Origin of the sequence: Lactobacillus rodentium (assembly GCF_003423665.1) — a bacterium.
GTDB classification, from domain to species: Bacteria; Bacillota; Bacilli; order Lactobacillales; family Lactobacillaceae; genus Lactobacillus; species Lactobacillus rodentium.
In genome coordinates, this window is the sequence record NZ_BFBY01000010.1 from 1 (window position 1) to 46,244 (window position 46,244).

Here is a 46,244-nt window from a genome sequence, read left to right on the forward strand (position 1 = left end):
TGCGGCTATGGAGAGCTTCTTCCATACTATGAAAGTTGAAATGTACTTTAATCAACATTATCAAACTAAAGAAAAGTTAATCAAAGCAATAAAGAAATACCTAAGATATTACAACTTTGAGAGAATTCGCCATACATTAAAAGGCAAGACTCCAATGGAATATTGGAATCTTGCCTTAGAAAAATATATTTAAAACTAACGTCCAGTTTTAGGGGTTAGCTTCACTTAGTCCATTTTCTAATTTCTTAATTTATTGTAAAAAGCTTAATCATCGTTACCTTCAGAGGCAGCAATATCAGCTTTTAAAGTTTCTAAGTTTACAGTACCTCTTCTAAATTCTTGATCTTCCACTGGAAAATGTTGTTCGAAAGTATCAAAGACTTCCAAATTACCAGTTAAATTCTCTCCTCGGAATTCAAGTATGTGTCCAGCAACTTGGCGGTCATCACTAATAAAGTGTAAATGCCAGCCTCCTGCAGTAACTGAATTAAAGATTTCAGGGGCATAATAACCTACAATAGTTCCTTTGATATTTTCATAAGTAAATTCAGCTTGATCTTGGGCGACCTCTAATAAACTTGGATAAGGCTTAACTTGCTTAGCAGCAATCCGAGTATGGATAAAAGGAAACTCACCTTTTAAATTAATCGCAGCAAAAACATTTTGTAATTCATATTTTTTTGGTAGTTCTTTATTTACAATTTCAAAATTTCCTTCATCCAATTGAATTCTATATTGAGTTTCTGGGAAATGAACTGAGGCAAAAGGAAGTTTTTGCTTCATATCGGTAATCTTATTTACCTTACCACTTGAAACAGCTTGATATACTTCACCATCAAGAATGACTACTTCGCCGTCAAGACCGACAAAGGTTCCTAAACCTTGAGAGCCGTGTTTTAATAATTCCTCTAGGGTAATAGTACCGTCTAAATTAGCCGCCATTAAGGTAGCTAATGTTCCATGTTCAAATAATGTTTTCATGAGTAATGCGACCTTTCCTTATCCTAATTGACTATCAATTAAGTGTTCAGCTAATTCCTTATTGTGGGAGTAATCAACTGGCACATCTACTACTACTGGTCCTGGAGTAGCAAAGGCTTTTGCTAAGACATCGTTTAAGTCGGCTGGCTTTTCGACACGCATCCCTGTTGCACCAAAACTTTCCGCAAATTTAACAATATCAACTTGTCCGAAAGTAACACCTGCTGCTTGCGGATATTTTAATTCTTCTTGGAATTTAACCATGTCATAGTGACCACCATCATTCCAGACGATAGTTACTAAGTTTAGATTATGTTCAACAGCAGTTGAAAGTTCAGCCGCAGAGAACATAAAGCCCCCATCACCACAAACGGCAACTGCCTTTTTCTCAGGATAAAGCAAAGCAGCAACAATAGCCCAAGGTAGACCGACGCCAAGAGTTTGCATCCCATTTGAAATTAACAAATGTCTTGGTTGGTACGCTCTAAAGTAACGGGCCATCCAAATATAGTGTGAACCCACATCTAAAGCAACGATCGTATCATCGTTAACATTATTTTGGAGGGCTTGGACAATTGCTAAAGGATCAGATTTGTCTTTTTGATCATGAATTGGCATCTCAGTTTCTTGGTCAAGATCTTGCTTAAATTGAGCCAATTTTTCACTACTTGTCTCTGGATATTGATATTCATCCTGGGTTAAAATTCGATCTAATTCAATCAAACTAGTAGCGATATTACCAACTAGTTGCATCACAGGTGTGTAGTTATTATCAATTTGTGCCGGAACTGTATCTAAGTTGATAATTTGTAATTTACCTTCTTTATTCCAGTTACGTGGTTCATATTCAATTGCATCATATCCAATTGCAAGAACCAAGTCACTCTCAGCTAAGAGGCGATCTCCTACTTGGTTACGGAATAAACCTACTCGACCAAAATAAGAATGCTTTTCTAATTGGCGAGAAATCACCCCCGCAGCTTGATAAGTTTCTACAACTGGGAAGTGAAATCTTTCAAGTAACATTCTTAATGCTGCAGTTGAGCGTTCATCCCCTGCTCTTTGACCTACCAAAATTACTGGTAACTTACTGTTTTTAAGTAATTCTGCTACATGATGGAGATCCTTTGGATCAGCCGGACCCATCTTAGGATATGGGTAGACTGGCAATGGCTTTTCAGTAACTACAGCATCATCAACATCTTGAGGCAAACTGACAAAGGCAGCCCCTTTTGGTTCATTTTGGGTTGCTTCAATCGCATTAGCCATGGTTTCAGAAATATTATTAGGATCTTGAATTTCGGCACTAAATTGGGTAATTGGACTCATTAAAGCGCGTGAAGGAGTTGATTGGTGAGTTTCCCGATAAAGATCTTTACGTTGAACTTGTCCTCCGATGGCTAAAACAGGATCTCCTTCAGCATTAGCTGTCATCAGGCCAGTAGTTAAATTACCAACGCCAGGACCTGAAGTTGAGATTGCTACTCCAGTTTTACCGGTTAAACGACCATAAGCTTGAGCCATAAAGACCGCATTTTGTTCGTGACGAGTCACAATTAGTTGCGGTGCATCTTCACTATCTTTACCATCGAGAGCTTCAAAAAGACGATCGATTTTTGCTCCAGGAATTCCGAAGACCATATCAATCTTATGCTTTTTTAGACTATCAATGATGATATCGGCACCATGTAATTTCTTCTCCATTTTCACTACTTCTTTCTTAATTAAATACAAACTTAATCTAACTATGTTATTGTAACACCAACAAAGTTAAATAAGCTATTGTTTAAGATGTAACCAAAAGTGTTTTTTATCCGAGGATAAAAAAAGCATATTTCATCAAAGTGAAATATGCTTATAGCTTAAAAAGATAAATTATAAAAATTTATGCTTTTTCATTCTTTGTTCAAAAATCCCATTAACTAATTTAGTCATTTCTTCTTTATCAGCAGCACTTGGATCGCCTTCAAATGCTGCATAAAGAGCTGGATGTTCGCGAGCAATCAAATTGCATGTGCCTTCTGTTGCATGTTTTCGAAATATTTTTGGAATTTTTTCTAAATATTCTGGTTTAACTAAAGCAATAATTTTTTCATTTGCTGTCATAACCACAACTCCTTTTATTTTAAGTTATTTTTTAACCAGTTCAGAATTAGCATACCCGTTTCTTTTTCTTTCTTCCAATAGATATGATTAGTATTTGGAATAATTTTGTAGGTAAAATCTGGACATTTTTTGGCCTTTTGTTTTAACAATTCAAGTTGTAAAAATGGTTCTTCTTCGTTTGCTCCCGAAAAGGCTAAAATTGGAACCTCAACTGTTTCAAGTTGTTTAAAATGCTCAGGATTTCTAGTAATCGGGAAATTATCAACATTACTACCAGGTTTGTAGAAATTTTGAAATGTTGCTGAACTAAAAGGAAGGTAGTTTTCTACCAACTTACTCGTTAGTTTTCTCGGCTGTCCTTCTCTGATGTTTTTTTCAGTTTCTTTCAATAATGAGTCATAATTTTGTTCATACATTCGTGTAAGACCTTGCATATCAGGTGGGGATGCAAAGATTATTCCAATAATATCAGGATGATTTTTGTAATAGTAATATAGTACCTTGTTAGAACCGAAGCTATGTCCAGCTAAAACAATGCGTTTATAACCCAATTCATAAGCTTTCTTGATCCACATTTCAAGATCTTTTAAACTATCTTCAAATATTTCAAAAGTTGTCCCCAAAGTTACTGAATTTTCACTTTTAGTAATAATATCATTGGTACTGGAATACCCTCTTGTGTGACCGTACAAAAAGCCAATATTATTTTGAGCAAGGACATTACCCCATTCGACTGCAAAATAATTTTCTAGTATGTTGGTATACATTCCATGGATAAACACAACACAGATATCTTTTTCACTACCTTCAAAATGAGTTGCAGGTAAGCGAAGATCATCTGCAGTGTATTCATAGATAAAATCCATTCTTATCCTTCCCTTTTCTATTTAATTTAAAAAATGACGAATTTTTTGAAGATTATTATAAGCGGTTTTAACTCCTATATTGTAAATATTTTGAATTGCTTGCGGAGAATTTTTAAAGGTTTTCACTTTTAATGGTGCAGGTGGTGCAATTACGAGTATTTCACCATCATTTTCTAATTGGGTCATTTTTTCTAAAGTTTGATTATAATCTTGAGCACGATTCAAGACTCTTTCTTTCACAGCAGGATAATCTTTAAAAATTCGAGAATAAAGGAGACGGTGCTTACCTGGAATCTTACGATAATTTCGTGGTTGGGTCGTAATAATCACCTGTTTAGTAGGACCTAGTTTAGGAAAGAAATCAATTGGAATAGAATCACTAACACCGCCATCCCAATAAAAATGCCCATCAATTTCTACTGGAGTGGCGAATACTGGAATTGAAGCGGAAGCTCTAATCCAGTCCATATCTTCGCCCCTGCCACTAATCAAACGGTGAAAAACGGCTTTCCCTGTCTCAATATCGGTTGCACAAACCCAAAAATCCATTGGATCCCTGGCAAAAGCATCATAGTCAAAATAATCTAATAAATCAGGAATAATGTGGTAACACATTTCAACGTTATAAAGGTTTCCGGTTTTACGCCAGCTTTTCAAACTAGCATAATGATTATTTTTGGCAAAGCGTTTGTTATAACGTAATGCTCTTTGAGGTTGGTGCGACTTGTAATTCACCCCAAATGCAGCTCCAGCTGAAACCCCAACAGCTTGATCAAATGTAATATTATTAGCTAAAAAGACATCTAATACACCCGTGGTAAAGATATCTCGAATGGCGCCGCCTTCTAGTACTAAAGAAGTTTTTTCTTTCATCAATTAACATTCCTTTGCTTCGTGGTATCCTGATTTAACCCTTGATTAATTGTTCTACTCTAAAGTAACTTCGCCAACTAAATCAGTTTCAAATAAACGAGCAATTTGGTGAACATCCATGCCTTGACCGAGGCCCCACATTAATTTAGTAATCGCACTTTCAGAAGTCATATCATGTGCACTGATTGCTCCTTCAAGTAGGGCCAATCGTCCCACTTCATACCTCGTTAAGTCGCTTCGTTCATATAGACATTGACTACTAGTTATAACTGGAATCCCTTGGTCAATCAACTTGCCAATTGCCGCTACTAGATTACGACGAATATAGTTCATTCCTCCTAAACCATAGGCTTCAATAACTATCCCCTTGCATCCTGCATCAACCATCGCAAAGAGCAAATTAGGATCAAAGCCGGGAAATAATTTTACTAATGAAACCTGAGTTTCCAAATTTGTTTTTAACTGACACTTTTTATTTCTTTTTGGAAGAGAGATAGTTTTATTAAACACTAGGCCGTCGGAAGTAACCGTCGCAATCGGTGGCAAATTTACACTTTCAAAAGCATCAAAGTTAATAGTTCTCACCTTTACTGTTCTGCAACCAAGCATTACTTTACGATCAAATGCTAAATAAATAGCCGGTTCACAAGTAGCAGCAGCTACAAAAGCCAATCTTAAATTATCTGGCGCATCACTCAAAACCACATTAATTGGAACCTGGCTTCCCGTCAAAACAACTGGAACTTTAACATTTTGAATCATGAAGGAAAGCATGGAAGCAGTATAGGACATGGTATCAGTCCCATGAGATAACACAATGCCATCATATTTATCCATATTGTCATAAATTTCAGTAGCAATTAATTGCCATTCTTCCGGTTGAATATTAGAAGAATCAAGTTGCAGAATATCTTTGACATCAATATCATATGGTAATTTTTCTAAGCGTTGGACTAAGCTTTGACCAGATTCACGTGGGACTAAGCCAGAATCAGATGCTTCGGATGCAATAGTACCTCCCGTAGTTAATAATAAAAGTCGCTTTTCTGCCATAGTTTACCTCCTTAATTCTCTTTTTTAGAAAAAGAAAACCAGGACTAATCTGTATTAGCTCTGGTTTAGTGTTAATTTAAGTCCATTTTATTAGGATCTAAAATCCAAGTAATTCCAAGTGATTTTTCACCTAAGTGTGTAGCAACAATAGTATCAAATGTTTGACGATCTACAGTCGCATTTGGATACATTTCTTCAAATTTATCAGCTACTTCATTAGCTTGTTTTTCATCATTTGAATTATAAATTGAAAAACGTAATTTATCTTTATATGGTGAATCCGCAATTTGTTTAAATGCTAAATCTTCACTTTTCTTGATTGCTCGTTTTAATGAACGTACTTTATCGAAACTTTTAATTTCATATGTCTTCTTATCAAAAGTTAATAATGGTTTGATATTTAACATGGTACCAATAAAAGCACTCGCATTACTTAAACGACCACCATGAACCAAGTTTTGTAAGTCATCTACAACAAAAAGAACTCCCATTGAATCCCGCATTTTTTCAAGGCGTTTAAAAATTTCGTCTACATCGAGACCATTTTGAGCCATTTTAGCTGCAGCCAAAACCATCATTCCCATTGAACGAACAGTCATCCCAGAATCAAATGGATGTAAATTATATTTAGGATAATCTTTAGCAATTCTTACTAATGAATTATAAAAACCTGAAATAGCTGAAGTTAAAGGAATTGCAATTATTGCTTCATAACCCTCATCGTGAAGTTTATCAAACAATTCTAATAATTCACCCAATGCTGGTTGTGAAGTTTTAGGAAATGATGAACCATTTCTTTGTAATTCAAAAACTTTTTCAGCATCAATTTCAACTTTATCTAAATAAGTTTTTTCATCAATAATTACTGGAAGTGGAATTACAGTAATATTTGGATTTTCTTTTAATTCAGTTGAAGTAAGATCACTGGTACTATCAGTAACAACCGCAATTTTCACTACAAAAACCTACCTTAAATTATCTATGCTTATCTTTAATTAAAACAATTTTACCATAGACTATCTAATTTTTTAAATATAGTGATTTAAGATACTTGCTCATTTAGAGTGCTGAGAATCTTATCTAATTGATTTTGAAAATGAAGCACTTCTTCTTTTCCCCATTCATCTAATAAAATCAATTCGATCTCATTAAGAAGCCCTCTTAATTGTTCTACCTTATCTAGCCCTTTTTGGTTTAGGCAAAGAACTTTAGTGGAACTATATTTTGCTCGTTCTAGATCTACCAAAACTAAAGTCTGCTTTTGATTAATTTGGCGACTTAAAGTAGATAAAGAAATATTTAAAGCAGACGCTAGGCTGCCCATGGATATTTTTTTATTTTGTGTACTATCAAAATAAAGTAATAAACGAGTTTGAGAAAGATTCAGACTACATTTTTGATAGATCAGTTTTTTAATTTTTTCTTCTACTAAATTAAAAGTTAGAATATCCATTTTTTCTCCCTATTAAGCGCTTGTGAAACATATAAGAATTTACTGATACATAAGAGATGAATCAGGTAAATATAGAACTAAATTTGCGCTAATAAAATAATTTTAGCTCAAAGAAATTGATAAGACAATCTTTTTAATTAAGTTTGTGAATTTTTATCAATATCTTGTGATTAGATTAACAAAGTATAGCCAATCATATTTTATGAATTTGCGTAGAAATAGTATAATTATAAGGATAGATTTTAATTTTGAGGTGAAAAAAATGGCTTTCGATGGTTTATTTATTCATAGTTTGTTAACTAACCTTTCCCCTACTCTGGTAAATGGGAAGTTAACCAAAATTTACCAACCTTTTGATCAAGATTTGATCTTAAACTTTAGAAAAGATCGTAAAAACAAAAAACTTTTAATTTCTGCTAATGCACAAAATCCTCGTTTTTATTTAACTAACGAAACAATTGTGAACCCCGATGTCGCTCCTACTTTTGTAATGGTCTTAAGAAAGTATCTAGAAGGTTCTATTCTTCAAAAAATTGAACAAGTAGGAGTAGAAAGAATTATAAATTTTTATTTTTCTAATCGAAATGAATTAGGTGATGAAATAAGACTTGTTCTTTCAGTAGAATTAATGGGACGACACAGTAATGTGATTCTTTATAATGCTACTGATAACAAAATAATTGATTTACTAAAAAGAGTGAATCCTGATGAAAATCGAGCTCGTTTGTTACTACCTCATGCTAAATATGCACTTCCTCCACTTACTGAAGGATTAAATGGGTTAGAGATAAGTGAAGAAGAATTTGGCCATTTGAAAGAAGAAGAGCCTGATCCAGTTTCATTTGCTAAAAAGTTTAATGGCTTAGATGGCGATGATCGACGCGAATTTGTTGGTTATTTAGAAGATGATTTTTCTTATTCTTCTTTTCAAACTTTTTTTGATCATTTTAACCATCCCAAGGGTTTTGTATTACAAACGCCTAAACATAAAGATCGTATTTTTGTTTATCTACCCTACCATCTTGATTTAACTCTTATTTCTTCCAATCCAGATATTAACGAGGCATTAGATGATTTTTATCATGAGCAAGCCAACCGAGAATGGGTACGCCAAAAATCAAAGCGAATTGAAAATATTGTCTCAAATGAAAGAAAAAAATTATCAAAGAAAATTGTTAAATTAAATCAAGAATTAGACCGAGCAGAAAATTCTGAAAGTTATCGTATTAAAGGAGAGTTACTCAATACTTATTTAAATCAGGTTAAACCTGGTATGGAAGAAATCACTTTACCTAATTATTATGAGAATAATGCGGATCTTAAAATTAAGTTGGATGTTTCTCTTTCCCCTGCTCGTAATGCCCAAAAATACTTTACGCGTTATCAAAAATTACGTAATTCAATCAAACATATTAATGAACAATTAAAAATAGCTCGTGAAAATTTGGCATATTTTGATTCTGTTCAAACTGCAATTGATAATGCTGATCCACAAGATATCGATGCAATTATTGATGAACTTACTAGTCAAGGATATTTGAAACAACAAAATAATAAACGACGGAAAAAGAAAATTTCAGAAAAGACCTTAAATACTTTCAAATTAAGCGATGGAAAAACAGTTTTAGTAGGAAAAAATAATTATCAAAATGATTGGCTAACACTTAAGAAGGCCAATAAAAAAGATTATTGGTTCCATGTTAAGAATATTCCTGGTTCTCATGTGATTCTAGAATCTGACAATCCCACTGAGCAAGATATTAAAGAAGCCGCAGAAATTGCCGCCTATTACTCCAAGGCCAAAAATTCTGCTCATGTACCAGTAGATTATATTCAAGTAAAACGCATTAAAAAGCCGAATGGTGCTAAACCGGGTTTTGTTATCTATACAGGTCAAAATTCAATTGAAGTTACTCCTAAAGAAGAAAATGTTTTAAAAAAACGGATCAAATAAAAATAGCCTATCTCTTATGAGATAGGCTATTTAGTTTACATAATTTTTTAACTGTTAATTACAATGGTTGAGTTGTCATTGCCATTGTTTCTAAGACTAGGACAATATCTTCAATAGATTGTAAAGTTGAAAATACCGGAATGTGTGTGCTTAATGCAGTATCTTGAATTAAGATCGCATCTTGACTTGCTGAATCAGATAAATCTTTAACATTTACTACCATATTAATTTTATGTTGAGCAATTTTTTCAAGTAGACTATGACTACCTTCTTGAATTTTTTCAATAATTCCGGTTGTAATTCCCTTTTCAGCTAAAGCATTAGCCGTTCCCTCAGTAGCTAACAAACTGAATCCTAGTTTATGTAAACGAGCAGCTAATTTAATTGCTTCTTCTTTATCATTATCGCGGACTGAGATAAAAACTGTTCCGTAAGAAGGAATGACCAAATCGCTAGCTTCATATCCTTTATAAAGAGCAGTTGGCAAAGTTTGCGCACGGCCCATTACACTGCCAGATGTCTTCATTTTAGAATCAAAAGTGTTTTCACTCTGATAACGTAATAAAGAAAAGACTGGCATTTTAATATGAATCAAAGAACTACTTGGCCAAATATCTTCTGGTAAGTCTAATTCTTTTAAACTTTTTCCTAATAATAATTCAGTCCCTACCTTTACAATATTTTTATGTAAAGACTTACTTAAAAAGGCTACATTATGTCCAGCATATGATTTTGCTTGAAGTAAATATAACTGATTATTTTTAAATAAAAAGTGTAAATTGATTGGACCTCTTAAATGAAGTTTTTTAACGATGGTGATAGCAGCATTTTTGAGTTGCTGAATACTCATTGGCGTTAAGTTTTGAGGCTTGAAAACAGCTATCGAGTCTGAGGCATGTGATCCAGTTTGTTCAAAATGTTCGATAATTCCTGGGATAGTTACACTTTTACCATCAGAAAGTGCTGTAATTTCGTATTTTTCCCCTTCAATAAATTTTGAGACTGAAATTTGGTCTAAATCATTCTCTAAAATATAGCGTTTTAAAGCTGGTAAATCAAAGACTACTGCTGATTTGTTTTTCTTGTGATTACTAGTTCCACCAATTAAAACCGGAAATTGATGTTCTTGAACAAAATTAAAAATATCTTGTTCATTTGTGCTTAATAAGAATGGTACTGGTTTAAATGATTTAAATTCAAATAAATCTGAAAACTTTTGGTGAAGAATATTAACTAGATTTTCTTGTCCCAAAATCTTAATCCCATGTTCAAGTAATCGGTGACGATACTGATTAATTTGCTTACCTGAAAATTGCGTAATAACACAATTGATGCCCTCTTTTTGGGCAATTGCTAAAATATTTTCCATAGTGATGGGATCAAAATAAACTCGATCGCATACATCATAAGCATTAGAAATACATTCAGGATTATTGGAAAGAATAATTGGACTAATTCCATTTTCCTTCAAAGTTTGAGCAACATGGTAAAGCATGTAATCAAATTCTTCATTTTGAGAAACTTGAAATGGCTTTAATCCAAGAATTAGATATTTTTTTGGTTGAGATATTGGGTCAATTTCGTTTTGGACATCATAAGCCGAATATACTGGATTAACCTTTGGTCGCTCAATTCCAGCAGTACCATCAAGTTCTAAATAAGAAGGGAAAATCTTGTTTTTGATTAATAGTTCTCCAATTTCTTCTTCACTATGATTAGTAAGTAAGGCGATCAATTTATTTGAAAAGCCATTTTTCTTAACTTTTAGTAGTAAATGCGGCGTCAATTCCTCATTACTTAGTTCACGCATTAAGATGATAATATGATTGAACTTTTGCAAAAATATGGGATGGATGTGCAAATTCTGATGAAGGGTTTGGTAATCTATCCCCTTGGCAATCGCAGCTAAGAGCGTAATCAAATGATTTTCTTGTGGCTGTTTTAAATCAGCAATAATCTGATCTTCTGGTTTATTATATTCTTTTTGCCATGTCCTTCTATTATTAGAAAAATTAGTAGTAGCATGAATTGCTTTTAAAAAAGCGGCTTCAAAATTTCGACCAATTCCTAGAGCTGCTCCTCCAGAAGTTTCTTGGTTTCCGAGTTGATAATGGTTGTATCCTGATTCAATAAAAGACCAAAATGGTAATTTTATACTAATAGCATCTTTAGTAGGCTCAACTGCAGCATTTAAACCTGATTGTGGATCAGTAATTTCATTTAAGTTATATCCCAGCGCAATTTTTGCATTAATGTATCCAATTGAATAGATGCCAGAACGATAACCTAAAAGTGTTGTTTCGGTTAAGCGTGGTTTTACATTTAGGATCTTATAAAGAAATCTGTCTTCATCTTGTTTTATCGCAAAATGCACAACTAAAGTTCCTTGAATATCAAGTATTTCAGCAATTTGTTTAACTACATTTCGTAACTTTTGAATTTGATTATTATTACGCGTTAAAATTGGACTCACTAATAATGAATCATTAGCAGTTAGTCCAACTGGTTCCATGCTTCCCATATTGTTAAAGAAGTTGAAATTACCATGACTGTCACGTACTACGTTAAAGATTACTTCTTCCCAACTGGAAAGGTCTTCTTGAACCAAATAATTGTTCCAATCGAAATGCTCGAGCTCTTCTTCATTTTTAAAGAATTTAATCACTGACTCGAAATTTTTCAAAGTATGATGTTGATCAGGGCGATATTTTTGTTTTTTGGTTAATAGTAAAGGATAGTGAGCATCTTTTAATTTTTCAAAGGTGTCATCTTTACTTTCAAGGAGCCATTGATTAGCTACTGGTACATGATTAGCTTCTAAAAGATTATGTAGGATTCGGTGTTCTTGAATTTGTAAGCTTAATTCATTAGTATTAAGCAATTCAATATTCATTTCATCAATAATCCCATCAACCACTAATTGTTCAGTTAATTTTAAAGCCGGCTTTCCCCCATAAACAGGAAGAATGGCATTTGGCTTTTCCATTCTTATGATTCTTTTTAGAAATGTTAAAGTTAAAGGTTCAAGATAAACTTGAGTATTTTTTTGCGGATCGGTTTCAATAGTTGCAGGATTGGGATTAACCAATACAACTTGTATATTTTCTTCAGTTAAGGCAGTTAAAGCTTGTTTGATCAGAACATCCATATCCATAACTTCCCCAACAACTCTTGGTCCTGCTCCAATCACTAGAACTTTATTAATTTCTTTATGTAATGGCATTAGCTTACTCCATCATTTTTATAAATTGATCATAAATATCATTGGCATCAAAATTACCGGGAGATCCTTCCGGATTGAATGCCGTTGTAAGGACCTTATTTTTTTCATCTTTATATCCAGAAACCAGATTGGATTTAATATCATAAAAAACTTCTGAAAATGGTAAAGCGATACTTTCTGGATTAACCAATTTACCTAAATTGATTGCAGTTTGATAAATATTTTTAGTATGAGGATTGATCATTGGGTAATTACTTCCATCGTAAGCCGGGATTAAATCAACTAATTCTAAGTCTAAATATTTACTAATTAGTAAAAATCCTAAGCCAATCCCTAAAATTGGTAATTGCCCATAAAATTTATCTAAGAGTGGTTTTAAGACATTTTCTAGTTCTTTGGGATCATTTGGACCATTGGAAATAACAATCGCATCTGGTCTAATATTTGTAACATCATAAATAGATGCATTATAAGGTAAAACAACGCTATTTATTTTTCGTAATGAAAGCGCCCGAAGTAAAGAGTGCTTTAAACCTAGATCAATTACCGCTACTGTTTTTCCTACATTAGGTGCTGCATACGCATTAGTAGTTGAAACTTGAGCAGTCTGATTTTTTGGTAAAACCAAGGCCTTAATTTGATCAAAAGCATGATCGTCATCGGTATCCATAATTGAAGCTTTGATTGTTTGGGTATTTTTTAATTTCTTCACCAAAGCTCGCGTATCTATACCATAAATAGCGGGAATTTTCTTTTCTTTTAAAAATTGATCTAAATCTTGAAAACTTGAACTGTCTGATATATGACGAGCAATATCATTAGCGATAATGCCTCTAACACTTGGATCGATTGATTCATAATCAATTGGATTAATACCGCTACCACCGATCAACGGTGTCGTAAAGCTTAATATTTTACCAAAATTTGCTGGATCAGAAATAGCTTCTTGATAACCAAAATTTGAAGTTTGTATGGCGAGCTCACCAGTTGAAGTAGTTGAAGCACCAAATGGATGACCACTAAAAGCAGAGCCATCTTCTAAAATTAAGTACCGTTTCATGAGGCCCATCCTCTCTTTATTTTCGTAACTTCTCCAATTGTTCTTGAAAAATCTTTGGTACTTGAACTGAAAATTCTAACCATTTATGACTTGTTGGTTGTTCAAATCCCAAAGTTGCAGCATGCAAAAATTGTCCATGACCTTTTAAAGTCTTTTTCGGACCATACAGTGGGTCTCCAGCCAAAGGATGTCCAATATATTTCATATGAACACGAATCTGGTGTGTCCGTCCTGTTTCAAGAATACATTTAACTAAGGCATAATCTTTAAACTGTTCCAAAACTTCAAAATGAGTTCGTGCGGTTTTCCCTTTAGGATTAACTGCCATTTGTTTACGATTATTAGGATTACGACCAATTGGAGCATCAATTACTCCTGATAAATTATCAAAATTACCATGAACAATTGCCAAATACTCTCTTTTATTGGTCTTATTAGCTAATTGATTCTCTAAACTTTGGCGGGCAAGATCATTTTTGGCTACCATTAGTAATCCTGAAGTGTCTTTATCAATTCGGTGAACAATTCCTGGTCGAAAACCTTCAGGACTTTTAGCTAATTCTTGCGTGTGGTACAACAGACCATTAACTAAGGTATGATCGGGATGCCCAGCAGAGGGATGAACTACCATACCTTGAGGCTTATTTACCACGATCACATCATTATCTTCATAGATAATATCTAGATGTAAATTTTCAGGTTCTAAGGACAAAGGCGCTTTGGGTGGAATAGTCACAGATATTTCATCATTTTGATTAATCTTGTAGGCGCCTTTTACCGGCTTGCCATTGACTAAAATATCTTTTTCTTTAATTAATTCCTGTACCCGAGTACGACTTAAATTAGAAATTTTTTCAGTTAAAAATTTATCTATTCGTCCTGTTTCATTATTTATAGTAAACGAATATGAATCTGTCATTAATTAAGCCTTCTTTTTGTCTTTCCCATCAATAAAGAGAAGATAAATAAAAACCAAAATTACGCCTACTGTAATACAGCTATCAGCAAAATTAAAAATATTAAAGTTAATAAAATCCAATTGCATCATATCTACTACATAATGAAGACGCACTCTATCAATGAAATTACCAATAATTCCACCTAAAATTAAAGCTAAACCAATATCAAAAGTTTTACTTTTATATTTAGGATTAAACAGAAAATATAATACAGCTATAATCGCAATTACTGAAATGAGATAAAAGAAATACATTTGTCCAGAAAAAATATTCCAAGCTGCACCATTATTTCGTAAATAGTAAAAAGATAAAATATTTGGAATGATTGTTTTACTTTCTCCTACTCTTAAATGTCGTACTACATTAAATTTAATCAATTGATCAATTCCAACAACTATTAATGAAAGTAGTAAATATAATGCTTGTTTCGATTTTTTCATTAAAATAGACCAGAAATTTTACCGTTATTATCTACATCAATATCTAAAGCTGCAGGATGTTTTGGTAGACCAGGCATATCTAAAATATGACCAGTTGCTACAACAACAAAGTTGGCACCATTTTTCAGAGCCAAGTCTTTAACATGCAAAGTAAAGTTAGTTGGAGCACCAAGTTGATTTTTATCATCAGTAAATGATGCTTGAGTTTTGGCAATAATAACTGGTAACTTGTCTTTACCCATCGCTTTAATTTCTTCTAATTGTTTTTCAGCTTTTTCTGAATATTCAATGTTCGCAGCACCATAAATATTTTTAGCAATTTTTTCAATTTTTACTTTAAGGTCGTCATCATCATTATAAATAGAATGATAATCTCCACCTTTATCAGCCAAGTTTGCTAATTTTTGAGCTGCTTCTACTCCACCTTTAGAACCATCATCATGATATGAAACAACTTCACAAGTAAAACCTTCATTTTCAATAAGTTCTTTTAATTTTGCGAGTTCAGCTGGAGTATCAGTGGCAAATTGATTAATTAACACCATGACAGGTAAACCATATTTAGCCATATTCTTCATATGACGGTCAAGGTTAGCAAATCCTTTTTCTAGAGCATCCAGATTTTCATTAGCTAGATTTTCAGTTGACTTTTCAGCTTGATATTTCAAAGCACGAACAGTGGCTACAACAGCTACAGCATCAGGTTTTTTGGCTAAATTCTTTGAAACAAAGTCCATAAACTTTTGTCCCCCTAAATCAGCGCCAAAGCCTGCTTCAGTTAATACATAGTCCCCAAGGTGAAGGGCTAAGTTTGTAGCCATTACTGAGTTAGCTCCATGAGCAATATTAGCAAATGGTCCCCCATGAACTAAAGCTGGAGTATGTTCCAAAGTTTGAACTAAGTTTGGCTTTAAAGCAGTTGATAATAAGGCAGCAATTGCTCCTTGGAAGCCAAGATCTTTAACAAAAACAGGTTGATCATTAGTGGTAAAACCAACCAACATGTTACCAATGCGTTTTTTCAAATCATTGATATCAGTTGCTAGACAGAGAATAGCCATTAATTCATTAGCAACTGTAATTGCAAAACTAGCATCATGTTCTACCCCATTAAATTTTGAACCTTGACCAATCGTAATTTTACGTAAAGTTCGATCATTTACATCGATTCCGCGCTTCAAAACAATCCGGTCAGGGTCAAGATTAAGGCTATTATCTTGATAAATATAGTTATCAACTAAGGCAGCCAAAGTATCAATTGCACTAGTTAAAGCATGCATGTCACCAGTAAAGTGAAGGTTAATATCTTCCATTGGGATAATTTGAGCATATCCCCCACCAGTAGCACCACCTTTTAAACCGAAAACAGGACCCATTGATGGTTCTCTTAGAGCAATCATAGTGTTCTTGTGTAATTGATTACTAAAGGCATCGCCTAAACCAATAGTAATAGTTGATTTTCCTTCACCAGCTGGTGTAGGTGAAATAGAAGTAACTAAAATTAATTTACCTAATTTATCATTACTCATTACTCGATTAATTGCTGGCCAAGAAATTTTGGCCTTATCATTGCCATAAAGTTCAATATCGTCAGGAGATAAGTTAACTTTTTCAGCAATTTCAGTGATTGGTAATTCTTTAGTGTTTTGAGCTATTTTAATATCAGATTCCATTGAAAGACTCCTTTTTTCTATTAAATTCAACTACATAGTAGTTTTGATATTTATTGTGAATTTTGAGTGTTCTAATAAAATGCCATTGAAAAATTACTGTGGGATTGGAAATGAGAGATTTTTTTCGATATGGCAACTTGAATTCAAATTCGTCAGTATTAGTTTGTTTTAAATAAGAAGCAAACCAAGTATAAATCAAGATAATTCCAAAAAGTAAACATAGTATCAAACTTGGAATACTTAATGATTTATTACTTTCGTAAGCGAAACTAACACCTACAAAGATAAGTGCTAACAACCAAGAATAATAAATTAGGCCTTGAGCACCCAAAAAGATAAAATGCCGCTTCATTAGAATTTAGGTCCCCTCCTATTTATAAATCTCCTGCTTATTATAACAGATAATCAAAATTTTATTTTATTTTGCCTCTAATTTAAGCTAAAATGACTATAATTTAATATTATTTGATAGCAATTAAGCAAAAGGCTTTATACAGGAGGTTATATGAGTAAAATCGGCTTAATTACAGATAGTTCAGCTTATCTTTCTAAGAAACAAATCCAACAATATGATATTGATATTCTTCCCATTTCTATCGTTTGGAATAATAAAACATATCAAGATCTGATTGATATTGGTTATCATGAATTTTATGAAAAATTAGCCACTGAGTCTAACCTTCCTACTACTTCGCAACCTTCAATTGGTGAAATTCAAACTCATATTGATCGATTTATTAAACAAGGATATACCGATGTAATTATCATTACTCTTTCTAGTGGTATATCGGGCACTTTTAACAATATTCAAGCAATTGCTAAGGATGAAGATCGCATCAAGATTCACCCTTTTGATGCGAAAGTAACTTGTGCTGGTCAAGCTGATTTGGCAATGCTTGCTGGAAAGTTAATTCAAGCTGGTGCAAATTTAGACCTTATTTTGCATGACTTAGCTGATTTAAGAAAAACAATTGGTGTGCGTTTTATGGTAGATGATTTAAAGCATTTAAAACGCACTGGTCGGTTATCTAATGCAGCTAGTTTTGTTGGCGGTTTGCTACATATTAAACCAATTTTAACGATGGATGTTCAAAATCAAGGGAAAATTAGTGCTTACGGGAAGGAACGACAATATAAAAGAGCCGTAAAACGAATTGAAACTGATTTTAAAGAAAGCATTAAAGATCAACCTTATCCTATCCAATTAACAATTTTTGATGCAGACAGTGAAAAGCGAGCACAAGAATGGCATGAGCTCTATCAACACGATTTTCCGTCTTTAAAGATCGATCACAGTATTATTGGTCCCGTAGTCGGTGTCCATGTTGGTCAAGATACACTCGCAATTATTTGGTGTCGCGATCTCGATTCTTACTTTGATAAAGATGGTAAGCCCTTAGCTGCAGATAAAATTAATTCTCCGCTTTTAACAACAAATGACTAAAAAAATAAAAATAAGCTTTAAAGAAAAAATTTCTTTAAAGCTTATTTTTTTGATTATTCGGTTTAACTTTTATTAGTCTTTGAGGAAACGATCCCCTACCAAGTGACGATAATAATTGGCACGTGTTACACCGAAGTATGGACGTAACCATAAAAAGCCAATTCCTAAAGTAATGATAGAAAGTAAAAACCAACCAATGAAACTTAAATCTAAACAAAATAGTTGCCATTTATGACCATTCATAACTTCACGACTTAAATTAATAGCTTCAGTTGGTTCTACTTCTTTACCCTTGTCAGTTAAATCTTTGACAATATATGGAGCCATTGAATAAGCATAACCTTTAATAATTCCCGGAACAATTAAGAGTAAGCTCCAAAGAAATACAAAAATTCCAGTCATAAAACTAGTTAAAAAAGTTGGTAAAATTCTTTTTTTAGTTACGGCTGATAAGGCATCAGTTGCAATATTACCAGTTTCCTTAGTATCAACTAATCTTAAAAAAGTATAGAAAATACTATAACTGATCATGCCCGCAACCAATAGACTCAAAATTACTGTAGTTTGTGTAGAAACTGATAAATCGAGATTGTCAGCATCAAAATCTTCTAAACCAAGATTCTTAACGAAGTCACTCAGACCATGAATTGTACTAGAACTAGTAGCAGCGCCAATCATTCCAACAAAAATACTATTTACTAAGGCAACGGCTAAGCCCCAGCCCCAATGACCACTTAATAAAGACCTAGCTTCTCCTTTTATTTCAGAAAATTTCATTTTTTCCTCCTTAAATAAATTTATTTTTAATTATAGCAGTTATTTTAAGAAGAAAAAATACTATTTTATCGTTGGTTAGCCCAAAATTGGTAGTAATCTGTCCTTAAATTACCATTGAAAAATTTACGTTTTTTAGTCGCTTTTTCACCAAAATATTTTTCAAAATTGGGATCAGAAGTTAAGTAATATTGACTAAAGGAAGTTAAGGGACGTAAGGTCTGCCCCATCTCTTCATAAATTTTTTCTGCGGCTTGGCGGTCTTTTAATCGTTTACCATAAGGAGGATTAGCAATAATTACCCCATTTTCTAAATCAGTAGAAAAATCCTTTACTGCAACTTGTTTAAAGCGGATATCTTGTAAAACACCGGCATTATGAGCATTGACTTTAGCAATTTCTAAAATCGATTGGTCAATGTCGCTAGCCATAATTGGCGCATGCTCTTTTCGTTCTTTAGTCTTGGCTTGTGCAACTAATTCTGGATGCAATTCTTTGTTAAACCAATCAAAATTATCAAAAGCAAATTTACGATTTAATCCGGGAGCTATATTTTTTGCAATTAATGCTGCTTCAATTGGAATTGTTCCGGATCCTGTCATGGGATCAATAAAGGGATGTGAACCATCAAATGGGGTTAATTCAATTAAACCAGCCGCAAAATTTTCTTTTAATGGTGCACCACCATGTTCAACTCGATAACCACGTTTAAATAAACTAGGTCCAGTTGTATCTAAACTTAAACGGACGCGATCTTTATAAATATGAACGTCCAAAGGATACTCACTCCCAGTCTCAGGTAAAAAACCACGACGATGATACTGATCTGTCATTTTATTAACAATGGCCTTTTTTACAATGGATTGAACATCTGGTTCAGAATGTAGTTTACTTCTCACACTTCTACCTTTCACCGGGAATTTAGCGTCAACTGGTAGAAGCATCGCCCAATCATAGGCATATGTTTCATCATATAATTGTTCAAAAGTAGTTGCCTTAAATTCCTTCAAAAGGATTTTGACACGATCAGCTGCTCTCAGCCATAGATTGGTCTGAACAATATCTTTTTGGTCTCCTTCAAAAAAGACACGTCCATCTTCAGTTTTTGTTTCATATCCTAAATGTTGTAATTCTTTAGCAACAATGCTTTCAAAGCCTGCCCCCATGGTGGCATATAATTTATATTTTTCCATAATAATTCACTTTTCTTGTAATAAATTTTTCGATAAAAAAAGGTTGAGCACAAAGCTCAACCGACCAGCAAGTTTCTATAAGCCACGTTTTGTTCCAATAGCATTGATCAAGTACTATCTTCAGCAATCATCTATCTTCATTAAATGATCTCATCTTTAGTTCATTTCCATAGATGAGACGCCCCTACCAAATTTGGGTTGCCCGCTTGCAGGGTTTACCTCGTTCCACCAATATCGTTTCCGATCTTGCTTCGTCACTGTGGCACTTTTAAGGATACTAACACATGTCAAAATGATTTAGTGCTTTTTCCGCCGTGATTTCTAAAGAAATCCCCCAGCTTATTGGGCTGAGTACAAACACTACGAGCATCGCAGCTCGTGCGAGCGTGGACTTTCCTCAGCTAGCCTTTGCTAACCGCGATTGCTCAAAACTTGCTTAATTATTATATCATACTAATTGGCTTGATATGTACGATCTTGTGCATTCAATCTTTGTTCCAAGTTATAAACTTTTCTTTCCAATGTTGAAATTCTTTGTATCATTGCTACATTAGTCGTTTCATTTTCAATTGGTTCAGAAGCAGTTGAAACAGGACTTTCGTAGCTTTGTGGTCGAGATGGTTGGTAAGTTTTTACATCATCTTCATTATCAGAATTTGAACTTGTATTAGTAGTCAATTGATTCTCTAATTGATTCACTTTGTCATTTAAGCCTGCAATAATTTTTGCAAAAACTTCATAGTCACTTATTATTTGATCTAGATAAGTATCAACTTCTTCTTGATCGTAACCTTTCATTTTTACTTTAAATTGTTTTTTTAGAATATCATTTGGTGATAACCGAATATCATTTAAATCCATAGCAAAAATCCTTTATTTTTATATTTTTTCGTTGTTTAAATTATCTATTTTTTATTTGCTAACGTCTTAGCTATTAAAAGTATAAAATATAAATCTTAACCATTCAATTTTGAAACTCATCCTTAAAGATAATTAAAGAAATTTGTTAAAAGTTAGAATGATAATTTTCTTCATATTCTTCTGCTGCATCTTGTAAATCATAAAAATCTAATAAGGTTAATGGATAGTCTTTTTCTTCTTGATATTTTTTGATTAAATCATAATCATACTTAGTTTTACCTGGATGTTCGGGATCATAAATTAAAAGAGCTTCATCAGTATGATTAATCATAAAGTTTTGATAATTACGCAATTGGCTTGGGTTTTGATAAGGCGAATTAGAGGTTGAGCCAAAAAAATCAACTTTTTCCTTTAAGTTATTAAAATTAGCTTGGTTATTTTCATTCCATCTTTTACTGAATTCAAGATAGGGACTCATCATTGAAACTCGAACTGAGTATTCGTCTCTCAAAGCAATCCCTTCTTCTAAGGCCCACTGCTCCACGCCTAAATTGGGACCACTAATAATCCAATCTAATTCTCCTTCTTCTAATTTTTGTAAAAAATATCTCTTTAAAGCATACTTGATAACCGTAACTTTTTTATCTTTTTGATCAAATATGCCTAATTCATAGCTGCGATACCCTGAAACCCAGAGTCTTTTCATTTTTATCTACCTTAATTCATTTATCTAATTACATATTTGTTATAATGCTAGCAGGAGAAAAAATTATGGTCAAATATCCAACTGGTAGTTTATCTAACTATACATCTGATCACACAGATCTTTTTAAATTAAAAAATAATCATCATAAAAAAAATATTGTCTTTTCCGATCGGGGAATGTCTTTGGAACAACAAATAAATGAATCCAATCAATATTATCTTATGCAAAATATTGCAGTAGTTCACAAAAAGCCCACCCCTATTCAAATTGTTAAAGTTGATTATCCTAAAAGATCGCGAGCTGTAATTAAAGAAGCCTATTTTAGACAAGCCTCAACTACAGATTATAACGGTGTTTATAAAGGTTATTATCTAGATTTTGAAGCAAAGGAAACTCGTAATCGAACCTCATTTCCTTTAAAAAATTTTCATGAACATCAGATTATTCACTTAGATCAATGTTTACAGCAAGATGGCATTTGTTTTACTATCATTAGATTTGTATCTTTAAATAGGTATTTTATTACTCCAGCTAGTTTTATTATTCATGCCTGGAATGATAAAAGCAAAAAGTCTCTTACTTTATCAGAAATTGAAAGTAATTCATATGAAATAAAAAGTGGTTTTCGCCCTACTCTACCTTATTTAGATATAGTTGATAAATTTATTTTAGATAGGAAGTAAAAATGGAAAATAATGATTTTAATCAAAATAATCATTCATCTAGAATGGAAAATTATCACCATCAAAAAAATCCTCAACAGAAAAGAATTTGGCTACAAATTCTAAAATGGGTTTCTATTACATTTTTATTAGTAATTGTAGCTGGAGTAGGATTATTTGCCTTTTATGCTAAAGATGCTCCTAGTATCTCAAAAGCACAATTAGAAAGTGGCGGTAGTTCCACTCTTTATACTACTAACGGTAAATTTCTACTATCTTTAGGTTCAGAAAAAAGAACTTATGTATCTAATAATAAAATTCCGCAACAATTAAAGGATGCTGTAGTCTCAGTTGAAGATAAGCGTTTTTATCATGAAGGTTTAGGTCTTGATCCTATTAGAATTATGGGATCAGTATTAGTAAATGCTAAATCAAATAGTGTTGCTGCTGGTGGTTCTACATTAACTCAGCAATTAGTTAAGCTTTCTGTTTTCTCTACCGCTTCTTCGCAAAGAACTTTGAAGAGAAAGGCACAAGAAGCTTGGCTCTCAATGAAAGTCGAACGAGAATATTCAAAAGATCAAATTCTCGAATTTTATATCAATAAGGTATATATGAACTATGGAAATTATGGGATGGGAACTGCAGCCAATTATTACTATGGTAAAAATCTCAACCAATTGGATTTAGCACAAACTGCGCTAATAGCCGGAATGCCAAATGCTCCTGTAACTTATGATCCTTATTTACACCCCCAAGCTGCAAAGTATCGCCGTGATGTTGTTTTAAAGACAATGTTACAAAATAAAAAAATTACACGAAGCCAATATAATGAGGCCAAGGCTGAACCTATTACTCAAGGACTAGTGCCACAAAAAAATTCAACTAATTCAGATTTAAGAAAAGTTGATGATCCTTATATCAAACAAGTACTTGAAGAAGTTAAAGAAAAAGGTTTTAATCCTTACGATAATTTAAAAATCACAGTAAATATTGATCAAGCTGCGCAACAAAAGCTCTATGATCTTGCCAATAACGGCCAAGTCCCTTTTACCAATGATAAAATGCAAGTTGGTGCGACAGTTGTTGATCCTACTAATGGCCATGTAATTGCGATTATTGGTGGACGCAAATTACCAAGTGTCCAATTAGGATTAAATCGGGCTGTCCAAACTGGACGTTCTACTGGATCGACAATTAAACCAATTCTTGATTATGGTCCGGCAATTGAATATCTCAATTGGGGTACTTCTCATATGGTAGATGATTCTAAATATATTTATCCTGGTACTAACATTCAACTTTACGATTGGGATAATTCTTATATGGGAAGAATAACCATGAGAAAGGCGCTTGAGCAATCCCGTAATGTTCCTGCTGTTAAAACTTTAGACAAGGTAGGAATTGGACGTGCTTCCCTCTTTGCGAGAAATATGGGTGTCAATGTTCCTTCTGATTCAGGATTATCAATTGCAATTGGAGCCAATGCTTCTTCACTACAATTGGCTGGTGCTTACGGTGCTTTTGCCAATAATGGGGTTTACTATAAGCCACAATTTGTTTCCAAGATTGAAACACCAGATGGACTTACCCGAAATTATGATAGTTCTGGTAAAAGAGTAATGAAGACTTCTACCGCCTATATTATGACTGATATGCTCAAAGGAGTTTTCACTAAAGGATCAGGTACTGCAGCTAAAGCAGGAGATCTTTACGAAGCAGGAAAAACTGGTACAGTTAAGTATTCCGATGAGGATTTAGTCAAATATCCTCAATATGCAAACTCTCCTAAAGATGCTTGGTTTGCTGGCTATACTCGCTCCTACTCCATGGCAATTTGGACAGGTTACGATAATTTAAAGGATGGTACACCTTCAGGCGTTGGCGAAACATCGGCCCAAATTCTCTATAAGTATATGATGGAATACTTGATGAAAGATAAAGACAATAAAAATTGGAAACAACCAAAAACTGTTGTCAAAAGAAGAATTGTAAATGGTACAGAAAAGCAAGTAGCTTCACCAAATTCTTCTAATTATTCTTGGCAATTATTTGTTAAAGGTCATGCGCCAAGCAATCCATATAAAGATGATAATGAAGACGATGAAGAAATTGATAGTCATTTTGATACTGAAACAAGTGATGACCATGATGAAAGTTCAGCAGAATCTAATTCTTCAGGTAGTTCTTCAAGTGATGATATCAAAATAATTGAACCAGATAATGATTCCGATTCAAATAATGATGCTAATTCTTCCTCTGATTCAAACACAGATTTAAATAATTCAAGTAGTCAAAATAATAATTCCACTAATTCGGGAAATACTAATACTACTCCCACTCCCCCGGCCAATAATTCACCGGCCAATTCTAATAACTAAAAAAGATCATCTCTTAATGAGATGATCTTTTTGTTATAGTTTTTTATTTTATAGGCGGTAAAAAATCATAGGGATTTTGATTTTTTGTTCGAGCTGGCATCGTATATCGTCCAAAGAAAATCATTGCATGGTGAGCTTTAATCCAATCTTGCTTTGGAAGTAATTCTTGTAATCTTAGACTAATTTCATGTGGAGTTGCCTTTGAATTAACAATTTTAAATCTTTTGGAAATGCGAGAAACATGGGTGTCAACTGCAATAGCTGGAACACCAAAACCTTCTGCTAAAACCACATTTGCAGTTTTTTCTCCCACTCCAGGTAGAGCCATTAATTCCTTTTTATTATTTGGTACTTCACCATCATATGTATTTGAAATAATTTGGGCAGTTTCTTTTAAATGTTTTGCCTTAGTATGGAAAAGACCAATTTTTTTAATATCTGCTTCGATTTCATTTAAGTTAGCCTTTGCCATGGAAAAACTATCGGGATAGTCAGCAAATAATTTAGGTGTAACTGCATTAACCATTTTGTCAGTAGTTTGAGCACTAATCATGACGGCACATACTAAATGGAAACGCGTATCCCAATTTAGTTCTCCTTTAGCATCGGGATAAAGAGATAAAATGCGATACAAAACATCACGCGCCTCATCATCACTTAATAATTTTTCGTCATTTTTCATTATTTCACACATTTCTTTGTAAATAATTTTTCACTTGTTCAACTGTAGTTAAATTGTGTCGTTGCCAATTTAAGAGAATCCGATCAACATATTTGAAGTTATATACTTGGGCTAAAATTGCTTCTCTTAAAGCCAATTTAATTACTTCTGGGTCATAATGATCTTCATTAATCCAAGCCGCAATTTCTTGTCGTTCAATCGGGCTTAATAGGCGTCCAAATTCAATTTCAAACTGTCTTACAGTCAATTGTAGTGGATCTTGATTTTCATAGCCTAATGGCTGTGATATTCGATTTGAAGAGGATTGTTTTCTTGACAGTTGCTCTTGTTCAAATAGAGCATCGATTTTTTTATATAGAGGTTTTAAACTATAAAAATTACTAATCTTGCCTTCTTGATCATTAATTTGTTCCAGATTAATGACTTCTTTGTTAATTAATCCTTGCAATAATTCAGAAATTTCAATTGCAGACAAATTTGTTGAAGCTGCTAATTCTTGGTTACTCGGAAAGTAATTTTTATCTTGCGCGAAAACTTCTAATTGTAAAATTAATACTAACTCAGTTTCAGAAATATTTAAGTGGGAATAGTATTTGAAGAGAGTATTTGAAAAAACAGAAAATCCTGCTTTATGATAATTATAAAAATTAACCATCTTTTTCCTCACAGCAAATAAAAAATTGAACCAGATTCCTCTGGTTCAATTTTAAGATAATTATGGTTGTAAACGATTAATCATTCTTGGGAATGGAACAGCTTCACGGATATGATCTAATTTACAAATCCAGCCAAGGTATCTTTCGAATCCAATACCAAATCCTGAATGAGGCACTGATCCGTATTTACGTAAATCTAAATACCATTCATAATCTTTTTCATTCAGACCAGCTTCTTCGATTTGTTTCTTTAAAGTTTCATAATCACTTTCACGTTCACTACCACCAATAATTTCACCATAGCCTTCTGGAGCTAAGACATCAGCACAAAGATATTCTTTTGGATTATCAGGATTCTTCTTCATGTAGAAAGGCTTAATAGCAGTTGGATAATTCATGATAAATACTGGACGATCATATTGTTCTGAAATGTAAGCTTCATCGGGTGCACCAAAATCATCGCCCCATTTAAAGTCACGACCTGCATCTTGTAACATTTTAACGGCATCATCATAAGAAATACGTGGGAAATGTCCTTCAGTTGTAGGTCTTAATTTTTCAGGATCTCTTCCCAAAATCTTAAGTTCATATTCACAGTTGTCTAAGATTCGCTTAGTAACAAATTGTAAAAGTCTTTCTTGAACGTCAAGTGATTCATCTTGATGCATCCATGCCATTTCCGGTTCCATCATCCAAAATTCAGTTAAGTGACGACGAGTTTTGGATTCTTCAGCTCTAAATGTAGGACCAAAGGTAAACACCTTACCAAAAGCTTCAGCCCCTACTTCGGCATATAATTGACCAGATTGAGATAAGTAAGCATCAGTATTGAAGTAATCAATATGGAATAATTCAGTTGTTCCTTCAGGTGCAGATTGCATTAAGATTGGAGCATCAAACTTAATGAAGCCTTCTTGTTCAAAGAAATCAACAATTGCCTTGAAAGCTTGATTTCTGATTTGCATAATAGCAAATGGACGTTTAGATCTTAACCATAAATGACGGTGATCTAATAAGAAATCAATTCCATGATCTTTGTTTCCTATTGGATAACCTTCAGTATTGGTTACAACATCAATATTGGAAATTTGAATTTCGTAACCAAATTGAGAACGTTCATCTTTATGAATGGTCCCAGTAATATACATACTTGCTTCTGGGTGTAATTTTTTTGCTTGTTCAAATACTTCTTCAGAAACATTCTTTTTAAGCACTACACCTTGGAAAAATGCTGTTCCATCACGTAATTGAAGGAACATAATTTTTCCGCTTGAACGTTTATCTGTCATCCAAACATGCATCTTTACTTCTTCATCAACATGTTTAGGTGCATCTTTAATAGAAATTAATTCTGTCATATTTACCAACCTTCATGATTAAACTATTTTAATTATACTAAAAATCTTAAGTTATTGTTAAAAAAATTATAAATTGTCTACATAAAATAATTGCTTACCAGTTTTAAAACTATAAATTGCATAACCATAATTTCCGTTATCTTTTTTATAAGAGATTTCCCAAACTGGTTTATCTTGATACCAACCGAATTCTAATTTTAGATTATTATGTCCAGGATGATGTTCATTAAAGAGAGATTTTACTTTACTTTGGGAAATTCCTTCACTAGCTTTATATAAATAGGCTTTTTTAGATCCTTCTAAGTAAACAAAATAATATTTCTTCCCTTTTTTGTCTATTCCTTCAACACTATTACTAACTTTCCCTTGACTCATGTGATATGTATTAGAAATTTTGGTAATCGGAGTTTTAGACAAGGCCAGATTATTTACCGTTTTAGCTTGGGCACGATAAGGATGTGTACCAATTACAAAAATAATAAAACAAATAAAGTAAATAATTAGTACTACGATAAAGGTCCATAAGGCACCTTTCAAAACTGATTTAACTCGATTATTCATCATTTTCTTCCTTTAGTAATGAGATTAATTGCTGATAATTAACTTTTTTGGTGCCAACGGGCAAAGCATTTAAAAATTCTTGACCATAGTTTTTATGCCAGACTCGCTGATCTAATATAACAAAAGTTCCATGATCACGTTCATTGCGGATTAAGCGCCCTGCTCCTTGTCTAAAGCGAATCAAAGCACGAGGCAAAGTATCTATTTCAAAAATACTTCCTTTATTCTTTAATTGATTTTTTATTCTTTCTTCTCTTAATTTAACTTCAGGATTATCGGGAGATTCAAAAGGAAGTTTTACTGCTAATGCTAAATCTACACCATTATTTTTAAAATCAATCCCCTCCCAAAAGCTATTTGCTCCCAAGAGAATCGCCTTATCTGCAATACCAAACCGTTTTGCAATTCGTTGATTAGAGCCGGTTAATCCTTGGGCTAAAATCTCGTAATCTTTTAAGCTAGGATCATTAATGATTTCAGTGAAAACATCTTTAATTGTCTCTAAATTTGTAAAAAGAACTAAAACGTGTTTTTGATGTTCTAAAGCTTCTTTCAAAAAGCTAGCAATAAACTTAGCATAATTTTCATCATTTGGATTTTCTAACTTACTTGGATCATCTAAAGCCAGCACCTTTAAATGTTTTTCAATCTTAAATGATGCTTTTCCTTGATAAGTTAAGGTATTTTGAGGATTCAGGGAAAGATTTTTTTCGATAAAATCAAAAGAATTATTATTCATACTCGTTGCAGAAATGAAGAGACGCTTTGAAAAATACTGATATAGTTGTTTTAACTCTTCACTTGGGTCCAACATCATCCAAATAATATTGGTGGACAAGGGATCAGTGATATCAGTTACTTGTAAAATAAAGCCCTTCTCTGCTAAAACATTGGAATTATTTAGTTGATCAATTAAGAGATAAGTTTGCTCAGCATAGAAATCTAACTGATCTATTTCTTCCCGCAATTCTTGAATTAATTCATCATTATTGTTAACCAGATGTTCTTGTTGATAAAGTAAAAATAAAATTTGGTTTGTTTCTTGTCTTACTTTTTCAATACTTGTTTGAATTTGATTAAGTAAACCTTTCATTTGGTCAGGATGAGGGAAAAGATCTTGCCCCTGAAAACCAAAATCAACTCGATTTTGTCTTCTTTCAACTCGACTTGTCGCTAAATCTATTTGTCCATAAAGATTTTCTTGAACATGGTTAATAGCATGAATTAGATTTTTAATTTCACTTTCTAATTGCTCTAAAATTAGACCGAATTCTTGTTGATTGCCAAACTTTTCTTTTACTGAAACTGGACCAAACAGTAAAAGATTTCGCAAGTGACTTACAGACCCCCAAAATGATTCAAACTGGATTCCATCACTACGAGAACTAGTTACATTTTCAGTAAATCGATGTGCTTCATCTACTACTAAAAAAGGATTTTGTCCCCAAATCGAATCCATAAAATGATTTGCTAAATAAGCATGATTAGTAATTAAAATATCAGCTAATTCTTGTCGTTGACGAGCTAAATTCCAAAAATCATAATCTGAAAAATAAGTCCCTACGCGTGCATCACCTGGATGCTGAATTTGATCAAAAAAGGGATTATTATAATTCGTCAATTGAAGTTCATCTAAATCACCAGTAGTAGTTTGGGTTAACCAAACTAAGATTTCCATTTGCCAGACCAAAGTTTGTTGATCATAATCTCTTTGATACAAAGAATTATAAAAGCCATCTAAATCTAAATAATGTGTACTTGATTTGACTTCTTGAGCAAATAAATCTAATCCGGTAATTTTAATTAATTGAGGAATTTCTTGCCGATAAATTTGTTCTTGTAAGACTTTTGTTGGAGTTGCAATCACCAATTTTCGTCCTGAATATAATTTATAGGCATAAGCCATTAAATAAGCCAAAGTTTTCCCACTACCATTAGGCGCTTCAACAATTAAATTATCTTGTTTATCATGTTCAATAAAATCATGAATTCGGTTAATTAAAGCAGTTTGCCCTTTTCGATAGCGAATCTGGCCTTTAAAAATTTGCTTTTTCTCACTATCACTCAAAGGAAATTTGTTCTCTGAAGCCTCTAAATTTGGCTGAGGAAGTTCTTGCTTTTGCAAGATTAAATTTCTTACTTGGATTTGATCTTTGGCTAATGGTCGTTTTAATTGTCTCGCATACTGACTGATTTCATAAAAGATGTAATCTGTATCCCTTAATAAACCTTTTGAAAGTGCGGTTAACGTATTTAAGGTTGCTGTTGGCAGTTGTTCCAAACGCTTAATTATCTTAAGCAAAAGTTTTGCTGTCACTAAAGCATCAGAATCAGCCCGATGCGGATTTAAGTGTTTAATATTTAGACGAGCAGTAAGATCTTTTAACTTATATGAAGGATATGTCGGGAAGGCAATTTGTGCTAGCTCAACAGTATCAATGGCTTTTCCTCTTAAAGGTTCTAAGCCTGCTTTGACCAGTTCATAATTTAAGAATGGAAGATCAAAATTAATATTATGAGCAACAAAAATAGTGTCTTGCAATATCTTTCTAATCCTTTTGGCATAATAAGAAAAATCATGAGCATCTTTAACATCATCATTTTTTATATCCGTCAAATTTTCAACTGACTGAGGAATATTATGGTGAGGATTAATTAAAAATGAATAAGTTTTAACAACTTTGCGGTTCTTAATAATAGCACACCCGAACTGAATAATTCGGTCTCCATGATCTCTTTGGGTACCTGTGGTTTCGAGATCAACTACCGCAAATTTATCATTTTCAAAGGCTGTTACCATTATGACACCTCCTTACACACCTAATTCAATTTTACTAGCTTTTGAATATCTAGCAATATTAAGTACTTAGCTTTTACTTTCTTTTTACTAAATCCATTGAGAGCCAATTCATATAGATGAAGTTGCCCTTGATATTTAGTTTTTAGTTTTTCAATAGCCTCCTTCTCATGCATTTGATCAATATGATCAGTTTTATAATCAAATAATATGATACCGTCTTCATCTTCAAAATAACCATCAATCGTTCCATGAACCAAAATTTTAGCATTGGGATCGGAAAAGTCGGTAAAAATTTTATTTGCTGATATTAGACTCGAAAACTCTTGTTCACGATGTAATAATGCCGGTTTGTCCCAAAAGTTCTTTGTAAAATCACTATTTACAAACCACTCAATTGCATCGAGTGGAAGATAAGGTACAATATCAGGATTTAATTTTTTTAAACTAATTAAATTATCTATTTCTTGAGTTAAATTTTCTTTAGTTTTTTCTCCTTCATAATTGTAATATTGCAAGATCAAGTGTGTTGCAGTTCCCAATTCAGCACCGGTAAATTTATTTTTTTTCAAAAAAACAGGTGTTGCATCTATTGGCTGTAAATAGCGATTAGTTGAAGGTAGAAAATGGGCATTTTCTAGTTCATCTTCGACAGGATCACTAAACGCACGTTTAATTTCCGAAACCGCCTGATAAGCTGTGGTATGGGTGGCATCAATAAAAGGATAAGTAAAGTTATAAAGTTTTTGAGCGGTCGAAATTAATTTGGGATTATCTTCTCCAACTTCGACTTTACTATTTTGAGGGGCTTTTAATTTTGACAAATACGTATATTTAATGACATAAATATTTTTATTATCTTCACTAACAGGATTTGATTCATCAATTTTATGATCAATCGTACGTTCAAAAGCCAGCTCGGGTCCCAGAAAGGACAAAGGAGAACTTGCAGATAATTTTTGGTTAAAGTTAAGTTGTCGGATTCTCCCCAAGGAATTCTTCCACTTAATTAAAGCATCTTCTGGATTTTTAAATGAAGCAACTAAAATCAACTTTTGACGAGCTCTTGTTAAACCAACATACAAAATTCTAGCTTCTTCTTCCAAATTTTCTTTCTTCTTCTGGGTATCAATGACACTCTTCACCAAAGAATCGATTTTATATTCAGCAGTCTTAAGCGTTAAGCCTAACCCTAAAGAACTATTAATGTCATAACTACCACTTAGGTCCCTTTTTTGATATTTATGATTTAGACCCACTACAAATACAACCGGGAATTCTAATCCTTTAGATCCATGAATAGTCATTAATTTAACTGCATTGTCTACTTCATTACTTAATAAAGGTTGTGCTAAATCTTTCTGATTACGCCGCATTCTTTCAATAAAGGTAATAAATTGATATAAACCTTTAAAACCTGCAGTTTCATAAGAATTAGCCCGTTCATAAAGTGATTGTAAATTAAGACGTCTTTGTTGTCCATTTGGCAATCCACTTACAATTTCTAATAAATGAGTTTTTTCATAAATTGTCCAAATTAATTCAGAAATTCTATTAGTAGTTGCAAAATTTCTCAGATCTTCTAATTGTTTTAAAAATTTCTTGCTTTTTTCTCCCAATTCAGAATTTTCACTAGCATAGTTAACTAAAGCATCATAAAATTCTCCCTTGCGTTTTTTAATTCGAATCTGGGCTAATTCTGGTTCAGTAAAATTAAATACTGGTGACCGTAATACGGCAACCAGAGGAATATCTTGGCGGGGATTATCAATGATACGCAAAATATTCATGATAATTACAAGTTCAAAAGTTTGAAAATAATTCTGTGCATCAGAAATAAAAAGCGGTATATTAGCTTTTGCAAATTCTTGCATTATTTGCAAATTATCGCTTCTAGTTCGGGTTAGAATGGCAATATCTGAATATTGAATTTCTCTTTTCAGTTTAGTTTTAGGATCATAAACTTGAAAATGTTGCGCTTTTAATTGCTTGATTCGCTCGATTACAATCTGAATTTCTGCAAAATCCTCATTTTGATTGGATGCTTGTGCAACTAACTTCTGATTTTCTTCTTGATCAGCAAAAATAAATTCACTAGTAGAATCAAGATCCTGAGGATAGTAATCGGCACCAAACACTAATTCTCCCTCTTTGCGATAATCAATTCCTCCAAAATTTTTAGTTAAGATGGAATTGAATAGCCGATTTACAGTAGTAGTAACATTTTTTGTTGATCTAAAATTATCAGCGAGAATAATTCTTTCACTGGTTTCATCATTTTTAGGATAATTTTGGTACTTATCTAAAAATAACTGTGGTCGGGCCTGTCTAAAACCATAAATTGACTGTTTAACATCCCCCACCATAAATAAATTGTTTTTACCCTTTTTCTTAATTGCTTGAATAATTTCTTCTTGTAGCTGATTAACATCTTGGTACTCGTCAATCAAAATTTCAGAAAATTTATTTTGATAATATTCTTGGGCTAATTTAGATTTAGAAGAGTCAGAAGTTAATATTTGATAAGCTAACTGCTCCATATCGCCATAATCAAGAAGATTTTGTTCTCTTTTTAGTTTATTAAACCGTTTTATTAAATTTAATTCTACTTCACTAATTGTATTAACCAATTTTTGTGATTTTTGCAAAACTTCAATTTGTTTTGCTTCATCCATAATATAAAACTGCGCAAATAATTGATGTAAAAGCTTTATAGTTTCATTTTTGAAATTTTTACTTTCTTCAAAAATTTCTCTCAGATCCTCATCCCATTTTTTTGAAGAACGAGGACTCCCGGTAAATTTACAAAGTTTAAAAAGTGCAATTTGCCTATCATATGCCTGATCGTCTTCAATAGCAGAAATTAAATCAATCAAGTTATCTTGAAAAAGAGCAAAACTTTCTTTCTGTTTTGTTAATTCTTTTTGCTGAAATTGGCTAGAGTTTAAGTATTTTTCTAGTTGGTCTTTAATACTGTCAAGTTGAGCTAATAAATATGGCTTTATTTTTTCCTGCCATAACTGACTCTTCACCAAGTTGCCGTTATCTGGATAATATTGACCTAGATTAGTAAGAAAACTTTCGTAATTAGGTTGAGTGATGGCACTCTGGTAAAGATCTAATAAAAGATTATGAGCACTTTCTACTTCGCGATCACCAGCAAAATTATCATAAAATTTAATGAACTCTGAATTATTTTCTTCAAGATAATCTCGTTCAATTTCATGGAGAGCTCGTTCTCGCAGTAAGGCAGCTTGAGTTTCGTCTGTTAATACTGAAAAACTAGGATCAAGTTCAATTACATAATAAAAACGACGAATAATATCTAAACAAAAAGAATCAATAGTTGAGATATTAGCTGTATCCACGTTAATTAATTGATCACGTAAGAATTTATTATCCGGATCCTTTTTCAAATGATTATTTAATTCAGTCTTAATTCGTTCTTTCATTTCATTGGCAGCAGCTTTAGTAAATGTAATAATCAATAAATTATCAACGGGCGTACCATTCAAAATTTTATTTAAAACTCGTTCCACCAAAACTGTTGTTTTCCCCGAACCCGCAGAAGCAGAAACTAGGATGTCTTTTCCATGATCATCAATTGCTTGTCGCTGGGTTGATGTAAAAGTTGGCATCTAATCCTCCTTTTCAAGTGTTTCTTTAATTAATTGTAAAAGTTCTTTCTTTTTTAGAGATGAAATTTTATGATAATTATTTTCTTTTAACATTGCATCAAAGAAAAAGATATCCTTAAAATCTGAATACTGTAATGGCGTCTTTTTATTATATTGATAAGGATTAAGTTCAATATTACCGTCTAAAATTTTATGAGCTGCTTGTTGAATTAAGTAAGAATTATACTCCAGAATTTGATCTAAATCTTCGGCATTAAAACTGGTATCACTTGGTAAAGAAAAACTACCATCTTTTTTACGCTTTACACTATTATAAAGTTCTGAACTAGCTCTATCTTCCTGTAATAACGGCTCAATACTTTCTAATAATGCTGGATCATTATTTAAAATTCCCTTATACATTAATTTCTTTTCATTATTGGTCTTAATATCTTTTAAATTAAAATCGGCATTAAGATTAGTATCGACATTTAATCTTTCCACATTCTTAGTAATCGTTTGATAAAAAGCACCTAGTAAATCTAGTTCTTGATCATTTGCAAAAAATTCATGGTTTTTCTTTAAAACATCTAAATATGAAACCATTTGTAACGATATTCCATTAGCAAATAAGCCTAAATCAAATTTCTTAGCAGATGACTTATAATCTACTACGGCTCCAATAACTTTATTGTTTTCCTTAGTCAGATCAATACGATCCATTTTTCCTCTTAAATCAATTTGGTGTTTACCTGTAGGATTAGTAAAAGTATAATTCAAGCCCTTTACTTGTTCACTACGACCAAAACTAAGTTCTGAATATTGAGGTCTTAAAGTTGTCTTTTTAAGATTACGATGCCAATACTTAGCAACATTTTCAGTTGTTTGATCTAATTGACGGAAAAGATATTGATTAAAGGGATCATTTAATAATTGATGGTAACGGCCCTGCTCTTGCATTTGAGTATGGATCTTTATCAAGATTTCTTGTAATTGATTAACTGTTAAGCTGGCCAAATCTAATTTTGTTTCTTGTAAAAATTTGACTAAACGATCAAATGTTTCATGATAATAATTCCCAGCTTGAACCACATCAAGTTCATTTTCAAAGCGCTTATGCAACCGAAGACCATAGTTTAAGAAATATTCAAAGGAATTTTCATAATATGTTTCCAACTGAGAAACTGAAGTTTCAATATTAGTGCCATATAGAGCTTGGGCAATTTCAGGAGTAAGTGAATGTGGAATATTTTTAAATTCTGTCGCCGCCAAAACCTCTTTAGTTACTTCTGGTTGTTTTGATTCAGACAACTTGAGCAGAGCCGGTGCTTGCCGATAATTTTCCCTTTTTAAATGAGTGAGATACCCTAAACTAGCTTCTGGATTAGTAATAAACGATAAAATATCACTACTAGATTGTGGTAAATCATGTTGTTCAAATTCATCTAAATCTAAACGATTAAGTAGTTGGCGATAAAAAATTGAAGGTTCTAGTTCTTCATTAGCTGTATTTAAAACAGGATAAGATAGATAAATTCTATCTTGGGCTAAACTTAAAGCATTTCCAAATTGATAATTTTGATCTAAATTATTGACTTTTTGCCCATCTTCAATTTGTTGTTCCCCTTGTAAGCCTTGATTTAATTGGTCGATATTTTCTGTACTAAAAAAGCCAGGAATTTTTTCAATTTGAGGCAAGTCATTACTCGTTGCCCCTAAAATAAAGATTTGTTTATAGGTTTGTCCTTGCACCATCCCTAATTCGGAAATATTTACTGCATCAAGAGTAGAAGGAATTTGGGAAAAATCAGCTTCACTAAATCCAGCAATCAGTACTTGGAAGAAACTTTCTAGATCAAAATTAGGATTTAGTAATAAAAAATCTTTTAAGAGTTGATTAAGGGTTGACCAAACTTGTTCAGGCTGTTGGGCTTTTTGCAAATCATTAGTATCGTTTGCCTGACTGCGCCACTTTTCAAGTTGTTTATGGACTTTATTTTGAATTAAAAAATCCCAAAATTTTGTTAAGGCAAGCTGTGTATCCGTCTCTTTTTTTAATTCTTCAAATAATTGCTCTATTTGATCGATATAATACTTACGCAATTTTTCTAATCGCATCACAATTGCTTCCGCATCATCAAGAGTAATAACCTGGGCATCAATAAAAGTATTTAGTTCATGTTGCCATAAGTTTTGGTTGATACCATGAGCTAAAGCAAAATTTTCTAATTGATCAACATCATTTTGATATTCGGTTTCATTGTGATACCAATCAGGAATAAAAAGATTACTTTTCATTAAAGCCAATAAATTACTTGTTTGAAAACCACGTTGATAAATTTGGAAAAGATTTTCAATCGCAATAACTAAGGGATGAAACTTCATTTTCCGTTGCAAGTCATTAAAAAAAGGAATCTTATTTTGCCGTAAAATCGGAGTAAGATACGTTTCATAAGCTTCTAAATTAGGCGCCAAAACTAAAAAATCAGAATAGCGATAATTATTTAAAGCAACTTGCTGGTAAATTGTCCGGGCTACAAAATATGCTTCAGCATAGCGAGAATCAGCTTTAACTGGTTGAATAAAACTTCTTAGATCAGAATCAGTCGGTTTGATATTATTAGCCCATACATTATTCAATTTTTCTCTCTTGGTTAACTTAGAAGAAATTGGGAATGTACTTTCTTGATAGTGTAAAGCTTGATTTTTAAAAAAGTGTTCTAATTTATTTATGGTTTTTTGAACCCCATAATCATAATCACCTGCTTCAACTGCTGGATTAATATCTCCATTTTTGGTTTTAAAGGCAATTGTTAAGTTGTGAGCCTTTTTGGCAATTAATTGTAAGGTGAGTTGTTCTTGATTAGAAAAATGAGAAAAATCACTAAAGTAAAAATCAATATCAGCTAAATTATTTTCAGCTAAAAATTGGTTCAATAAGAATTGCATCTCATCTTTAGGTGCAAATTTATCGGCCAATCGATCAACATATTCATCAAAAATTAAGCTCAAATCATGAATTTTGTATTTTGTTTCTTCATTCAAGGCATTTTCATCAATTTCATTCAAATCTAAGTTGCCCTGGCGCATCATTAAGATTGCATCATATATTTGTTTTAGAGCTCCTTGAGTAATCTCGGTCTCTCTAAACAAAAGTAAGTCATCCTTTTTTTCTCTTACAATTTCTTCCAGCAGCATAATACTAGTGGCATCATCTAGAATTTCAGGAATTACTTTATTTTCATTTCTTAAAAAATACCAAGCTAACCTAGAAAAAGAAAGAATTTGTAAATTTTTAACACTAACCTGGTTTTGATTTGTGAGATTTGATAATTTATTAAGTGTTCTTACTTCAACTGAAAATTTAATATGATTAGGTACAATAATAAAAATTGGATGATTGGGATCCTTTAAATAATCCTTGATAGCAAGGTCTAAAATTTGATTTTGTAGAGGATCTGTTTGTCTGCCAGTTATAATATTGATCATTGTAAAAACTCCTTGATAATATTTTAGCATAGAGGAATAGCTTCAAAATTTAAGAAAAGGAAATAAAAATGGATAATTCTACTATTAATGTTAAAGCACATGGAAAAGTAATTTTAATCGGTGAACATTCGGTTGTATACGGCAAAAATGCCCTTGCTATGCCTATTAAGGCCTTAAATATTACTACAACTATTACAGAAAACAAAGACAATGAAAATATAATGAATACAACTCATTATCATGGTCCTTATTTAACAGCACCAAATGAATATGATGGTTTAAAGTATGTTTTCAAAACAATGATTGAAAAAGCCAAGACAAACCAAAAGATTACTGTAACCTATACTGGAGAAATTCCAATGGAACGTGGTTTAGGATCAAGTGCCGTTGTCGCTTTTGGTACGGGTAACGCTTTGAATAAATATTTCCAGCTTCATCTTTCTGAAGAAGAAATAATGGCGATTACTAATCATGCCGAAATGATTAATCATGGTAAAGCATCAGGAATCGATAGTGCCACTGTAAAAGCTAATTCAATTGTTTTCTTTAACAAAAATAAAGGCCCACAAGAACTTAATGAAAAGTTAGGTGCAACTTTGTTGATCATGGATACTGGTGAATTAGGAAATACTAAAGAAGCAGTAAGTTTAGTGCGTCAAAAATATGAAAGTGATACTACTAATCAAAATAAAATAGATCGCTTGGGTGAATTAGCAAATAAGACAAAGGAATATTGGCTTGAACATAATCCAAAAGCGATTGGTAAAATCTTTAATGAAGCTCAAACAATTCTTGCTTCTTTTGATTTATCTACAGATCGGATTAATCAAATTGTAACAACAGCTCAAAATAATGGTGCTTTTGGTACGAAATTATCCGGTGGAGGTTTAGGTGGCATTGTAATCTCATTATGTCCTAATCAAAAAACCGCCCATGATATTGCTCAGCTAGCCCAACCTTATTTTGCAAATTACTGGATCGAGGAAATTTAAAATGGAAGCTACTGCACGTGCTCATACGAATATTGCCCTAATTAAATATTGGGGTAAAAAAGATACTGCTCTCAAGACACCATTAATGTCTAGTCTATCAATGACGCTTGATGCCTTTTATACTGATACGACCTTTATTCATGATAGTAACTTAACAGAGGATTCTTTCTATCTAAATAAGATTAAGCAAAATGATAACAATAGTGAACGCGTATTTAATTATATTCATCATTTACAAAAGCTTTTTAACTTAAAGGGACATTTTACTATTTATTCGACTAATCATGTACCTACTTCAGCAGGATTAGCCTCTTCAGCTTCCGCATTTGCGGCATTAGCAACTGCTTTTGCCAAAAGTTATCAATTAGATCTTTCTCTAACTGATCTTTCTCGCCTGGCCAGATCGGGATCGGGTTCAGCAACACGTTCGATTTTTGGTGGCTTTGTAAAATGGATTAAAGGTAATGATCAAACTTCTATAGCTGTTCCAATTGATCAAAATCCTGATTGGGATTTACATATGTTAGCCGTTGAAGTAAATACTGGTGTCAAAAAAATTTCTTCCAGTAAAGGGATGATTCAAGCGCAGACTTCACCTTTCTATCTTCCCTGGTTAGAACGTAATGATGAAGAAATAACCATGATGGAAAATGCAATTAAGTCAAAGAATTTTACTAAACTGGGAGAATTAGCAGAGCTTTCCGCAAATGAAATGCACGCAACAAATTTAACTGCAACACCAAGTTTTACTTATTTTGAACCTCAAACACTTAAATTAATTAAGTTGATCCAGGAATTACGCAGCCAAGGTATTGAATGTTATTACACGATCGATGCTGGACCAAATGTAAAAATATTAGCACAAAAAAATAATCTTTCAGCAATATCTTCTGCTGTTCATACCCTATTAGATAATGTTAAAATAGTTGATGCGAGTTTCGGTCCAGGAGTTAAATTTTTGGACTAATTATATTTTTAACTAGATTAGAGGAAAGATTTCTTGATTACTGTACAAGCACCCGGGAAACTATATATTGCTGGTGAATATGCTGTCTTAGAACAAAATTGCCCTGCAATTTTAGTTGCAGTTAATGAATTTGTAAGAGTTTCTATTTCTCAAAGTAAAGGAACTAGTGGCTTAATTCACTCAAAACAATATTCCCAAGACTCAGTCCATTGGGTTCGTCAAGGAAATAAAATGGTTATTGATAACCGTGATAACCCGTTTGAATATATTTTATCGGCAATTAAATTTACCGAACAATATTGTTTAGAACAAGCTATTGAGCTATCAGTTTATGATCTTCACGTTAATTCTGATCTTGATTCAGCCGACGGTAAAAAATACGGGTTAGGTTCTTCAGCAGCTGTTACAGTTGCAACTGTGAAAGCCATTCTTAAATATTACAATATTGAAGCAAGTAATGATTTGATCTATAAACTATCCGCCATTTCTCACTATACTGTTCAAGGCAATGGGTCAGCTGGAGATATTGCAGCTAGTGTTTATGGTGGTTGGCTAGCTTATCAGACTTTTGATAAAAAATGGTTAACTAATGAGTTAAAACATAAAAAATTAAGTACCGTTTTACAAGAAGCTTGGCCTGGACTTAAGATTCAATTACTTACTCCCCCTGCAGGAATGGATTTATTAATTGGTTGGAGTCAACAACCTGCTTCTACTTCACAGTTAGTTGATCAAACCAATGCAAAAAAGAAATCAATTAAGACCCAATATGAAGATTTTTTGGAAAAATCTCGTCAATGTGTTTTGAGCATGATTGAAGGCTTTAATTCAGGAAACATTTCTTTAATCAAGCAACAAATTCGTGTTAATCGCCAAATTTTAAAGGAGTTTGCCTCTCTTAACCATATTGCCATCGAAATTCCTAAGTTAACTAAATTAATTGATATTGCTGAGAAATTTGCAGGTGCTGCTAAAACCTCTGGCGCTGGAAATGGTGATTGCGGAATTGTAATTACCGATTCTACTAGTAATATTAATGAATTAAAAAATTTATGGCGTGAGAATGGTATTATGCCTTTAAACTTTAAGGTTCATTCTATTAGTCACTAATTGAGGATAATTATGTCACAAAGATCAAAAAGAAAAGAAGAACATCTTGCTTTAGCCAAGATGTTTTTTAATAAAAAAATATCTTCAGATTTTGATAACATTCATTTAATGAGGCCTGCCCTGCCTGAAAGTAAATATGAATCCCAAAGTATTTCAACTCAAATGTTTGGTAAAAAAATTGCCGCACCAATATACATTAATGCCATGACGGGTGGTTCTAAACAGTCTTTGATGATTAATAAAGTTCTTGGTCAAGCTAGTGCTAGAGCCAAAATCCCCATGGCTTTGGGTTCAGCAAGTATTTTGGAAAAAGAACCTGAACAATTAGAAAGCTTTTATGTTGCCCGTCAAGAAAATCCTGATGGCCTATTATTTGCCAATGTTAATCCTAATACCTCTCCTAAAACAGTTAAAAAGATTGTAAACACACTTAATGCAGATGCCTTACAAATTCACTTAAATACTATTCAAGAGGCCGCTATGCCAGAAGGCGATCGTGAATTTTATTGGCTTAATAATCTTAAGGCTATTAAAGAAGTAATTGATGTCCCACTTATTATTAAAGAAGTAGGCCAAGGACTAGATAAACCTTCTATCCTACTCTTAGAAAAAGAAGGATTTACCAATTTTGATCTTGGTGGAAGTGGTGGAACTGACTTTGCAAAAATTGAAAATTCACGTCGATCGCATCCCGATCTTTCTTTTCTAGAAGATATTAATTTATCTACTCCTAAAACCCTTTTATGGCTAAATCAGATTAAATACCAACAAGTTTCTGGTAAGTTATTTGCATCAGGCGGCATTAGAAATAGTCTAGATATTTTTAAATGTTTAGTATTAGGAGCAAACTTTGTTGGGATGGCCAGTCATTTTTTAGACTTTGCCTATCGTGGTACTGATGAATTAACCAATGAAATTGAAAATATTAAGCATCAACTTGTAATGTTAACAGCATTATTTGGTTTATCAGACATATCGCAAGCTCCAAAAGTAAAGTACTATTTAGACAATAATTTATTTACCTTTCTTAAACAAATAAAATAAGCATAAACAAAAACGAGTAGTAAATCTACTCGTTTTTGTTTATTTTTATCTTCTTAAACCTTTAGGATAATAATTCTTCAAAATATGGTCATTACCAAGTTTTCCAAAACTGAAAATATGATCTTCAAACGCAACTAAAACATAGCCTCGATATGGGGAATCAGAGTGAATCGTTTCTCCATGTAAATAAGCTTTATATTGAGCCTCATCTTTTAGTTCTACTACCTTCTCTTGAGGGAGCTGCCCTAGTACTTCAGCTAATTGATGTCCTGGTTCAAAACGATTTTTCTTCATCAATCCTAATTCAACACCATTACTTAAAATCCTTAGATTTTTAACTAGTCCAGGATCGATAACTGGTACAAAAACATGATCTTTTCTAATTAATGCTTTATCTTCCCAATGCTTTAGACTATCAGGGAGCATGAAGTTATCTAAAACCTGTTTAACTAATTCTCTTTCATTTTTACTTAAATGTTCTGGTCCATGATCATGCAAATTCTTCTTTTTCTTGGCTTTTTTATTTGATTGAGATGGTGGTAACTGAATCCTTTCAGATTTTACATTTTTAAGACGTGCTACGAATTGTCCCTCTCCTACTCCATTTTGGAACCAAAACCGTCCAGTATTTTCTACTGCATTTAATCCAGACTTAGTCCAATCAGGCTTGCCCCTACTCATGCCTTCGAATTTTTCAATTTCTTGTACTTCAAAACCATAATTTTCTACCAGCCATTCTACTATTTGTTCATCCTCTTCTGGTGAAAAAGTACAGGTAGAATAAATTAATTTGCCATTTGGTTCAAGCATTTTAACTGCTTCATTTAAAATCTCTTTTTGTCTTGCTTGACAAGTTAGCACATACTCTTGAGACCAATATTGAATTGCATCTGGATCTTTTCTAAACATTCCTTCACCAGAACAAGGTGCATCAACAACAATGGTTGTAAAAAATTGTGGGAAAACCTTGGCTAAATTCTCTGGAGTTTCATTAGTAAGCAAAACATTGCTAGCACCCCAACGTTCTAAATTTTCTCGTAAATTGTTTGCACGTTTAATAGAAATTTCATTGGCAACTAAAATTCCTTGATTTGTTAAATGTTGAGCTAAGGCAGTTGATTTTCCTCCGGGAGCAGCACATAGATCTAATACTTTATCTCCTGGTTTTACATTAGCAATTTGAGCTGGATACATGGCAGCAGGGTCTTGAGAGTATACATATCCGCCTACCCAGTCACTACTATAACCTGAAACGTTACCATAAAAAGCATCATCAACACCTTTAATTGGGTGGGACAAATCATAAGATACATTTTGATAATCAAATTTTAAGGGATTCAATCTAAACCCCTTTTTACTAGTTCCATCAATTGCATCAAAAAATTCTTGACTCTTTTCCGTTCCCAGTAATTTTTGATATTTTTCAATAAATTCGGTCGGTAATTTACGCTTCAATTCTTCTTCTCCGAGATAATAATAAAACAATAATAAAAGTAAAGTTCTCCATTAGCCACAAAAAGCCTAATAGGACAAATAATTGTGAGATATCTGAATAAAAATTAAATAAAGGTAAGATTAAGCCAGTGCCTAAAAATAATATCGTATTGACCAAAAAGAATCTAACAAAAGAATTAGTAAATAATTTAGTTAGAATCTGACTTTTTATCTTAAATTTACTTACTGGTGAAATGACAATCGTTGCCCAAATACCACTATTAATTAGACCAACAATGATACAAAAACAAGTAAAAACAAATTTTTTGGTCGGACTAATACCATGACGTTTATTATATTTGCCAGCATAGTTTACCGTGCGAGTAGAAGCCCTCAAATAATGGGCAACTTTTTGCTTGTCATTTTTGGGTAAACCATCAATTACAATATAAAAGTTATTGAGGGCAGCCTTACCGGTTGTTTGCTTTTCGCCGGTAGTCAAATAATAGGCAGTTTGTCGATACGGACTCTCAGTATTTTTCTTTAATTGTCCAATGACAGAAAAGTAATGATTATTTTCAGAGAGATAACGATTATTTTGCATAGTAAATAAATTTTCTTTGGTCTCTGCTGAAATTACTGCAAAAGGAATTGTACCTTGAAAATCACTTTTGTTAAAATACCGAGAATTCGAATTAGCCATCGGTTGTGATTTCAAATTATAGTTTGCCCAAATTAAAATCTGGTCAGAATTATATTTCGATCTGAAGTGAACTTGTAGCCGCTCACCCGACCAATTTTTATTTAAATATTTAATGAAACTTTTAATCGATTGATGTTTTTTGGAGTTATAAACATAATATGGAGATGAGAGTCCATTATTATTCAACACTTGATCAGCACGTTGTGATTGTTGACGTGATAAGCTCAGTCCAATACCAATAAAACAGAATAAAGATATTAAGGTGATTATAAAATTACGTATTTTCATTATTTTATCTCATATATTTTTTCTTCAATAAAATCAAAACTTGAAAAGGTACTATTAATTCTTTTAATAACTTTGGAGTTTACTTCTACTGCTTCTTTCCAGAAAGCAGAAGTATTAGTAGCACCATTCTTTTCTCCAATAAATAAAAGTTTGGTTTTGGAGGAACAAAAGTTTCGATAAGTTTTTAAAATTTGTTGATCTCCTTTACCAAAATTAGGAGCCCAACAACAAATAATTAAATCAACATTAGCATATTTTTTTATTGCTTGAGTCGCTTCATAATTTTTTGTTGGGAAAAAAGGCTTATTCCCAGTAGATGAACTTTTCGCCCACACAAAAGAATCTGTTGCGATCATTTTCACTCCCATTTCACTAAAGGCTTTTGACCAATAGGCATTACCTGCCATCAATTCTAATCCAGTTTGAAAATGATAACTCTCTTGAATAGCACGAGCTGTACCTAAATTTGCTAAGGACCAGAGCCCAAATTTGCGCGATAAATAGCTTCTAAAATTATTTAACATATTATTTATAGTTAAGATACTCTGTTTATCCTGGGGTCGCTTTTTTAAAAGTGTTTCTAAAATATCTGGTTCAAAACCTAATTTGGCTGGCGCAACCTTAAGTACTTGTTGATTAACTAAAGTTGCAATAATTTTTTTAATTTCTCTTACTTGAGAATCAATCTCCGGTAATGAAACTTCTGCTTGTAATTGATATAGTTTCTTTTGAAAATCGTCCATTTTTAAATACCTAATAATGATTTTACCATTCAATTTTGATAAAAAAAGTTATAATAGAAGATGGTCAACAAAAGGAGAGAAAAAATGTCAAAAAATAACAAAAATACCAAGCCACAAGCTGAAGAATCTCTCGGTAAATCTATTCTAGAAATTGTAATTACCGTAGTAGTATGTATGCTTGCCTATTTCCTACTCTTCAAGTATGTTTTGGCAAATGAGACTGTATCAGGTCCATCAATGCAACCTACTTTTGAATCCGGTGATCGCATTATTGCCGTTAGACACAGTAAATTGCAGCGAGGTGATATTGTAATTATTGATGCACCAGACGCTCCAGGTGAATTATATATTAAACGTATTATTGGGATGCCTGGTGATACAATTTATGCCAAAAATGATACTGTGTATGTAAACGGAAAAGCTTTAAAGGAACCCTATTTAACTCAATATAAAAAGAAAATGCCTAAGGGACAATTATATACCAATAATTTTACTTTAAAACAAGTTACTGGTGTTTCAAAAGTACCTAAGAATTGTTACTTTGTCATGGGAGACCATCGAGATGTATCCAAAGATTCTCGCTACTTTGGTTTTGTAAAACAAAGTCAAGTTGTTGGTGAAGTTAAAGTTAGATACTTCCCATTTAATGATATGAAAGTATTTAATAATTGATCTAAAATAGAATAGAAAGGAAAAATTATGAGTCCAGATGAATTAGCTAATAGAATAATTGAGTTTGAAGCAAAAAATGATATTACCGATTCTGCCCTAGCCTTTGCAAGCCATCTTTCGGTAGAAAAAATTCATGCAATGAAACAAGCTAGAAATAATTATACAACTGAAGAAATTGAAAGAATTTTAGAATATATTCAAACCAATTCATAATTTATCTTGATGAAAAAAGAGCTAAAGCTGTTTGATATGAACCCCAAAATTAGGACATATTATTAAGCTAGTTGATTTAAAACCATATTTCGATATTGAATCGGAGTATGGTTTTTTATTGTGCTCTTGATTCTTTTGTTATTGTAGTAATAAATGTATTCTTTGATTGCTTTTTCAAGCTCGTCTAGATTCTTGAATGTTTTCTCAAAACCATAGAACATTTCTCGTTTTAAGATACCAAAGAATCCTTCCATTA

General features: G+C 32.7%; 40 protein-coding genes and 1 other RNA gene. 11 read left to right on the forward strand and 30 right to left on the reverse strand.

What is annotated here, in order from left to right; genetic code table 11:
- A partial coding sequence (locus LrDSM24759_RS06130; protein WP_157964221.1) for an IS3 family transposase occupies nucleotides 1-193 on the forward strand: 193 nt, incomplete at its 5' end.
- Nucleotides 194-264: 71 nt separating this feature from the next.
- Here LrDSM24759_RS06130 and budA read toward each other — a convergent pair.
- The 8 genes from budA to LrDSM24759_RS06170 all read right to left on the reverse strand — a co-directional run bounded on the left by budA (nucleotide 265) and on the right by LrDSM24759_RS06170 (nucleotide 7,332).
- Complete coding sequence (budA, locus tag LrDSM24759_RS06135) at nucleotides 265-981, reverse strand: acetolactate decarboxylase (RefSeq protein WP_117118614.1); 717 nt, start codon at nucleotides 979-981, stop codon at nucleotides 265-267.
- 18 nt (nucleotides 982-999) lie between these two features.
- The gene (gene alsS, locus LrDSM24759_RS06140) at nucleotides 1,000-2,685 is read right to left on the reverse strand and encodes an acetolactate synthase AlsS (protein WP_117118615.1); all 1,686 of its coding nucleotides are present in this window, start codon (nucleotides 2,683-2,685) and stop codon (nucleotides 1,000-1,002) included.
- Between the two features lie 171 nt (nucleotides 2,686-2,856).
- Nucleotides 2,857-3,087, reverse strand: coding sequence for a hypothetical protein (locus tag LrDSM24759_RS06145; RefSeq protein ID WP_117118616.1), 231 nt, complete (start codon nucleotides 3,085-3,087; stop codon nucleotides 2,857-2,859).
- A 14-nt stretch (nucleotides 3,088-3,101) separates the two neighbouring features.
- The gene (locus LrDSM24759_RS06150) at nucleotides 3,102-3,953 is read right to left on the reverse strand and encodes an alpha/beta hydrolase (protein ID WP_117118617.1); all 852 of its coding nucleotides are present in this window, start codon (nucleotides 3,951-3,953) and stop codon (nucleotides 3,102-3,104) included.
- Between the two features lie 21 nt (nucleotides 3,954-3,974).
- Complete coding sequence (locus LrDSM24759_RS06155) at nucleotides 3,975-4,826, reverse strand: patatin-like phospholipase family protein (protein ID WP_117118618.1); 852 nt, start codon at nucleotides 4,824-4,826, stop codon at nucleotides 3,975-3,977.
- Between the two features lie 54 nt (nucleotides 4,827-4,880).
- Nucleotides 4,881-5,879 carry an asparaginase gene (locus tag LrDSM24759_RS06160; protein WP_117118619.1) on the reverse strand — a complete coding sequence of 333 codons (999 nt, stop codon included), beginning with the start codon at nucleotides 5,877-5,879 and terminating at the stop codon, nucleotides 4,881-4,883.
- A 71-nt stretch (nucleotides 5,880-5,950) separates the two neighbouring features.
- Complete coding sequence (gene fakB / locus LrDSM24759_RS06165; RefSeq protein ID WP_117118620.1) at nucleotides 5,951-6,835, reverse strand: DegV family protein; 885 nt, start codon at nucleotides 6,833-6,835, stop codon at nucleotides 5,951-5,953.
- Nucleotides 6,836-6,921: 86 nt separating this feature from the next.
- On the reverse strand, nucleotides 6,922-7,332 hold the full coding sequence (locus LrDSM24759_RS06170; protein ID WP_117118621.1) for a winged helix DNA-binding protein: 411 nt from the start codon (nucleotides 7,330-7,332) through the stop codon (nucleotides 6,922-6,924).
- 262 nt (nucleotides 7,333-7,594) lie between these two features.
- On the opposite strand from LrDSM24759_RS06170, the gene LrDSM24759_RS06175 reads away from it, so the two are divergent.
- Entirely contained in the window at nucleotides 7,595-9,286 is a 1,692-nt protein-coding gene (locus LrDSM24759_RS06175; protein WP_117118622.1) for an Rqc2 family fibronectin-binding protein, read from the forward strand.
- Nucleotides 9,287-9,344: 58 nt separating this feature from the next.
- On the opposite strand, the gene carB is transcribed toward LrDSM24759_RS06175, so the two are convergent.
- The 6 genes from carB to LrDSM24759_RS06205 are packed head-to-tail and all read right to left on the reverse strand — an operon-like array spanning nucleotide 9,345 to nucleotide 16,993.
- The gene (carB, locus tag LrDSM24759_RS06180; RefSeq protein WP_117118623.1) at nucleotides 9,345-12,509 is read right to left on the reverse strand and encodes a carbamoyl-phosphate synthase large subunit; all 3,165 of its coding nucleotides are present in this window, start codon (nucleotides 12,507-12,509) and stop codon (nucleotides 9,345-9,347) included.
- Between the two features lie 4 nt (nucleotides 12,510-12,513).
- On the reverse strand, nucleotides 12,514-13,569 hold the full coding sequence (locus LrDSM24759_RS06185; protein WP_117118624.1) for a carbamoyl phosphate synthase small subunit: 1,056 nt from the start codon (nucleotides 13,567-13,569) through the stop codon (nucleotides 12,514-12,516).
- A gap of 16 nt (nucleotides 13,570-13,585) precedes the next feature.
- Nucleotides 13,586-14,488 (reverse strand): RluA family pseudouridine synthase, encoded by a 903-nt coding sequence (locus LrDSM24759_RS06190; protein WP_117118625.1) that lies wholly within the window; start codon nucleotides 14,486-14,488, stop codon nucleotides 13,586-13,588.
- Between the two features lie 3 nt (nucleotides 14,489-14,491).
- Nucleotides 14,492-14,968 carry a signal peptidase II gene (gene lspA / locus LrDSM24759_RS06195; protein ID WP_117118626.1) on the reverse strand — a complete coding sequence of 159 codons (477 nt, stop codon included), beginning with the start codon at nucleotides 14,966-14,968 and terminating at the stop codon, nucleotides 14,492-14,494.
- Entirely contained in the window at nucleotides 14,968-16,641 is a 1,674-nt protein-coding gene (locus LrDSM24759_RS06200) for a formate--tetrahydrofolate ligase (protein WP_117118627.1), read from the reverse strand. The genes lspA and LrDSM24759_RS06200 overlap by 1 nt, the downstream gene beginning before the upstream one ends.
- The gene (locus LrDSM24759_RS06205; RefSeq protein WP_117118628.1) at nucleotides 16,631-16,993 is read right to left on the reverse strand and encodes a hypothetical protein; all 363 of its coding nucleotides are present in this window, start codon (nucleotides 16,991-16,993) and stop codon (nucleotides 16,631-16,633) included. The genes LrDSM24759_RS06200 and LrDSM24759_RS06205 overlap by 11 nt, the downstream gene beginning before the upstream one ends.
- A gap of 153 nt (nucleotides 16,994-17,146) precedes the next feature.
- On the opposite strand from LrDSM24759_RS06205, the gene LrDSM24759_RS06210 reads away from it, so the two are divergent.
- Nucleotides 17,147-18,085 carry a DegV family protein gene (locus LrDSM24759_RS06210; protein ID WP_117118629.1) on the forward strand — a complete coding sequence of 313 codons (939 nt, stop codon included), beginning with the start codon at nucleotides 17,147-17,149 and terminating at the stop codon, nucleotides 18,083-18,085.
- Between the two features lie 72 nt (nucleotides 18,086-18,157).
- Here LrDSM24759_RS06210 and LrDSM24759_RS06215 read toward each other — a convergent pair whose 3' ends face one another.
- The 5 genes from LrDSM24759_RS06215 to LrDSM24759_RS06235 form a co-directional block, all read right to left on the reverse strand.
- Nucleotides 18,158-18,862, reverse strand: a complete 705-nt coding sequence (locus LrDSM24759_RS06215; protein WP_117118630.1) for a DUF975 family protein — start codon at nucleotides 18,860-18,862, stop codon at nucleotides 18,158-18,160.
- 65 nt (nucleotides 18,863-18,927) lie between these two features.
- Nucleotides 18,928-20,052, reverse strand: coding sequence for a THUMP domain-containing class I SAM-dependent RNA methyltransferase (locus LrDSM24759_RS06220; protein ID WP_117118631.1), 1,125 nt, complete (start codon nucleotides 20,050-20,052; stop codon nucleotides 18,928-18,930).
- 73 nt (nucleotides 20,053-20,125) lie between these two features.
- Nucleotides 20,126-20,485: RNase P RNA component class B (gene rnpB / locus LrDSM24759_RS06225), an RNA gene on the reverse strand.
- A 20-nt stretch (nucleotides 20,486-20,505) separates the two neighbouring features.
- On the reverse strand, nucleotides 20,506-20,913 hold the full coding sequence (locus tag LrDSM24759_RS06230) for a DivIVA domain-containing protein (RefSeq protein ID WP_117118632.1): 408 nt from the start codon (nucleotides 20,911-20,913) through the stop codon (nucleotides 20,506-20,508).
- Between the two features lie 145 nt (nucleotides 20,914-21,058).
- A complete protein-coding gene (locus tag LrDSM24759_RS06235) occupies nucleotides 21,059-21,619 on the reverse strand; it encodes an SLOG family protein (protein ID WP_117118633.1) in 561 nt (186 codons plus the stop codon).
- A 65-nt stretch (nucleotides 21,620-21,684) separates the two neighbouring features.
- Between LrDSM24759_RS06235 and recU the strand changes: the two genes are divergently transcribed.
- Both recU and LrDSM24759_RS06245 read left to right on the forward strand, forming a co-directional pair.
- Nucleotides 21,685-22,302: a Holliday junction resolvase RecU gene (recU, locus tag LrDSM24759_RS06240; protein WP_117118634.1), complete on the forward strand. Its 618-nt coding sequence runs from the start codon at nucleotides 21,685-21,687 to the stop codon at nucleotides 22,300-22,302.
- A gap of 2 nt (nucleotides 22,303-22,304) precedes the next feature.
- On the forward strand, nucleotides 22,305-24,662 hold the full coding sequence (locus tag LrDSM24759_RS06245; RefSeq protein WP_117118635.1) for a PBP1A family penicillin-binding protein: 2,358 nt from the start codon (nucleotides 22,305-22,307) through the stop codon (nucleotides 24,660-24,662).
- 43 nt (nucleotides 24,663-24,705) lie between these two features.
- On the opposite strand, the gene nth is transcribed toward LrDSM24759_RS06245, so the two are convergent.
- The 7 genes from nth to LrDSM24759_RS06280 form a co-directional block, all read right to left on the reverse strand.
- Nucleotides 24,706-25,344: an endonuclease III gene (nth, locus tag LrDSM24759_RS06250; protein ID WP_117118636.1), complete on the reverse strand. Its 639-nt coding sequence runs from the start codon at nucleotides 25,342-25,344 to the stop codon at nucleotides 24,706-24,708.
- Between the two features lie 4 nt (nucleotides 25,345-25,348).
- Nucleotides 25,349-25,999 (reverse strand): DnaD domain-containing protein, encoded by a 651-nt coding sequence (locus tag LrDSM24759_RS06255; RefSeq protein ID WP_117118637.1) that lies wholly within the window; start codon nucleotides 25,997-25,999, stop codon nucleotides 25,349-25,351.
- A 60-nt stretch (nucleotides 26,000-26,059) separates the two neighbouring features.
- The gene (gene asnS, locus LrDSM24759_RS06260; protein ID WP_117118638.1) at nucleotides 26,060-27,358 is read right to left on the reverse strand and encodes an asparagine--tRNA ligase; all 1,299 of its coding nucleotides are present in this window, start codon (nucleotides 27,356-27,358) and stop codon (nucleotides 26,060-26,062) included.
- A 66-nt stretch (nucleotides 27,359-27,424) separates the two neighbouring features.
- Nucleotides 27,425-27,919 carry a hypothetical protein gene (locus LrDSM24759_RS06265; protein WP_245953349.1) on the reverse strand — a complete coding sequence of 165 codons (495 nt, stop codon included), beginning with the start codon at nucleotides 27,917-27,919 and terminating at the stop codon, nucleotides 27,425-27,427.
- Nucleotides 27,912-30,719 (reverse strand): helicase C-terminal domain-containing protein, encoded by a 2,808-nt coding sequence (gene dinG, locus LrDSM24759_RS06270; protein ID WP_117118640.1) that lies wholly within the window; start codon nucleotides 30,717-30,719, stop codon nucleotides 27,912-27,914. Before dinG ends, LrDSM24759_RS06265 begins: the two co-directional genes overlap by 8 nt.
- A 20-nt stretch (nucleotides 30,720-30,739) precedes the next feature.
- Nucleotides 30,740-34,354, reverse strand: a complete 3,615-nt coding sequence (addA, locus tag LrDSM24759_RS06275) for a helicase-exonuclease AddAB subunit AddA (RefSeq protein WP_117118641.1) — start codon at nucleotides 34,352-34,354, stop codon at nucleotides 30,740-30,742.
- A complete protein-coding gene (locus LrDSM24759_RS06280; RefSeq protein WP_117118642.1) occupies nucleotides 34,355-37,822 on the reverse strand; it encodes a PD-(D/E)XK nuclease family protein in 3,468 nt (1,155 codons plus the stop codon).
- 68 nt (nucleotides 37,823-37,890) lie between these two features.
- On the opposite strand from LrDSM24759_RS06280, the gene mvk reads away from it, so the two are divergent.
- The 4 genes from mvk to fni are packed head-to-tail and all read left to right on the forward strand — an operon-like array spanning nucleotide 37,891 to nucleotide 41,935.
- On the forward strand, nucleotides 37,891-38,814 hold the full coding sequence (gene mvk / locus LrDSM24759_RS06285) for a mevalonate kinase (RefSeq protein ID WP_117118643.1): 924 nt from the start codon (nucleotides 37,891-37,893) through the stop codon (nucleotides 38,812-38,814).
- Between the two features lies 1 nt (nucleotide 38,815).
- Nucleotides 38,816-39,781, forward strand: a complete 966-nt coding sequence (gene mvaD, locus LrDSM24759_RS06290) for a diphosphomevalonate decarboxylase (RefSeq protein ID WP_117118644.1) — start codon at nucleotides 38,816-38,818, stop codon at nucleotides 39,779-39,781.
- Between the two features lie 33 nt (nucleotides 39,782-39,814).
- Entirely contained in the window at nucleotides 39,815-40,891 is a 1,077-nt protein-coding gene (locus tag LrDSM24759_RS06295) for a phosphomevalonate kinase (protein ID WP_117118645.1), read from the forward strand.
- A 12-nt stretch (nucleotides 40,892-40,903) separates the two neighbouring features.
- Nucleotides 40,904-41,935: a type 2 isopentenyl-diphosphate Delta-isomerase gene (gene fni / locus LrDSM24759_RS06300; protein WP_117118646.1), complete on the forward strand. Its 1,032-nt coding sequence runs from the start codon at nucleotides 40,904-40,906 to the stop codon at nucleotides 41,933-41,935.
- 45 nt (nucleotides 41,936-41,980) lie between these two features.
- Here fni and LrDSM24759_RS06305 read toward each other — a convergent pair whose 3' ends face one another.
- The 3 genes from LrDSM24759_RS06305 to LrDSM24759_RS06315 are packed head-to-tail and all read right to left on the reverse strand — an operon-like array spanning nucleotide 41,981 to nucleotide 45,103.
- Nucleotides 41,981-43,390, reverse strand: a complete 1,410-nt coding sequence (locus LrDSM24759_RS06305) for an RsmB/NOP family class I SAM-dependent RNA methyltransferase (protein WP_117118647.1) — start codon at nucleotides 43,388-43,390, stop codon at nucleotides 41,981-41,983.
- Nucleotides 43,380-44,360, reverse strand: coding sequence for a hypothetical protein (locus tag LrDSM24759_RS06310; protein WP_117118648.1), 981 nt, complete (start codon nucleotides 44,358-44,360; stop codon nucleotides 43,380-43,382). Before LrDSM24759_RS06310 ends, LrDSM24759_RS06305 begins: the two co-directional genes overlap by 11 nt.
- Nucleotides 44,360-45,103: an SAM-dependent methyltransferase gene (locus LrDSM24759_RS06315; RefSeq protein ID WP_117118649.1), complete on the reverse strand. Its 744-nt coding sequence runs from the start codon at nucleotides 45,101-45,103 to the stop codon at nucleotides 44,360-44,362. Before LrDSM24759_RS06315 ends, LrDSM24759_RS06310 begins: the two co-directional genes overlap by 1 nt.
- Nucleotides 45,104-45,187: 84 nt before the next feature.
- On the opposite strand from LrDSM24759_RS06315, the gene lepB reads away from it, so the two are divergent.
- Together lepB and LrDSM24759_RS06325 are read left to right on the forward strand one after the other, a co-directional pair.
- Nucleotides 45,188-45,775, forward strand: a complete 588-nt coding sequence (gene lepB / locus LrDSM24759_RS06320) for a signal peptidase I (protein WP_117118650.1) — start codon at nucleotides 45,188-45,190, stop codon at nucleotides 45,773-45,775.
- A gap of 27 nt (nucleotides 45,776-45,802) precedes the next feature.
- Entirely contained in the window at nucleotides 45,803-45,988 is a 186-nt protein-coding gene (locus LrDSM24759_RS06325; RefSeq protein WP_117118651.1) for an LBP_cg2779 family protein, read from the forward strand.
- A gap of 62 nt (nucleotides 45,989-46,050) precedes the next feature.
- On the opposite strand, the gene LrDSM24759_RS06330 is transcribed toward LrDSM24759_RS06325, so the two are convergent.
- Nucleotides 46,051-46,244 (reverse strand): IS3 family transposase (locus LrDSM24759_RS06330; RefSeq protein ID WP_157964249.1); only part of this gene is annotated, 194 nt, incomplete at its 5' end.

What these genes read in the sequence shown, in the direction of transcription:
- budA (WP_117118614.1), bottom strand. Translation starts at nt 981, where the DNA reads ATGAAAACATTATTTGAACATGGAACATTAGCTACCTTAATGGCGGCT.
- alsS (WP_117118615.1), bottom strand. Translation starts at nt 2,685, where the DNA reads ATGGAGAAGAAATTACATGGTGCCGATATCATCATTGATAGTCTAAAA.
- LrDSM24759_RS06145 (WP_117118616.1), bottom strand. Translation starts at nt 3,087, where the DNA reads ATGACAGCAAATGAAAAAATTATTGCTTTAGTTAAACCAGAATATTTA.
- LrDSM24759_RS06150 (WP_117118617.1), bottom strand. Translation starts at nt 3,953, where the DNA reads ATGGATTTTATCTATGAATACACTGCAGATGATCTTCGCTTACCTGCA.
- LrDSM24759_RS06155 (WP_117118618.1), bottom strand. Translation starts at nt 4,826, where the DNA reads ATGAAAGAAAAAACTTCTTTAGTACTAGAAGGCGGCGCCATTCGAGAT.
- LrDSM24759_RS06160 (WP_117118619.1), bottom strand. Translation starts at nt 5,879, where the DNA reads ATGGCAGAAAAGCGACTTTTATTATTAACTACGGGAGGTACTATTGCA.
- LrDSM24759_RS06170 (WP_117118621.1), bottom strand. Translation starts at nt 7,332, where the DNA reads ATGGATATTCTAACTTTTAATTTAGTAGAAGAAAAAATTAAAAAACTG.
- LrDSM24759_RS06175 (WP_117118622.1), top strand. Translation starts at nt 7,595, where the DNA reads ATGGCTTTCGATGGTTTATTTATTCATAGTTTGTTAACTAACCTTTCC.
- carB (WP_117118623.1), bottom strand. Translation starts at nt 12,509, where the DNA reads ATGCCATTACATAAAGAAATTAATAAAGTTCTAGTGATTGGAGCAGGA.
- LrDSM24759_RS06185 (WP_117118624.1), bottom strand. Translation starts at nt 13,569, where the DNA reads ATGAAACGGTACTTAATTTTAGAAGATGGCTCTGCTTTTAGTGGTCAT.
- LrDSM24759_RS06190 (WP_117118625.1), bottom strand. Translation starts at nt 14,488, where the DNA reads ATGACAGATTCATATTCGTTTACTATAAATAATGAAACAGGACGAATA.
- lspA (WP_117118626.1), bottom strand. Translation starts at nt 14,968, where the DNA reads ATGAAAAAATCGAAACAAGCATTATATTTACTACTTTCATTAATAGTT.
- LrDSM24759_RS06200 (WP_117118627.1), bottom strand. Translation starts at nt 16,641, where the DNA reads ATGGAATCTGATATTAAAATAGCTCAAAACACTAAAGAATTACCAATC.
- LrDSM24759_RS06205 (WP_117118628.1), bottom strand. Translation starts at nt 16,993, where the DNA reads ATGAAGCGGCATTTTATCTTTTTGGGTGCTCAAGGCCTAATTTATTAT.
- LrDSM24759_RS06210 (WP_117118629.1), top strand. Translation starts at nt 17,147, where the DNA reads ATGAGTAAAATCGGCTTAATTACAGATAGTTCAGCTTATCTTTCTAAG.
- LrDSM24759_RS06215 (WP_117118630.1), bottom strand. Translation starts at nt 18,862, where the DNA reads ATGAAATTTTCTGAAATAAAAGGAGAAGCTAGGTCTTTATTAAGTGGT.
- LrDSM24759_RS06220 (WP_117118631.1), bottom strand. Translation starts at nt 20,052, where the DNA reads ATGGAAAAATATAAATTATATGCCACCATGGGGGCAGGCTTTGAAAGC.
- LrDSM24759_RS06230 (WP_117118632.1), bottom strand. Translation starts at nt 20,913, where the DNA reads ATGGATTTAAATGATATTCGGTTATCACCAAATGATATTCTAAAAAAA.
- LrDSM24759_RS06235 (WP_117118633.1), bottom strand. Translation starts at nt 21,619, where the DNA reads ATGAAAAGACTCTGGGTTTCAGGGTATCGCAGCTATGAATTAGGCATA.
- recU (WP_117118634.1), top strand. Translation starts at nt 21,685, where the DNA reads ATGGTCAAATATCCAACTGGTAGTTTATCTAACTATACATCTGATCAC.
- LrDSM24759_RS06245 (WP_117118635.1), top strand. Translation starts at nt 22,305, where the DNA reads ATGGAAAATAATGATTTTAATCAAAATAATCATTCATCTAGAATGGAA.
- nth (WP_117118636.1), bottom strand. Translation starts at nt 25,344, where the DNA reads ATGAAAAATGACGAAAAATTATTAAGTGATGATGAGGCGCGTGATGTT.
- LrDSM24759_RS06255 (WP_117118637.1), bottom strand. Translation starts at nt 25,999, where the DNA reads ATGGTTAATTTTTATAATTATCATAAAGCAGGATTTTCTGTTTTTTCA.
- asnS (WP_117118638.1), bottom strand. Translation starts at nt 27,358, where the DNA reads ATGACAGAATTAATTTCTATTAAAGATGCACCTAAACATGTTGATGAA.
- LrDSM24759_RS06265 (WP_245953349.1), bottom strand. Translation starts at nt 27,919, where the DNA reads ATGAATAATCGAGTTAAATCAGTTTTGAAAGGTGCCTTATGGACCTTT.
- dinG (WP_117118640.1), bottom strand. Translation starts at nt 30,719, where the DNA reads ATGGTAACAGCCTTTGAAAATGATAAATTTGCGGTAGTTGATCTCGAA.
- addA (WP_117118641.1), bottom strand. Translation starts at nt 34,354, where the DNA reads ATGCCAACTTTTACATCAACCCAGCGACAAGCAATTGATGATCATGGA.
- LrDSM24759_RS06280 (WP_117118642.1), bottom strand. Translation starts at nt 37,822, where the DNA reads ATGATCAATATTATAACTGGCAGACAAACAGATCCTCTACAAAATCAA.
- mvk (WP_117118643.1), top strand. Translation starts at nt 37,891, where the DNA reads ATGGATAATTCTACTATTAATGTTAAAGCACATGGAAAAGTAATTTTA.
- mvaD (WP_117118644.1), top strand. Translation starts at nt 38,816, where the DNA reads ATGGAAGCTACTGCACGTGCTCATACGAATATTGCCCTAATTAAATAT.
- fni (WP_117118646.1), top strand. Translation starts at nt 40,904, where the DNA reads ATGTCACAAAGATCAAAAAGAAAAGAAGAACATCTTGCTTTAGCCAAG.
- LrDSM24759_RS06310 (WP_117118648.1), bottom strand. Translation starts at nt 44,360, where the DNA reads ATGAAAATACGTAATTTTATAATCACCTTAATATCTTTATTCTGTTTT.
- LrDSM24759_RS06315 (WP_117118649.1), bottom strand. Translation starts at nt 45,103, where the DNA reads ATGGACGATTTTCAAAAGAAACTATATCAATTACAAGCAGAAGTTTCA.
- lepB (WP_117118650.1), top strand. Translation starts at nt 45,188, where the DNA reads ATGTCAAAAAATAACAAAAATACCAAGCCACAAGCTGAAGAATCTCTC.
- LrDSM24759_RS06325 (WP_117118651.1), top strand. Translation starts at nt 45,803, where the DNA reads ATGAGTCCAGATGAATTAGCTAATAGAATAATTGAGTTTGAAGCAAAA.